The organism is Saccharopolyspora hattusasensis, assembly GCF_050972075.1.
In the GTDB taxonomy this organism is placed as follows: domain Bacteria; phylum Actinomycetota; class Actinomycetes; order Mycobacteriales; family Pseudonocardiaceae; genus Saccharopolyspora; species Saccharopolyspora hattusasensis.
The window spans coordinates 8,093,023-8,150,693 of record NZ_JBPCDC010000001.1; the positions used below are offsets into that span (position 1 = coordinate 8,093,023).

Consider the following 57,671-nt stretch of genomic DNA (forward strand, 5'->3'; position numbering starts at 1 on the left):
CCCGACAAGCCCGACCGCAACGCCGTCGGCAAGTGCATTGACGCCGTGCCGACGAGCGCGATGGCGATCACCCGCTGGCGCGAGCTGGCGCAGAAGCACGCCAGGTCCGGGCGGATGGTTGTGAGGTAGTGCCTAGTAGGTGGCTGGTGTCGAACGGCCTCATTTTCATCGCAAGGCAGGGCTGAGATCGCCATAGACGGCCGGAAAGACGGTCACCGACCGAACCAGCCCACCCTGAGCCTCGAAGTTCGAGGCAGCTGCTTGGCACTTCCCGAAAAACACCAGCCACCTAGCTAGCGCGTTTCGCGGCCGGGTGGTTGGCCGTCCTTGTACTCAGTGGCTACGAGCGCAGGATCGAACCACGGATCGGCCTCTGCGGGTGGTGGCGTCGGAATAGGAGGTGGAGTTGGGGGGCGTCGGGGAGGGCTTGGCTTGGTTATCGCTCATGTCAGGAAGTGTGCACGATGCAGAGAACGGATGACAGTAAGCCCACGGTGAGCAGGCTAGAACTCCACCACCACAGACGCGCCTTGCGGTCGGCCGTCCGCTTGTTGTCTTCGTAGATCTTCCTGCGTAGCCCGATCAGCCGCCGGAGGGCGTCCTCTTCTGCCTGTTCGGCAAGGCAGCGCAGAGCAGACCCCTCCAAATCGACAAACTTCGCCACCCGCAATACCCAGAGGCCAGCGGTGAACGCTGCGGCGTATGCCAGGAAGGCAATGAGCGCGAAGAGGATTGACCAGGGTGAACGAAATGGATCTCTCTCGGCCGATCCTGCGGCACAACCAGGAGTTGCCGGAGCTGCGGATGCTGCTGGAGTACTACGAGGCGCAGCAGCGGCTTTCGTACATGCACCCGGAGCTGATGGACACGCTGGATGAGCGGGTCCGGCCAGGTATGATCAACTGGCCCGCGCCTGGTCGTGGACGCGCTGGACGAGCGGATCGATCTCCAGGGCTTCCGGCTCGGCGGGCAGCCCAAGCTCGACCTCAACCTGGACCACGTGGCGCAGTACAACGACCTCAACGCCGGGTACCAGCAGGCGCACGTCACCGCGATGGTGATGAAGCGGGCCTACGCGATCGTGGGCGCCAACGCGCGCCCGGCCGACACGCAGTACCCGCTGGTCACCATCGAGTCGCCGCTTGAGGTCCATGTGGAGCTGGACCCGGCGACCCGCCGGGTGATCGCGGCGATCAAGCGCTGGCAAGGCGCCCTGCCTGACGGCGAGATCCGGCACTTCATCAAGCTCTACCTGCCGGACTGCACGGTGACCTTCGTCGTCTCCCGCGGGAGCGGCTGCTACATCGAGGTCTCCCGCGACGATCACGGGCTCGGCGAGGTCCTGGTGGTCCCGATCGTGAACCGGCCGCAGCTGTGGGCACCGCTGGGAACATCCGAGTTGGCGGATGTGATCCCGCTGTCCGACGCGGCCTGCAAGATCGCCACGGACATGATGATCTCGGCGGAGTTTCACGCCATGCCCCGGCGCTGGGCGCTCGGGTTCGATGAGGACGACTTCACCGACACCGACGGCAACAAGGTCTCGGTCTGGCAGACCATCGCGGGCAAGATCTGGTCCACCTCCAAGACCAAGAAGCACGACGGCGTGGAGGTCGGCCAGTTCAACGAAGCCGACCTGACCAACTTCCACAACACGCTGCGGGCGCTGGCGGTCCAGGTCTCCACGGTATCCCGGCTGAGCCTGCACAACCTCGGCTACTCCAGTGACAACCCGGCCAGCGCCGGCGGCATCCGCGCGGCCGCCGAGCCCCGGCATGTAAAGCGGGCCCGAGCGGCGGATCAAGGGCTTCGAGAACGCTTGGGAGCGGAGGTTGCTGCGCCGCCGGACGCGGTGTCGCCAGTTTCGCCTGACGTCGGTGTCTGGATGGGTGGAGCGGGAGGGAGCGGGAGGGAGCGGGAGGGAAATGGGAGGGTTGTAGGGGGTTGAACCGCGTTGTACTGCACTGAGCGGAAGTGAGCTGCACCGGTTTGTGCTGCGGTTTCTCAGTTTTCGCAGGTGAGTGTCCTTTTAGGACTTGACTGGGGGTCAAGGGGTCGTGGGTTCGAATCCCGCTATCCCGACGGAGCGAAAAGCCCGTTGATCAGCGCGAAAGCGTAGGTCGGGGGGCTTTTTGTGTTCTATTTCGCGTGGATTGCTGCGGCTTCGATGTCGTCGCGGAGCCGTCGAAGTGCTCCAGGCACCAGGCTGACCTTCCGGACATGGATGAGTGCGTCGAACGCCTGTGTGAAATCGCCGATGTGCACGGGTTGATCGAACCCGAGCATGCTGTCGACCTCGCTGAGCTGATCCGTCGGCAGATGCCGGAGGTCGACGACGTGCAGCGGGGCGTCTACCTCGTCCATCAGTGCGTCGATGGTTGTCCGCGGCGGATTCAACAAGCGAACGGAAACGTCCCAATCGAAAGGGCGGGGGCCCCGTGGCGCAGCATGGAGCGTGTGGCCGGAGCCGTACGTAGTGCCGATTACTACCATGTCGGCACCGATATCGTCGGCCAGCAGGCTCCCCATCGTCGGGATGGCCTCCACAGGCATTTCTGGTGACCCGGTGCTCTTCGACGGAATCCGTTGAACGTGCTTGTTGTGTGCACTGACCACGATGCGGGGTTCGTGGTCGAGCAACCAGCGAACTGTGGACGACATAAATTCGTCTCGAGGGTTTCGCGCGGGGGCGAGGCTGTGGTCGAGTTGGGCGAGCAGATCGCGTAGCGGTGCGACGCAGCGAATGGCTACCTCGTCGCCGTGTGTGGCGACACGGTCGACGAGATCGGCGATTCCTTCATGGAGACGGCCGCGGTCTTGGGCAGGCAGTTGCTCGTACCGGGCCGCCGCTTCAGCATGTTCCCCGAGATTGCTCAATTCGATCAGCTCGTGGTCTCCGCGGTGGCCAGGTATGCGGGCAAGGCATGCCCGTACGGCGGGACCCGGAGAGGTTGACGCCCCAGGAAAGTCCATCCCGCAGAAGCGGACCCGTTGGGATGGGAAAGCGGAATTCCGCTCTCGCATCCACTGAAGCTGGGCATGAATCTCCGCGCACTCGCCGAAGCGATAGGTGATGCCGTGTCTGGCCGTTGTCTCCAGATCGCCTGGCCCGCCCAGTACCCACTCGTCGACCGCCAGTCCCTCGGGGAACCCCGACTCCATGGCGAACACGGTGAAGCCCAGGTTGCTCACCAAGAACCGCATGATTCGATCCTTAAGTCGGTAGAACTCCGAGGTGTAGTGCGCGCTCTCGCCAATGCAGACCACTCGAGCATCGCCGATGATCTCCCGCAGCACATCAAGATCGGACATGTCGACGCACTCCGGATTGCTGGTGGCAAGCGGCTGGCTAAGTTTCTGGAGGGTGGTCATCGGGTACCGACTTCCTGGGCGCTTAGTCGTCCTGAAACTCGCTTGGGGCTCTACACGTTTGTGGGTCTCAACGGCCACGTGCCCCAGTTTCGCTCGGCAGCGGTAGGGTTCGGCCATTCACCATGAGGTAACCCCTGATCGAACCCAGCTGCTCACCCGATCGCAGTAACAGATCAGGCGGTGGTGAAACTTTCTTGGGTTTGCCCCGGTGCGCTAATTAGGGGATCCGATTGGGTACCCCATCTGATCTTCGTCTGCGGGGAGTTTGGGCCTAGCGTCTGCCACGGCGGCGAGGAAGTCAGCCGTGACCAGTGCGCTGGACTACCAAGGATTGGAAGGTCATGACGGGTTCGGGCTCCCTTGCGGGACGCCACATCTTGATAACCGGGGCCGGGAGCGGTATCGGGCAGGCCGCAGCGGTCGAGGCGGTCACTGAGGGAGCCAGGGTCACCCTGGTCGGGCGGCGGCCAGACGCCCTCGCTGAGACCGTTGAGTTGATCGATGCCGATCGACAGGTGGACGCACTGGCCTGTCCCGCCGACATAGCGGATCCCACTGCAGTCGACCGGATCGTGACGACGAGCACCGAGAACTTCGGGCCTGTCGACGGTCTCGTGAACAACGCGGGCATCGCCCGGTTCGAGGCCATCGAGCAGGCCCGGCCGGAGGACCTCGACCTCATGTTCCGGGTCCATGTGTACGGCCCTGCGCGGCTCATCCAGCACTGCCTGCCCAGCCTGCGCGAGCGCCGGGGCAGCATCGTCAACGTCACCTCGGTCGGCGGAGCGCTGGCCACCCCGCGCCGGTCGTTCTACGGAGCAACGAAGGCGGCCATCAACCACCTGACCAGGTCACTGGCCGTGGAACTCGCGCCCGAGGTGAGGGTGAACGCGATCCTGCCCGGGCCGGTTGACACGCCGATCTACGACGACCTCGGGATTTCCGCCGTGGAGACGGCTGAGCTGCGCTCCAGGCTTTCCGAGGCGACGCCGCTGGCACGCTTCGGCAGGTCCGAGGAAGTCGCCCACTGGGTGTGCTTGCTGCTTGGTGATGCGTCGGCGTGGATGACCGGGGTGCTGCTGCCGGTGGACGGCGGGCGGTGTGCTTGATGCGGAGGCGGAACCTGCTGAGACGGATGGCCCAACGATGACCAGGACCTACATCGGCGACTACCCGTCGACGCCCTTCCCCGTAACAGACATTCCAGCCTCGTGCGTGCACGAGGTTTTCCGGAATGTCGAGCAGTGGGAACGAGAAACCGACACCCGAGCTATCCGGCTGCACGTGGGGGAACCCGCCTTCCGGCCGTCATCCGCGGTGGCCGGCGCCGTGGCGGCGGCCGTACGGGACGGCCGGGACAGCTACACCACGGCCGAGGGCGTGCTGGAGCTGCGCGAGGCGGTGGTCGAGAAGCTGACATCGGAGAACGGTCACGATACCGACGTCGAACTGGTGGTCGCCACACCCGGGTCCGCGCAGGGGCTCCTGGCGGTGATGAACGCGCTGCACCGGCCTGGCGCCCACCTGCTGCTTCCTGCAGTGCATTGGCCCGTGCATCTGCAGCAATGCCTGCTTGCCGGATTCGTGCCGCGCTTCTACCCGATGGATGAGCAGATGCGTCCCGACGTGGCCGCGATCGCGGCGATGGATGTGGATTCCTCCGCTGTGCTGCTGGTCAACACGCCGTCGAATCCCGCAGGGGCCCTCTGCGACACCGCGCGCCTGGGCGAACTGGTCGCCCTGGCCCGGGAGCGGAACTGGGCCGTGATCAGCGACGAGGCGTATGAGGACTTCGCGTTCGACGGCGAGCACGTGTCGACCGCAGCCTTGGAGTCGGACGTCCCGCCAAGTGATCGGGTCGTGTTCAGCGCTTTCAGCTTTTCCAAGAGCTACGCCATGACCGGTTACCGACTGGGTTATGTCGTCGCCCCGAACAGCCGCCACGCGCAGACCCTGCGCACGGTGCAGGAGGCGTCCATCGTCTGCCCGGCGCTGCCGGTGCAGATGGCGGGCATAGCAGCGCTGGAGGAACGGGAACAGTCCAGGAGGAACGGCGCCTTCGTGCGCCGGACCCGTGACTCCGCACTGCTGCCGCTTCTGGACGCGGGGCTGCTGGAGCGCTTACCGGGGGGAGGCTGGTACGCACTGCTTGACTGCGGCCGGACCGGTCTCGACGCCACGACGTTCGCGGCGCGGCTGCTGCGCGAGCACGGCGTCGCGTTGGCGCCGGCCAGTGGCTTCGCATTGCGGGTTGCGCCCGACTCCGCCATCGAGCCCGACCCGGGGGCCGAGCACCTGCTGCGGCTCGCGTTCTGCGGGCCTCCCGAACTGGTAGCTGAAGGTGCGCGGCGCACCGCTGCGTTCGCCGGGGCGAGGTGACCGTGAGCATGGGGGATCTCGACTACAACGAATACATCCGGTTGGCTTCGCTGCACGACGCGGTTCGCCCGCTCACACCCGTGGACGATGAGTTCGTCCACGGCGCCGAGCACCTGTTCATCATCACGCATCAGGTGGCCGAGCTGTGGCTCAAACAGGTATTGCTCGACCTTGATCTAGCCGTGCGTGCGCTGACCGACCGCGGTCTCGGCCTAGCCTGCGAGCACCTCGCGCGGGCGGCGCACCTGCTGGACCAGGTGGTCACGACGACGTTCGTGCTCACCCGGTTGCCGCCGGGAGACTTCGCCCGCTTCCGCGGCCTGCTCGGCACCGCCAGCGGCGCTCAGTCACCGCAGTTCCGTGAGCTCGCCGTACGGCTGGGTGTGCGGCAGCCGGACGGCTGCGTGGTCTACGAACTCTTCGAGGCCGTGCTCGAGGAGAACTCGCTGTCGGTGGCGGACCTCTACCGCTGGGGGCCGCCGGCCGGTATCCCCTACCGGCTGGCGGAGGTCCTTTCCGACCTGGCCCAGGCGTTCTACCGGTGGCAGGTCAACCACGTCGAGATTGTTCGGCGGGCGATTGGCAGCGCAAGCGGAACCGGCGGAACAAGTGGTCTGAATCACTTATCGAACCGCATCGAGCTGCCGTTTCCTGCCTTGTGGGCTGCTCGCTCGGCAACGGTCTGGGAGTCCGCTGGTCAGACACTGCCTTGATGCGCCGAGAAGTGTCTATATCGGAATTTGGGATATGGAGAGGTGGTGATGTGATTATGATGGGTGCGCATCGACATGTCACATTAGGGGGAGGGGCTATGTCAGTCGTCGAAGCCCGCGAAGGTGCAGAAGTAGACAATTCAATATCTGCAGTCATCCTGCATCGAAACGAGGTCATAAAGAGGGGGCTCGAGAAGCTGCTGACTGAGAATTCGGGGGTTGTCAGAGTTTGCTCGTACAATAGCTGGTCGAGGGTCCTGTCCCTGCTTGCAACGAGGACCGACGACCATACCGTGCTAGTTGTGCCGCGGTCCCTGGTCGGCGATGGCACGGAGCTGCGCGCCGTGTGCGGCCCCTCGATCAAGGTCCTGCTCCTGCTTGACGGCCCCGAGCCGTACGACAGCGTGCCTGAGACGGACGCCTGGGTGGACGGGTTCCTGGTCGAGAGCACGATCACGGCGCAGTCGCTCGCTGTAGCGCTGAACCACCTCAGACGCGGCCAGATGCCGATGCCGAGCACCATGGCCAGGTCGTTGCTGTCCGAGGTGACCAAGCTCCGCGAACTGTCCGCGGCCCAACGCTTGCGACTCACCCAGCGCGAGGTACAGACGCTGCAACTCATCGCGGACGGCTTGAGCAACAAGCAGATCGCACGCCAGCTCTGCATTGGGGTGAACGGCGTGAAGCGCCTGGTCAGCGATCTGCTCGCGAAGCTGAACTGTCCGAACAGGACCAGAGCGGCGGCCTATGCCGTTCGCATCGGTCTGGTGGGGGATAACCGTATCACCGAGCACGCCGAGGCAATGCGCGGCTGAGGACACCACTGGGGGATTTTGCTGGGGCTTCGACGGCCGAAGCGTTCGATTTTGCGTTTTCGATTCGCTCGGTCCTGATCTCGCGGCGGTTCGTCGACTGAACCTCGCTGCACGTGGCGGCCGTTCCTCAAAAGAGTAGCGATTCACTCAGATGGAGTATCGCAACGGCTTCGCGCCCGTGCCCTCGTGCTCCTGCGAATCTTGCTGACTGTTTGACCCTGCAATAAAAATGCCTGCCCGCGACAACCAGGCCTGCCACAGCCTGGATGAGGCTTGATTGAGGTATGCCCACATGGCGAATTCCGCGTTGACGACCCTCGTGGATCTGCTGCGCTACAACTGCGCTGCCGATTCCGGACGTGCCGTTATCACATTCGTCGGCCCCACGGCGATCGACCGGCACACGATGACCATGAGCGAGTGGGACGTCCGTTCCCGCTCGCTCGCCGCGCATCTGCGCCGGGGAACGCGAGTGTTGGTGGCACTTCCCCCTGGGGTGGACTTCTTCGCAGCGCTCACCGGCACCCTGTACGCGGGGGCGTGCGCCGTCCCGGTCGAACCGCCCGCCGCCGACGTCGCCGCTGTGCACCGCCTCGTCGACGTGGCGCTCGACGCCGAAGCCGATGCGATCCTCACCGACTCGACGACGGCCCGGGCAATCGAGAGGCACTGGCCGGACGGCACGCCGCTGGTCCGCCTTCTCCGCGTTGACGAACTGGTGGACACGCCCCCGTCGGGCGAGCTGCCGGTGATCGATCCGGACGACCTGGCACTGCTGCTGTACACCTCGGGGTCGACGGGTCGACCGAAGGGCGTCGAGGTCCGGCATCGAGCGCTGCTGGCGTGGCTGGACGTCCTGGACACCGAGGTGGGGCTACCCGGCGGGTCATCGGTGGTCACCTGGATCCCGGTGCACCACGTGCTGGGTCTCGTCATGGTCCTCTTCGCGAGCAGGATGTCCGGCGAGGCGGTGCTGCTGGCGCCGGACCACGTCGTCGGTGACCCGGCCGTCTGGTTGCGGGAAGTCAGCCGCGCCCAGGCGCCAGTGTTCAGCGGGGCTCCGCCCTTCGCCTACCAGCACTGCGTCGACACGATTGATCCCGCTGACCGGGCCGAGTTCGACCTGTCGGGCTGGGAAGTCGCCCTCATCGGATCGGAGCGGATCAGTCCCGGGGTGCTGGAGTCGTTCAGCGAGGCATACAGGCCGCACGGCTTCCGCGGGTCGGCGTTCTTCCCCTCTTATGGGACGACCGAAACCATGATGGTGACTGCTCACCGCGGGCCGGCGGAGCCGCTCCTGCTGACTCTGGACGCCGCCGAACTCGAGCGCGGCAAGGTCATCGTGAGCACTAGCGGCCTGGGGAACGGGACGCGGACGACCACGCTGGTCGGCGTCGGTGCCGCCTGCACTGGAATCGACGCCCGCATCGTGCATCCGGATACGCGCACGCCGTGTGCGGCCGGCGACGTCGGTGAGCTCTGGGTAGCGGGTCCCGTTGTCTCGTCCGGTTACTGGCGTCGTTTTGAGGAGTCCGAGCAGACCTTCGGCGGTTACCTCGCAGATGGCACCGGCCCCTACATGCGCACTGGTGATCTCGCCTTCGAGTACGACGGTGAGGTCGTGATCTGCGGCAGGCTCAGCGAGCTGATCATTGTCCGGGGTCGGAACCTCGTCGCGCAGGACATCGAGGCGACCGTGCGTTCCGCCGACCCGCGGCTGACCGACGGACCGGTTGCGGCGTTCCCGGTGGTAGATGAGGACACCGACCAGCTGGTCCTGGTCGCCACGGCGGACCTCGAGGAGGTACCCGACTCAGAGCAGCTGGTCACCGCGATGAGCCGCGCCGTGGTTGCTGAGCACGGCGTCGAACCCGCAGATGTGCTCTTGGTTTCGGAGGGGCGCATTCCGCTGACGTCGACGGGAAAGGTCCGCCGTGCCGCATGCAGGCAGGCGTACCTCGACGGCTTGCTGGAACCGTTCGCCACCTTGGATGCGGTGGCGGGGGGTGCGGGTGGAGAACCGCAGACCGATCAGGAGCGGCAGTTGTGCGAGCTGTTCGCCGAGGTGCTGCGAGTGGACCGGGTCGGCGTTGACGATGACTTCTTCGCCATCGGAGGCCACTCGCTGCTCGCGATGCGCTTGATTGCGCGCATACGGGCCGTATTCGGGGTGGAACTGGGCATCCGGACGTTGTTCGCGGCGTCCACAGTGGCCGAACTGGTCGTGGTGCTAGACCAGGCCCGTCCGGCTCGTCCGGTGTTGATGGCCCGGCCGCGTCCTGATGTGGTGCCGTTGTCGTTCGCCCAGCGGCGCCAGTGGTTCCTGCACCAGCTGGCCGAAGTTCCGTTCATCCATAATAACCCGCTCGCTTTGCGTTTGTCTGGGTGTTTGGATCGGGTGGCTTTGCGGTTGGCGTTGCGGGATGTTGTGTTGCGGCATGAGAGTTTGCGGACTGTGTATCCGCAGGTGGAGGGTGTGCCGAGTCAGTGTGTGCTTGCCGGCGTCGATTTCGATGTTGTGTTGGTTGATTCCGTGGTTGATGCGGTGGGCTTGCCTGGTCGGTTGGCGGAGGCGTGTCGGTATGAGTTTGATTTGTCGGTTGAGATTCCGTTGCGGGCGTGGTTGTTCGAGGTTGGGTCGGATGAGCATGTGTTGTTGATTGTGGTGCATCACATTGCTGCTGATGGTTGGTCGCTTGATCCGTTGGCGCGGGATCTTGGTCGTGCTTATGCGGCGCGGTGTCGGGGTGAGGAGCCGGGTTGGGTGCCGCTTCCGGTGCAGTATGCGGATTACACTTTGTGGCAGAACGAGGTTCTTGGGGAGTTGTCTGATCCGTCCAGTGTGTTCAGTGCTCAGTTGGGTTACTGGGTGGATGCTTTGGCGGGTTTGCCGGATGTGATCGAGTTGCCTGTGGATCGGCGGCGGCCGGCGGTGGCGTCGTATCGCGGTGATCAGGTGGTCGTTCGTGTGGATGCGGGGTTGCATCGGCGGTTGTTGGGTTTGGCTCGTGATTTTGGTGCGAGTCTTTTTATGGTGTTGCAGGCGGGTTTGGCGGCGGTGTTGTCGCGGTTGGGTGCGGGTGCGGACGTTCCGATTGGGTCGCCGATTGCGGGTCGTACTGATCAGGCGTTGGATGATCTGGTCGGGTTCTTTGTCAACACTTTGGTGTTGCGTGTTGATGTGAGTGGTAGTCCTTCTTTTGCGGAGTTGTTGGGTCGGGTTCGGGAGAGGGCTCTTGCGGCGTATGAGAATCAGGATGTTCCTTTTGAGTATTTGGTAGAGGCGTTGAATCCGTCGCGGTCGTTGGCGCATCATCCGTTGTTTCAGGTGATTTTCACGTTGCAGAACGCGCCGACGGCTGATTTCGGTTTTTCGGGTGTGGAGACGGTTTTCGATCCGGTGTCGACGGGGACGGCGAAGTTCGATCTGTGGTTCAACCTGTCGGAGAGTTATGCCGAGAACGGTGCGCCTGCTGGGTTGGGTGGGGTCGTGGAGTTCGCGACTGATCTGTTCGATCCGGAGACGGTCGAGGTCCTTTTCGCGCGTTATATCCGCTTGCTGGAGTCGGTGGTAGCGGACCCGGACCTGCCGGTCAGTCGGGTTGACATACTCGGTGCTGACGAGCGGCGGCAGTTGTTGCCTGATTTCGTGGAGCCGGCTGAATGCCTGGCGACATTGCCTGTGTTGTTTGAGCGGCAGGTTCAGGAGACGCCGAATGCTGTCGCAGTGACCTTCGACGGTTTGCACATCTCGTATGGGGAGTTGAATGCTCGCGCGAATCGGTTGGCGCGGGTGTTGGTCGAGTGGGGTGTGGGGCCTGAGTGTGTGGTGGCGTTGGCGTTGCCTCGTTCGGTGGATTTGGTTGTCGCGGTTTTGGCGGTGTTGAAGGCTGGTGGTGCGTATTTGCCGTTGGATCCGGGTTATCCGGCGGCGCGGATCGCGTTCATGTTGGAGGATGCTGGTCCTGGGTTGGTCGTGACGACGTCGGGTGTTGATGTCGGGGGTTCTGTTCCTCGTTTGGTGTTGGATGATCCCGGCACTGCTGCGTGGGTGGATGCTGCCGATGATGGTGATCTGGGTGTTGCGGTGTTGCCGGAGCATCCGGTTTATGTGGTGTACACATCCGGTTCCACCGGAACTCCCAAGGGCGTTGTTGTTTCGCATCGGAATGTGGTGCGTTTGTTTGATTCGACGCGGGAGTGGTTTGGGTTCGGTGCGGGTGATGTGTGGACGTTGTTCCATTCTTTTGCGTTTGATTTCTCGGTGTGGGAATTGTGGGGGGCGTTGTTGCATGGTGGGCGTTTGGTTGTGGTTCCTTTTGAGGTGAGTCGTTCTCCTGGTCGGTTTTTGGAGTTGTTGGCGGGTGAGGGGGTGACGGTTCTGAATCAAACTCCGTCGGCGTTTTATCAGTTGGCGCAGGCGGAGTTCGAGGATGGTGGCCGTGTCGGGGGTTTGTCGTTGCGGGTTGTGGTTTTCGGTGGTGAGGCGCTGGAGCCGGCGCGTTTGGCGGGGTGGTGTGAGCGTCATCCGGATGGTCCGGTGTTGGTCAATATGTATGGGATTACCGAGACCACGGTTCATGTTACGTATCGTGAATTGGGTGGTGGTGAGGTCGACAGTGCTATTGGTCGGGGTATTCCGGATCTTCGGGTGTATGTGCTTGATGAGGGGTTGCAGCCTGTTCCGGCGGGTGTTGTGGGGGAGATTTATGTCGGTGGTGAGGGTGTTGCGCGTGGATATTTGGGGCGGTTTGGTCTGACTGCGCAGCGGTTCGTCGCTGATCCTTATGGCCCTGCGGGGGCTCGGATGTATCGCACGGGTGATCTGGCTCGTCCGTCGCGGGACGGTGAGCTGGAGTACGTCGGGCGAGCCGACGAACAGGTCAAGGTCCGCGGATTCCGGATCGAACTGGGAGAGATCCAGTCCGTCCTCGCCACCCACCCGGAAGTCGGCCAGGCCGCCGTGATCGTCCGCCAAGACCGAACCGACGACGCACGCCTCACCGCATACATCGTTGCGGCGAATACCGGACCGGTCACTGGTTCTCTGCGCGGTTATGTGCGTGAACGGCTTCCCGAGTACATGGTTCCTTCCGCCATCGTGGAACTCGACGAACTCCCGCTGACGGGCAACGGAAAGCTGGATCGCGCGGCCCTGCCCGTTCCAGAACACCGTTCGGTCGGGGGTGGCCGGAGCCCGCAAAGCCCGCAGGAGCAGGTGTTGGCCGAGCTGTTCGCGGATGTGCTGGGCTTGCCGTCGGTGGGGGCCGAAGAGAATTTCTTCGACCTGGGTGGACATTCGTTGCTGGCGACCCGGTTGAGCGCCAGGGTTCGGGCGGCGTTGGGTGTCGAGTTGGAGTTGCGGACGTTGTTCAACGCTCCGACGGTGGCCGAGCTGGCCGCGGTGCTGGCCGAGGGCGGGGTGGTTCGGCCGACGCTTGCACCCCGGCCACGTCCTGATGTGGTGCCGTTGTCGTTCGCCCAGCGACGGCTGTGGTTCCTGCATCAGTTGGAAGGCCTGTCGGCCACCTACAACATCCCGCTCGGCTTGCGTTTGTCTGGGTGTTTGGATCGGGTGGCTTTGCGGTTGGCGTTGCGGGATGTTGTGTTGCGGCATGAGAGTTTGCGGACTGTGTATCCGCAGGTGGAGGGTGTGCCGAGTCAGTGTGTGCTTGCCGGCGTCGATTTCGATGTTGTGTTGGTTGATTCCGTGGTTGATGCGGTGGGCTTGCCTGGTCGGTTGGCGGAGGCGTGTCGGTATGAGTTTGATTTGTCGGTTGAGATTCCGTTGCGGGCGTGGTTGTTCGAGGTTGGGTCGGATGAGCATGTGTTGTTGATTGTGGTGCATCACATTGCTGCTGATGGTTGGTCGCTTGATCCGTTGGCGCGGGATCTTGGTCGTGCTTATGCGGCGCGGTGTCGGGGTGAGGAGCCGGGTTGGGTGCCGCTTCCGGTGCAGTATGCGGATTACACTTTGTGGCAGAACGAGGTTCTTGGGGAGTTGTCTGATCCGTCCAGTGTGTTCAGTGCTCAGTTGGGTTACTGGGTGGATGCTTTGGCGGGTTTGCCGGATGTGATCGAGTTGCCTGTGGATCGGCGGCGGCCGGCGGTGGCGTCGTATCGCGGTGATCAGGTGGTCGTTCGTGTGGATGCGGGGTTGCATCGGCGGTTGTTGGGTTTGGCTCGTGATTTTGGTGCGAGTCTTTTTATGGTGTTGCAGGCGGGTTTGGCGGCGGTGTTGTCGCGGTTGGGTGCGGGTGCGGACGTTCCGATTGGGTCGCCGATTGCGGGTCGTACTGATCAGGCGTTGGATGATCTGGTCGGGTTCTTTGTCAACACTTTGGTGTTGCGTGTTGATGTGAGTGGTAGTCCTTCTTTTGCGGAGTTGTTGGGTCGGGTTCGGGAGAGGGCTCTTGCGGCGTATGAGAATCAGGATGTTCCTTTTGAGTATTTGGTAGAGGCGTTGAATCCGTCGCGGTCGTTGGCGCATCATCCGTTGTTTCAGGTGATGTTCACGTTGCAGAACGCGCCGACGGCTGATTTCGGTTTTTCGGGTGTGGAGACGGTTTTCGATCCGGTGTCGACGGGGACGGCGAAGTTCGATCTGTGGTTCAACCTGTCGGAGAGTTATGCCGAGAACGGTGCGCCTGCTGGGTTGGGTGGGGTCGTGGAGTTCGCGACTGATCTGTTCGATCCGGAGACGGTCGAGGTCCTTTTCGCGCGGTGGGTTCGTTTGTTGGAGGCTGTTGCTGCGGATCCGGATTTGCCGGTGGGTCGGGTTGACATTCTGACTGCGGATGAGCGTCTTGGTCTTCTCGGTGGTGAGGCCAGGGCGATGTCGTCGGTGCCTGTGACGGCGCGGTTCGAGGGGCAGGTTCGGGAGCGTCCGGATGCGGTCGCTGTGGTGTGTGAGGGCGTGGAGGTGACGTATGGGGAGTTGAATGCTCGTGCGAATCGGTTGGCGCGGGTGTTGGTCGAGTGGGGTGTGGGGCCTGAGTGTGTGGTGGCGTTGGCGTTGCCTCGTTCGGTGGATTTGGTTGTCGCGGTTTTGGCGGTGTTGAAGGCTGGTGGTGCGTATTTGCCGTTGGATCCGGGTTATCCGGCGGCGCGGATCGCGTTCATGTTGGAGGATGCTGGTCCTGGGTTGGTCGTGACGACGTCGGGTGTTGATGTCGGGGGTTCTGTTCCTCGTTTGGTGTTGGATGATCCCGGCACTGCTGCGTGGGTGGATGCTGCCGATGATGGTGATCTGGGTGTTGCGGTGTTGCCGGAGCATCCGGTTTATGTGGTGTACACATCCGGTTCCACCGGAACTCCCAAGGGCGTTGTTGTTTCGCATCGGAATGTGGTGCGTTTGTTTGATTCGACGCGGGAGTGGTTTGGGTTCGGTGCGGGTGATGTGTGGACGTTGTTCCATTCTTTTGCGTTTGATTTCTCGGTGTGGGAATTGTGGGGGGCGTTGTTGCATGGTGGGCGTTTGGTTGTGGTTCCTTTTGAGGTGAGTCGTTCTCCTGGTCGGTTTTTGGAGTTGTTGGCGGGTGAGGGGGTGACGGTTCTGAATCAAACTCCGTCGGCGTTTTATCAGTTGGCGCAGGCGGAGTTCGAGGATGGTGGCCGTGTCGGGGGTTTGTCGTTGCGGGTTGTGGTTTTCGGTGGTGAGGCGCTGGAGCCGGCGCGTTTGGCGGGGTGGTGTGAGCGTCATCCGGATGGTCCGGTGTTGGTCAATATGTATGGGATTACCGAGACCACGGTTCATGTTACGTATCGTGAATTGGGTGGTGGTGAGGTCGACAGTGCTATTGGTCGGGGTATTCCGGATCTTCGGGTGTATGTGCTTGATGAGGGGTTGCAGCCTGTTCCGGCGGGTGTTGTGGGGGAGATTTATGTCGGTGGTGAGGGTGTTGCGCGTGGATATTTGGGGCGGTTTGGTCTGACTGCGCAGCGGTTCGTCGCTGATCCTTATGGCCCTGCGGGGGCTCGGATGTATCGCACGGGTGATCTGGCTCGTCCGTCGCGGGACGGTGAGCTGGAGTACGTCGGGCGAGCCGACGAACAGGTCAAGGTCCGCGGATTCCGGATCGAACTGGGAGAGATCCAGTCCGTCCTCGCCACCCACCCGGAAGTCGGCCAGGCCGCCGTGATCGTCCGCCAAGACCGAACCGACGACGCACGCCTCACCGCATACATCGTCAAGCAGCGGAGCCCCATCTCTGAACGCGACGAACTCGCCGAGTACGACCAGGTCGGCGAGTGGGAGGAAATTTACGACTCGCTGTACGCAGGGGCTGGCCGGGAGCAGTTCGGCCAGGACTTCGCCGGCTGGACAAGCACTTACGACGGCACGCCGATCCCCCTCGAGCACATGCGGGAATGGCGTGACGCCACGGTCGACCGCATTCTCTCACTGCGTCCTCGGCGCGCCCTGGAGATCGGCGTTGGCACCGGTTTGCTTCTGTCCCAGATCGCACCGCACTGCGACAGCTACTGGGCGACGGACCTGTCCAGCGCCGTGATCGACGCCCTGACCGACCAGATCCGGCAGCACCCCGATATCGCCGAGCACATCGTGCTTCGCAACCAGCCTGCGCATGACTTCATCGGTCTGCCCGCCGGGTCGTTCGACACGATCGTGCTGAATTCGATCGTGCAGTACTTCCCGACGACGGAGTATCTCGTCGAGGTTCTCACCGGCCTGACGGGCTTGCTTGCCCCCGGCGGCTCGATGTTCCTTGGTGACATCCGCAACCTGCGGCTCCAGCGCGTCATGGCCACGGCCGTCCAGACCCGTCGAGCCGGTTCGTCGACCGACGAGGCGACGCTGCGCCGCGCGATCGAACAGACCATGATCACGGACAAGGAGTTGCTCATTGATCCGGACTTCTTCGCCGGACTACCCGAACTCCTGCCGGATATCGCGGGCGTGGACATCCAGATCAAGAGGGGTACGCACCACAACGAGCTCACCCGATACCGGTACGACGTCGTGGTTCGCAAGGCCCCGGCGACCGTCTTGGAGCTCGACCACGCCGACGTGCTCGACTGGACTCGGCACACCGGCGGCCTCGCCGAGCTCGGTGTGCAGCTTGACGAGCGGCGCCCCGCCCAGCTGCGTGTCACGGGCGTCGGCAACCACCGAATCGCCGAGGACCTCGCGCTTGCCGGCGCGGTCGGCGAGGACACGATCGACCCGGAGGAGTTCTTCGAACTCGGTCGCCAACACGGCTACTGGGTGGGCGCTACGTGGTCGGCATCTGCGGCGGAGGCTCTCGACTTCCTCTTCGTGGACGGCGTGATCACAGCTCCGTCGGGCACCTACTCCGCCTCGGCCAGGCCCCGGCCGCTGGCGGAGCTCACGAACAATCCGACTGCGACCCGCGATCGCGGCGAACTCGTCAAGGTCCTGCGCGACTACCTGCGCGATCGACTTCCCGAGTACATGGTGCCTTCCGCGATCGTGGAACTCGACGAGCTCCCGCTGACGGGAAATGGAAAGCTCGATCGCGCCGCCTTGCCTGCCCCGGGGATGGGTCCGGTCGTGATCAGCCGAAGCCCGCAAGGTCCGCAGGAACAGGTGCTTGCGGAACTGTTCGCGCAGGTGCTGAACCTGCCGCAGGTGGGTGTGGATGACAACTTCTTCGACCTCGGCGGGCATTCACTGTTGGCGACCCGGTTGATCGCCAGGATCCGCGCGGCGCTGGGCGTCGAGCTGGAGCTGCGGTCATTGTTCGACTCTCCAACGGTGGCCGGGCTTGCCGCAGTGCTGGCCGACGGGGGAGTGGCCCGTTCGGCGCTCGAACCCCGACCGCGGCCCGACGAGGTGCCGTTGTCCTTCGCCCAGCAGCGGTTGTGGTTCCTGCACCAGTTGGAAGGTCTGTCGGCCACGTACAACATTCCGCTCGGCTTGGGCCTGAACGGGAAGCTCGACCGCGAGGCGTTGCAGGCAGCGCTGCAGGATGTCGTTGCCCGCCACGAGAGTTTGCGCACGGTCTTCTCCGAAGTGGACGGTGTGGCCAGCCAGCGCGTGCTCTACGACGTCGATGTCGAATTGGTCGAGGCAGTGGTCGCTGAGGCAGAACTGCCCGCGCGGTTGGGTGCTGCGTGCCGGTATGAGTTCGACCTGTCCGCTGAGATCCCCTTCCGGGCATGGGTGTTCGAGGTCGCACCGGACGAGCAGGTGCTGTTGATCGTGGTTCACCACATCGCCGCGGACGGCTGGTCCCTGAGCCCTCTCGCGAAGGACCTGGCGTTCGCCTACACTGCGCGGCTTCGAGGGGAACAGCCGGACTGGACGCCGCTCCAGGTGCAGTACGCCGACTACACCCTCTGGCAGCGCGAACTCCTCGGAGACCGGTCGAACTCGGGCGACTTGCTCCACAAGCAGATGTCCTACTGGTCCCGCACCCTGGCTGGGCTGCCGGAACAGCTGCGGCTGCCCGTTGACCGGCCGCGGCCGGCAGCCGCCAGCTACCTCGGTGATCAGGTGGACTTGCGGCTCGACGCCGAGCTGCACGAGAAGCTACTCGGGCTTGCCCGCGACGCCGGTGCGAGCCTGTTCATGGTCCTGCAGGCAGGCCTGGCTTCCCTGCTGTCCCAGCTCGGTGCGGGCAACGACATTCCCATCGGTTCTCCCATCGCGGGCCGCACCGACCAGGCATTGGACGACCTGATCGGCTTCTTCGTCAACAACCTGGTGCTGCGCACCGACGTTTCCGGCAACCCGACGTTCGCCGAGCTGCTCGCCCGGGTGCGGGAGACGGTGCTCAACGCTTACGCCAACCAGGACGTGCCCTTCGAGCACATCGTGGAGGTTCTCGAGCCAACTCGGTCGCTGGCCTACCACCCGCTGTTCCAGGTGATGCTGGCCCTGCAGAACACGCCAGCGACTGATCTGAAGCTTCCTGGGCTGAACGTCGAGCCGGTCCCCACCCCGAGCAGCGCCGCGAAGTTCGACCTCACCGTCATCCTCGTCGAGCGGCACGGTCCCAGTGGCGAGCCGGAAGGGCTCGAGGGCTACGTGGAGTTCGCGACTGATCTGTTCGATCCGGAGACGGTCGAGGTCCTTTTCGCGCGGTGGGTTCGTTTGTTGGAGGCTGTTGCTGCGGATCCGGATTTGCCGGTGGGTCGGGTTGACATTCTGACTGCGGATGAGCGTCTTGGTCTTCTCGGTGGTGAGGCCAGGGCGATGTCGTCGGTGCCTGTGACGGCGCGGTTCGAGGGGCAGGTTCGGGAGCGTCCGGATGCGGTCGCTGTGGTGTGTGAGGGCGTGGAGGTGACGTATGGGGAGTTGAATGCTCGTGCGAATCGGTTGGCGCGGGTGTTGGTCGAGTGGGGTGTGGGGCCTGAGTGTGTGGTGGCGTTGGCGTTGCCTCGTTCGGTGGATTTGGTTGTCGCGGTTTTGGCGGTGTTGAAGGCTGGTGGTGCGTATTTGCCGTTGGATCCGGGTTATCCGGCGGCGCGGATCGCGTTCATGTTGGAGGATGCTGGTCCTGGGTTGGTCGTGACGACGTCGGGTGTTGATGTCGGGGGTTCTGTTCCTCGTTTGGTGTTGGATGATCCCGGCACTGCTGCGTGGGTGGATGCTGCCGATGATGGTGATCTGGGTGTTGCGGTGTTGCCGGAGCATCCGGTTTATGTGGTGTACACATCCGGTTCCACCGGAACTCCCAAGGGCGTCGTGATCACCGGGGCGGCTCTCAGCAGCTTCGTGTCAGCGATGCGTGAGCACGTTTCACTCGGTCCAGGCGACCGGCTGCCCGCGGTGACCACGATCGCGTTCGACATGGCCGTCCCAGAGCTGTACCTGGCCGTCCTCAGCGGCGCCACCATGGTGATGGTGCCGAGGAAGACGGTCACGGACACACCTGCATTGGCCCGGCTGGTGGTCGAGGCCGGGATCACGCACCTGCAGGCCACACCGTCGCTGTGGCGGGCGTTGATCACGACCGCTTCGGAGAGCTTGCGCGGACTGCACATGCTGGTTGGCGGTGAGCCATTGCCGGCCGACCTGGCCGGCAGGATGCGATCCCTGGGCGCGGAGGTCACCAACTTCTACGGGCCGACCGAGACGACCGTGTGGTCAACGGCGGGAATCCTGGACGGCGATTCCCACCCGACACCTCCAATCGGCCGGCCCATCGCGAACGCTCGCGTCTACGTACTCGGTCCCGGACTCGAACCTGTTCCCGTGGGTGTCGCAGGGGAGCTTTACATCGGCGGGGACGCGCTGGCGCGCGGCTACCTGTCCAGGCCTGTGCAGACCGCCGAGCGCTTCGTTGCAGACCCGCACGGTCCGGCGGGCGTCCGCATGTACCGCACCGGAGACCTGGTGCGGTGGTCGCGGGATGGCAGCCTGGAGTTCATCGGCCGAGCGGACAACCAGGTGAAGGTCCGCGGATTCCGGATTGAGCTGGGCGAGGTCGAGACCGCACTCACGGCGCACCCGGCTGTGGCTCAGGCGGTCGTAGATGCGCGCGAGGTTCAACCGGGTGACACGAGGCTGGTCGGTTACGTCGTGCCAGCTGCAGGTGCGGATCTGGTGCCGGACGAGGTGCTGAACCACGTGCGCGGTCACCTGCCGGAGTACATGATCCCCTCGGCGCTGGTGGTGTTGGAGCGGTTCCCGCTGACCCCGAACGGAAAGCTGGACCGGTCACGCCTGCCCGTACCCGACTACGGGGCCGGGCGGGGCAGGCTGCCGCGCACTCCGGATGAGGAAGCGCTGTGCCGGTTGTTCGCCGAGGTGCTGGGCCTGGAAACGGTCTCGGTCGACGACGGCTTCTTCGAGTTGGGCGGGCATTCCCTGCTGGCGACGCGACTGGTGAGCCGCGTGCGCGTGGTGCTCGGGCGGGAACTGTCCATCCGGGCGCTGTTCGAGACGCCGACCGTGGCCGGTGTCGCGCGTCGTCTTGGCCACGGTGTCGAGGAACGACCCAAGCTGACCCGACGCAGGCGCGCGCCAGAGGACATGGCCTGACGACGCCGATCAGAGAGAGGTGACAACGGTGATTCCGCTGTCCTTTGCACAACAGCGCCTATGGTTCCTGCACCGGATGGAGGGCAGGTCGGCGACCTACAACGTCCCGTACGCACTCCGGCTGAACGGCAAGCTCGACGTGGCGGCACTGCGACGGGCGCTCGACGACGTTCTCGCCCGGCACGAGTCGCTGCGCACCCGCATCGCCGGTGACCAGGACGAACCCCGTCAACTGATAGTCGAGAACAAGCAGGTTCCCTGGCAGCACAGGAAGGTTGAGGCCGAACGGCTGGTGGACGAGCTGCGCGAGGCAGCCGGACAACCGTTTGACCTCGCTCGTGAAATCCCCATCCGCGCCTGGCTTTTTCAGACGGACGCGGAGGAGTACGTCCTATTGCTGTTGCTGCACCACATCGCCGTGGATGGCTGGTCCTTGGGCTTGTTGGCACGGGATATGGGACAGGCGTATGCGGCGCGGTGCGTGGGTGTCGCGCCGGCTTGGGCACCGTTGCCGGTGCAGTATGCGGACTACACGCTTTGGCAGCGCGAGTTGCTCGGTGAAGGTGACGACGGGTCAAGTGTGCTCGCACGGCAGCGTGAGTACTGGTTGCGGCAGTTGGCCGGTTTGCCGGACGCGATCGATCTGCCCGCGGACCGGCGGCGGCCGCCGGTCCAAAGCCACCGTGGTGACTACTTAGACGTCGACCGGGGCCGCCAAGTTCGACCTGAGCGTCAGTCTCTGGGAGGAACCGGACGGCCTGCACGGTTTCGTCGAGTATGCGACCGACCTGTTCGACGCCGGGACCGTCGGGACGTTCGTTGAGCGGTGGATGCGCCTGCTGGAGGCGGTGGTCGCCGATCCCGGAGCACCGATCGGCCACGCCAACCTGCTCGGAGATGACGAGCGTCGTCGGTTGTTGGCCGACGATACCGACGCCCCCGTTGCTCCGAGCACGCTTCCCGCACTGCTGCATGTCCAGCGGGACGCCACGCCGCACGAGGTCGCTGTCGTGCACGGCGACTCCAGCGTGACGTACTGCGAGCTGCATGCCCAAGCCGACCGGCTCGCGCACATGCTGATCAACCGGGGCATCGGTCCCGAGGACATCGTGGCTCTGGCGCTGCCGAGGTCCCTCGACCTGGTGGTCGCGATCCTCGCAGTGGTAAAGGCGGGGGCGGCCTACATGCCGGTGGACCTCGAATACCCACGGGCGCGGATCGAGTTCATGCTCGCCGATGCCCGGCCCGCGCTGCTGCTCACCACCGCTGAGGCTGGTGCGGGTCTGCCAACAGGGATCCCTGGAATGGTGCTCGACGATCCGGACACGGTCGTCGTTCTGGCAGGGTTCCCGAGCACCGAACCGACTGATGCGGACCGCGTCGCTCCGCTCCTCCCGCAGCACCCCGCCTACGTGATCCACACTTCCGGTTCCACTGGTCGGCCCAAGGCCGTCGTCACGCCGCACGCAGGGCTCGCCAGCCTGGTGGTGTCCCAGCTGGACCGGCTGGGAGTGGACGGGAACAGCCAGGTGCTCCAGTTCGCCTCGCCCAGCTTCGACGGCTCGCTCTGGGAGGTCTGCATGGCGCTGCTGTCCGGGGGAACGCTGGTGGTCGCATCGGCGGAGGAGCTGCTACCGGGCAAGCGGCTCGCTTCGGTCATCAGGGACCGGCGAGTGACCCACGTGACGTTGGCGCCGCTGGTCCTGGATTCGATGTCCGATGAGGACGATTTGCCGCCTGACCTGACGGCGATCGTCGTGGGCGAGTCTCCATCGGCGGAGTTAGTCGACCGCTGGTCGGATGGTCGACGGCTCATCAACGTGTACGGGCCGACCGAGGCAACCATCTGCGCGACGATCAGTTTGCCCTTGGCCCCGGGGACCGATGCCCTGCCGCCGATCGGTGGCCCGGTCGTCGGCACCCGGCTGCACGTGCTGGACGCCCAGCTGCAGCTGGTGCCGGTGGGTGTGGTGGGTCAGCTGTACATCGCGGGTGCGGGAGTCGGTCGCGGGTACCTGAACCAGCCTGCTCTGTCTGCGGAGCGCTACGTCGCCTGCCCGTTCGGTCCGCCGGGTGCCCGGATGTACCGGACGGGAGACCTGGTCCGCCGTCGGCCGGATGGCGATCTCGAGTTCGTCAGCCGTGTCGATCACCAGCTCAGCGTGCGCGGTCTGCGCGTCGAGCCGGGAGAGATCGAGAACGTGCTGACGGAGTTCCCGGCGGTGGCGCAGGCCGCCGTGGTCCAGCGAGAGGACGGGCCCGGGGACGCCCGGCTGGTCGCCTACGTAGTCGCGAACGCCGACTGCGAGGCCAGCGAACTGCGGACCTTCGCGCGGTCGAGGTTGCCCCGGCACATGGTGCCGGCCGCTTTCGTGGTGCTCGAGGAATTCCCGTTGAGCCCCAACGGGAAGCTCGACCGGGCTGCGTTGCCGGCGCTGGACCTTGACTCCGCGGCGAGTGGCCTCGCTCCCAAGACTCCGCGGGAGCAGGTGCTCACCGAGCTTTTCGCCGAGGTCCTCGATCTGGAGCGGGTAGGGGCTGACAGCGACTTCTTCGACCTCGGTGGGCACTCGATGTCGGCGATGAGGCTCATCGACAGGATCCGCAGTGCGCTCGGGGTCGACGTGGGGTTGCAGACGTTGTTCCAGGCGTCGAGCCCTTCCGGGCTGGCGGCCGCGGTGGACGCCGACCGCCTCGGCAGCGAGTTCGACGTGATCTTGCCGCTGCGGCCTGCCGGGCGTGGAATGCCGCTGTTCTGCGTCCACCCGGGTGGTGGGATCAGCTGGTCCTTCGCCGGGCTCCTGCGTCACCTCGACCCGGAGTGCCCGGTCTACGGCGTGCAGGCGCGCGGGCTGTCCGGCCCCGAACCATTACCGGGGTCGGTCGAGGAGATGGCGGCCGACTATGTGGCGCAGATCCGCCGCGTGCAGCCCGCTGGCCCGTACCACATGCTCGGCTGGTCGTTCGGTGGACTGGTCGCGCACGCCATGGCCGTGGAACTCCGGCGGCTCGGGGAGCAGGTGGCGGTTCTCGCGATAATGGACGCCTACCCGCACTGGCCCAAGACCTCGGACCTCCCCGCGGATCAGGACCAGGACATGCTCCTCGGCCTGCTCGACCTGCTCGGCTGCGATGTGGAGTCGCTCCGCGGCGGACCGGTCACCATCGCTCGTGCCAAGGGGGCTCTCGCCGCGACCGGCGATGCGTTCGCCAACCTCGAGGAACACCACATCCAAGCCATCATCGACGTCCTCGCCAACAACACCAGACTCGCGGTCGACTTCACGCCGTCGGTGTTCGACGGGGACTTGCTTCTGTTTCCGGCGACGGTGGACCGGCCAGCGGGAATGCCCGATTCCGACGCGTGGTCCCACCACGTCGCCGGGTCGGTCGAAACGAATCCGGTCGACTGCACCCACGGCCGGATGACCCAGCCAGCTCCGCTGGCGCTTATCGGTTCGGCGCTGGCTACGAAGCTCAAGGAAGCCGAGAAGAAAGGGAGTTGATCGTTCATGAATCCTTTCGACGACCCGGACGGCAGGTACGTCGTCCTCCTCAACAGCGAGAACCAGTACTCCCTGTGGCCGGTCTTCGTGCCCGTTCCGGACGGGTGGCGGATCGCGCGCACGGAGGGAAGCCGGCAGGCGTGCCTGGACTACATCGAGGAGAACTGGACGGACATGCGTCCACAGACCCTCGTGGACGCGGACCGGGTTTCGTCCGCTTAGCACTCGATGCCCGGACTGCAGGTGAGAAGTTCAGGAAACAGGAAGGAAAGCATGTCCGCCTTAACGGTGAACGGTTCGCAACTTACCCTCGATGATCTGCACGACGTGGCCGTCGGTCGGAGGGCGGTTGCCGTCGACGGCGACCGCCTCGAGCACGTGCGGGCCACTCACGAGCGAGTGCAGCAGTGGGGACTTGAAGGACACCCGATCTACGGTGTCAACACGGGCTTCGGGGAACTCGCCCATGTCGTGGTGCCACCGGAGAAGAAGACGGACCTGCAGGTGTACCTGCTGCGCAACCACGCATCGGGCGCCGGTGAGCGGCTGGACGACGCGTCGACGCGAGCGGTGCTGCTCGCACGGGTGAACTGCCTGGTCCGAGGCTACTCGGGTGCAAGCGTGGATGCGGTGCGGCTGCTCGTGGAGTTCCTCAACCGCGACATCCTCCCGGTGATTCCGCAGCAAGGCTCGCTTGGTGCGAGCGGGGATATCTCGCCCTTGTGCCACATGGCCCTGTCGCTGATCGGCGAGGGGAGAGTGGTCCACAAGGGAGCCGAGCGGGACACCGCAAGCGTGCTCGCGGAGGAGGGGCTCACCCCGCTCACGCTGGGGTTCAAGGAAGGCCTCTCCCTCATCAACGGTACGTCGGCATCCGCGGGTACCGCGGCGCTGGCTCTCTACCGGGCCGAGAAGCTGCTCCAGCAGGCCGTGTTCCTGTCCTCGGTGTTCGTCCAGTGCTTGCGGGGCAGCAGCCGCGCGTTCGACCGGCGCGGGCACGAGCTGAAGGGGCATCCCGGGCAGATCGCGGTCGCAGAGGCCCTTGCCGGACTGATCGATGGCAGTGGTCTCACCCGCGAGCACGTGGACCTGATGCAGGACATCACAGAGCGTTCCGCGGGCATGTCGGCAGTGCAGGACGTCGGCGTCTACATCCAGTCCGCATACTCGTTGCGCTGCATCCCGCAGATCCTCGGGCCGGTGCTGGACACGTTTGCGTTCTGCAGGAGTGTCGTCGAGCAGGAGCTGAACTCCAGCAACGACAACCCGCTGATCTTCGACAACGTCGAGGAGACCTTCCACGGCGGCAACTTCCACGGGCAGTACCTCGCAATGGCCAGTGACTACCTCGGCATCGCGCTTGGCGAGATCGGCGTGCTGGCGGAACGACAGATCAACCGGCTCGTCGACCCGCACCTCAACGGCGACCTGCCCGACTTTCTCGCCTGGAACGACAGCGGTCTGTCCTCCGGGCTGAGCGGCACCCAGTACCTGGCGACGAGCATCGCGTCGGAGAATCTGGACCTGGTCGCGCCCGCGTCGGTCAAGTCGCTCGCGTCGAACGCGGGTAACCAGGACGTCGTCAGCATGAGCCTGAACTCCAGCCGCAAGGCGTTGCGACTGGTGGACAACGTCGCCAGCATTCTTGCGGTGTTCGGTGCCTGCCTGTACCAGGCGGGCAGCTGTGTCGGCGTGGAGCGGCTCAGCGAGGCGGGCCGGAAGTGGCATCAGCTCCTGGGCAAGGCGGTTGCTGTCTACGATGACGAGTTCCTCGTCCAGCGCATGATCGATGCCGTGCGGACTTTCGCTGCGGGTAACGAAGGCGTGGAGTTCTTCGACCAGGAGGTCGGCTTCGGCAAGTGACCGATCCGCCCATCGCCGTCCAGCCGGCGGCGGTGGGCGGATTCTCCTTGCTGGGACGGGTGAAGAGTGCGAGCACGGCATGGCGATCCGAAACTCAAGATCGTGCGATACGGTGGGCACACTACACCAACATCACTATCCTCAACCTAAACACATATTAGCACACACGGAGAATCATGTCCAGTGCTGGCAATCGGGAAGAACTGGAAGCGGAGCGTCGCCACATCGCGTTCCTGTACTCGACCCTGGATGCGGAGCGGGGCGAGGCCGAGCGGTGCCTCCTGAGCGGGACCGCGGCGGGCGATGGGCTCTGGGAACGCGATATCGCGGCGGCGACCTGGTCGCGGCGCGTGTCCCAGTTGCGGGAGGCCGAACGGGGTTTGTGCTTCGGTCGGATGGATCGCGTCGATGGAACGCGCTGCTACATCGGGCGAATCGGGCTGTTCGCCGATGAGGAGAGCGAGCCGCTGTTGACCGACTGGCGGGCCCCGGCGGCGCGTCCGTTCTACTGCGCGACTGCTGCCGCGCCGGACGGGGTGGCGCGAAGGCGGCACTTCCGAACCCAGGGCCGGGAACTGGTCGGTTTCCACGACGACGTCCTCACCGGTGAAGCTGTGCCGGACGCCGACAGTGCTTTGATGGCTGCCCTTCAGGCGCCTCGTGACGGTTCGATGCACGACATCGTGTCCACCATTCAGGCCGAGCAGGACGAGGTCATCCGGCTGGAGCACGCGGGCATCCTGGTCATCGAGGGCGGCCCGGGCACCGGTAAGACGGTGGTCGCGCTGCATCGGGTGGCGTACCTGCTCTACCAGCACCGGGAACGGCTGTCCCGGCGCGGTGTGCTGGTGATCGGGCCGAATGCGGGGTTCCTGAACTACATCGGCTCCGTATTGCCCTCGCTGGGGGAGACCGATGTCGTGTTCTGCACGCCGGGCGAGCTGTATCCGGGTGTTGTGGCCACTGCCGAGGACGGTCCGGAGCAGGCGCGGATCAAGGGTGATCTGTCCATCGTGGACGCTCTGCGTCGTGCGGTGGCCGATCGGCAGGAGCTGCCCGATGAGCCGTTCGAGATCGCGCTCAACGACGTAACCCTGGAGGTCGACGCCGTGCTCGCCGGCACGGCCCGGGAGCGGGCCCGGGCTGCGGGAATCACCCACAACCCGGCGCGGCGGTTGTTCCGCAAGCACCTTGGCGCGCTGTTGGTGGACCAGGCAGTGGCCCGGATCGGCGAGGGTTGGCTGGAGCCGGGTGATTCGAGCGATCTCAGCGCCGACATCGCCGAGGACGTGCGGGCCGAACTGCGGGAGCACCCGGACTTCCACCGCGCCGTCGAGCGGTTGTGGCCGGTGCTGACCCCGCAGCGGCTGCTCGCCGACCTGCTCACCTCGACCGATCGGCTGCGTGCTGCCGCGGGTGGGACGGAAGACCTGGCCGTGCTGCACCGGCGGGACGGTCGCGCTTGGACCGTATCGGATGCGCCGCTGCTGGACGAGGCCGCCGAACTCCTCGGCGAGGACACCGTCGAGGAGCAGCGCCGCGCCCGAGAACAGGCTCGGGCGGACCGCGAATACGCCGCGGGTGTCCTGGAGATCCTCGATTCCCACGATCCCGACGACGACGAGTCGGTGCGCGTCGCCGACGTCATCAACGCATCGGACCTGGCCGAGCGCCAGGACGAGCGCGACCACCGGACGCTGGCAGAGAAGGCAGGGGCGGACCGGACCTGGACCTACGGCCACTTCGTCGTCGATGAGGCCCAGGAACTGTCCCCGATGTGCTGGCGGGTGCTGATGCGCCGCTGTCCCAGCCGTTCTGCGACGCTCGTCGGTGACCTGGCGCAGCGCAGTTCCGCGGGCGCGGGCCGGGACTGGGCGTCGTCGCTGGCGCCGTATGCGGGGGACCGGTGGCTCTACCGGCGCCTGTCGGTCAACTACCGCACACCCGCCGAGATCATGGATGTGGCGACTCTGGTGCTGCGGGATACGTACCCGGATCTGACGCCCTCCACCTCGGCCCGGCACGGGGACAAGCCCTGGTACCAGACGGTGGCATCCGACGCCATCGCCGATGCAGTGCGCGAAGCCGTTGCCTTGGAAGCCGAATCCGGACGCTCGATCGCTGTCATCGCGACGGCGGACGTGCTGGCCACGCTGACCCTGCCCGACACGATCAGCGGACTGACTCCGAGGCAGGCCAAAGGACTTGAATTCGACGTCGTCGTCGTGGTCGACCCCGGACGGATCCTCGTGGGCGAGCACGGCCCGGCGGACCTCTACGTCGCGCTCACCCGATCCACCCAGCGGCTCGGCTTGGTGTGCGACACCGACCTTCCGGCCATCCTGCGCGGCGCCGAGGAACTGTGGGACGACACCGCCGCGCCCGGGCGACCACCTGCGCGCTCCGCGCACTAGGGCCAGGACTCGCCACACCGGAAATCGAGAAACCGCACTCTTCCAGAGAAGGAGGAACACATGGCAGCATCTGCTGCGTCCCGCCGCTGGCTCGGACTCATCGCGCTCTGTCTGGGCGTTGCCCTGATCGTGGTCGATACCACGATCGTCAACGTCATCGTCCCGCCCCTGATCTCCGACCTGAAGATCGACTCCGTCCAAGTGCAATGGGTGCAGGAGTCCTACCCCATCGTGCTAGCAGCCTTGCTGCTGCTGACCGGGCGCCTCGCCGACCTCTACGGCGCACGCGCGGTGTTCTTGACCGGAACGGCGGCGTTCACCGCGACGAGTGTGCTGGCGGCGCTCGCGCCGGCTGGCGGGATTCTCATACTGGCGCGCATCCTTCAGGGAGCCGCGGCGGCGATGATGCTGCCGACCTCGTTGGCGCTGGTCAACACCACGTTCACCGGCGCTGACCGAGGCCGGGCGTTCGCAGTGTGGGGATCGACGATCGGTGTCGCAGCTGCGGTTGGCCCGCTGCTCGGCGGCGCGCTCGCCGAGTTCTCGTGGCGGTGGGCGTTCGCCATCAACATCGTGATCGGCTTCCTCATCATCGTCGGGGTACGAGCCTTCCTCTCGTCGTCGCCCAGGTCGGCTGGGCGCGTGGACTTCACCGATGCTGCGTTGTCGGTCCTCGGGTTCGGCCTGCTCGCCTTCGCGCTGATCGAAGGGCGCAACTACGGCTGGATCACGGTCGAGGAACCGTTGAACATCCTCGGCATCCAGTGGTCTGGCGGACCGTCGCCGGTGCTGGTCGCTTTGGTAGTCGCGGCTGTCGCCCTCGCGACGTTCGTGCGCAGGCAGAGCGCACTCATCCGCCGCGGCGACGAACCGTTGATGGACGTGCGGCTGTTCTCGATCAACTCGTTCCGCAACGGGATCATCACCGTCCTGATCATCGGACTCGGTGAGTTCGGGATCGTCGCGGTGCTGCCGCTGTGGATGCAGTTCGCGCTCGGCTACAGCCCGCTCCAGGCGGGCCTCGCGCTTGTCCCGCTTGCCGCAGGCACCTTCGTCGCCAGCGTGGTCAGCCTGGGAATCGCGGCCAAGGTCCTCCCGCTGCGCCTGGTCCGCACCGGGTTGGTGCTGGAGATCGCGGGTCTGGTTGGTCTCGGCTTCGTGGCTGCACCGGACACGTCGTGGTGGTCGATCTCGGTGGCACTGTTCGTGTTCGGCGTCGGCACCGGGTTCGCCACCGCCCAGATCGCGAACGTCATTCTCGCCGAGGTGCCCGCACCCAGCGCCGGGCGCGGCGCCGCGATCAACGGCACGGCCGGCCAGGTCGGTTCGGCCCTTGGCATCGCCGTTCTGACGACCGCCTTCTTCAGCGCTCTCGGCTTCGCGATGCACCACCGCTTGGACGCCATCGGTGTCCAAGGCGAGACGGCCGACCGGGTCACCGACACCGTGACCTCCAGTGCGGGATCGGCGATCGCGTCGCTGAACGCAGACCCGGCAACTGCGGCACTTGCCCACACCGCTCGTGCCGCGATGGCCGACAGCGTCAGCGTAGTCGGCTACCTGGCCGCCGGGCTCCTGGTCATCGGACTCATCGCAACGGCCTTGATCTCAAGTGGACAGCCCGAACACGTTCCCGAGCCGGTCGCCGGAGAAGAGAGACAGTCTGGTCGAAACTGACAGACGATGTTGGTGCGGTCGGCTCCACCCGCACCACTCGCATCGACCGCGGAATCTGAGGTAGCGGTAGGTCGGGCCACGTTCCTGGGCACTTCCTCGACGTGGCGCTGGACCGCCAGACGCCGACGCGACTGGCGGTCCAGCTGGGGCTCTCGTCGGACCGGCGGCTCGAGCGGTTACTGCTCTGCGGGCAACCTGATTGCAGCGGATGGGCCAACGATGCGGCGATGGCGCGCGGGCTGATTTGCTGGCATTGCGTGGTGTCCAGGCTTTGTGCTGGTTGATGGCGCGTTCGCCCGCCGACTCGCCGGGTTCCCGATGAACGCGGGTTCAACGTCTTTTCTGGCTCTGTGCTTCTGTGAATCGCTTGCAGCTAATTCCGAGAAGAGGGTTTCGCAATGAGCGATGTTGTGCTCGACCGAGAGTTCTCGCCCAGTCTGCTTGCGCCCGGTTTCGAGGACGTCCTCAGCGCATACGCCGAGCGCAGCGCCAGAGCCCGCTCCGCGTGCCCGGCGTTCAGGACGCTGGCCTACGGCAAGCATCCCGACGAGGTGCTGGACCACTTTCCGCTGCAGGAACCCGATGCGCCGTTGCACGTCTTTATCCACGGTGGTCACTGGCAAGAGCTAAGCAAGGACGAATCATCCTTCGCCGCGCTCGACTTTCTCGCTCGTGGCAACGGCTTCGTCGCGCTGAACTACGGGCTCGCCCCGCGACGTTCCTTGGAGGAGCTTGTCAGCTCGGCGCACCGCGCTCTGTGCTGGATCCGCGACAACGCCGGCGCTCTGGGGACCCGACCGGATGCTGTGCATGCCAGCGGGAGTTCCGCCGGAGCGCACCTGCTCGCGATGGCATGCTGCCTGGACGAGCAGTCGCCGGGGGATCGTCCACCGCTCGCATCGGCATGCCTGATCAGCGGTACCTACGACCTCGATCCCCTCCGGAAGAGCTACGTCAACAACGTTCTCGGCCTCGACGAACAGCGGGCCCGAGCCCTCAGTCCGCTGCACGAGTTGCCCTGCCGGGCCCGTCGCCTGGTGGTAGTACGCGCCGAGCACGAGACTGATGAGTACGTGCGCCAGCACAAGGTCTTCTGCGCCGCTGCACGAAAGATGGGCCACCAGGTGGAGAGTGTCGTGGTGGCCGGTACGAATCACTTCGACGTCGTGTTCGGCTTGGGGGACCCGACCAGCCCGCTGGGCGCGGCCGTGCTCGCCGACGTGGGGTCGCGCTGAACCGGTCGGAATGGCCGCCTAGAGCTACGCGGGTTCGTAGGTCAAACAGTCGACACTGTTTTCTTGGACGCCCACACTGATTCCGGGCGCTTGGCATTCGAGGTCGACGTTGTGCCGGCAGTCGGACCTCTTGCAGGCTCCGACGTGGCCGACAGCCTCGGGATCGCCGCCGCGGGCCGCGATGGTGGTAAAGGTGTCGCACTGCGCGTGGGCCGGATCCCCGACGGTGATCGCGAGTGCGTGGCATGTCTCCTCTCGGTTGTAAGCGCAGTTCGTAGCCGTGCACTTGTTCACAACTGGCATTTCCATGGTGTCCGCCTCCGTTTCGGGAGCTCTCAGGCCCTACCTTCCCGTTGAGCCCGTGTCTCCTCCACGCGAAACCCACATGGGTCGCCTGATGGTGTAGGCATTCCTTGCCCGTGTGGATCGCGACTGGGCGGGGTATTGGTGGCGAAGCGAAACCCGGGGATGCCCGCATAATGGCCGGACCTGCCGGTACAAGGTGTGGCTGACGGCGCCCTCACCAAGGCCGAGTGACGGCCACCGAAGAATCCGACGTACAGCCAGTTGGCCGGCACCAGCCCCACGGTCACTCACCGTCACACTCGCGGCCAGATGGCTCCCCACTGACTGGCCGCGAGCGGGGGATCAGAACTGGCCACCGACAGGCGGGGCAGTGAATTGGTCTTCGGAACGCTCACGGACACCAGCGCAACGCGTGAGTCGTTCAGCGCTCTGGGCGGTGCCGGTGCCCAGCGCGCACTACCGTATGGAAGAAGTCCTCTTGTTCGGAAGGCTGGGCGGATGAAGGTCATCTCCTGGAACGTCAATTCCGTGCCTACTCGCCTGCCCCGGATAGTGGCTCTGCTCGCGCGGCACAGCCCTGACCTGCTGTGTCTGCAGGAACTCAAGGTCGGTAGAGAGGCATTCCCTACCGACGAGCTGGCTGCTTGTGGCTATTGGCCGGCCGTGCACGCCCAGCGGGCGCGCAACGGGGTCGCGCTGCTGGCCCGTCAGCCCCTGACCGAAGTGACGTGTGGCTTTACCGGCGATCCCGTCCCCGAGCAGGCACGAACTGTGTCGGCCATGGCTGACGGGCTGCGCGTGGTCACCGCGTACGTGGTCAATGGCCAAGCTGTTGGCACCGGTGAGTACGCGCTGAAGCTGCGGTGGCTGGAAGCATTCTCGGCCTGGCTGCGGGCTGCTCATCGGCCGAGTGACGCGTTGCTGGTGGTGGGCGACTTCAACGTTGCCCCCGAGGACCGCGACGTTCACGACCCGGAGAGCTGGCGTGGCCGCAACTCGTGCAGCGAACCTGAGCGCCGCCAGATCCGAAGTCTGCTCGACTGGGGCATGGTCGACTTGGCCCGGCTGCATTACCCCCGGGCCCGGGCCCTTCACGTACTGGGACTACCGGCAAGGCGCCTTCCACCGCGGCTGGGGGCTGCGCATCGACCTCGCCCTGGCCACCTCGCCCGTAGCCACGCGATGCCTCGCGGTCGACGTCGACCGCGACGAACGGAAACCCACCTCTGGTGAAGGCAAACCCAGCGACCACGCGCCACTCGTTGTGACGCTTTCACAAAACGGATTGCCTGGGTGAGCAGATGTCGCCTGTGACATGAACGCCGCATCACAGTCACGGCAGTAGCCCTACGCACTCGATGGAGGGTCCGTTGTGGGAAGTTGCACGGTCTCAGCGCCCGTCTAATGCTAGACGGGACATGCTCGGCAAGTCCGGAACAGGAGCAGCGCCACGATCAGCATCCGCCCAGCGCCAGTCCCCACAGAGCCCTCGATCACCAGGAGGTCCGCGAAGGGCTCGCATCTGCTGACGTGGATGCGCACCACGGATCCCAAGCAGATTGGCATGCTCTACATCGTCACCGCGTTCGCGTTCTTCATCGCGGGTGGAGCGATGGCGCTGCTGATCCGGGGTGAGTTGGCCTCGCCGGGGCTGCAGTTCTTGTCCCAGGAGCAGTACAACCAGCTGTTCACGATGCACGGCACGATCATGCTGTCGCTGTTCGCGACGCCGATCGTGTTCGGCTTCGCCAACGTCGTCCTGCCGCTGCAGATCGGGGCACCGGACGTGGCGTTCCCCCGGCTCAATGCCTTCTCGTACTGGTTGTTCCTGTTCGGCGGACTGGTGGTAAGCGGTGGCTTGCTGATGCCCGGTGGCGCTGCGGACTTCGGCTGGACTGCGTATCCACCCCTGTCGCGGTCGATCTACAGCCCAGGTCCCGGAGGCGACCTGTGGGTCGCGGGCCTGATCGTGTCCGGTCTGGGCACTATCCTGGGCGCGGTCAACATGATCACCACGCTGGTGTGCCTGCGCTGCCCCGGCATGACGATGTGGCGGATGCCGATCTTCTGCTGGAACATCTTCGCCACCAGCATCCTGGTGCTGATGGCGTTCCCGATCCTGACCGCGGCGCTGTTCGGGCTGCTGGCCGACCGCCACCTCGGCGCCCACGTCTTCGACCCGGCGACCGGCGGCGCGATCCTCTACCAGCACTTGTTCTGGTTCTTCGGGCATCCCGAGGTCTACATCGTGGCGCTGCCGTTCTTCGGGATCGTCACCGAGATCTTCCCGGTGTTCAGCCGCAAGCCGCTGTTCGGCTACACCGGCCTGGTGATGGCGACGCTGCTGATCATGGTCCTATCGGCGGTGGTGTGGGCGCACCACATGTTCGCCACCGGCGCGGTGCTGCTGCCGTTCTTCTCGTTCGCGACGTTCCTGATCGCGGTGCCCACCGGGATCAAGTTCTTCAACTGGATCGGCACCATGTGGCGAGGGCAATTGACCTTCGAGTCGCCGATGCTGTTCTCGGTCGGATTCCTGGTGACGTTCCTGCTCGGCGGGTTGACCGGCGTCTTGCTGGCGGCGCCACCGCTGGATTGGCACATCACCGACACCTACTTCGTGGTGGCGCACTTCCACTACGTGCTGTTCGGCACGATCGTGTTCGCGGTGTTCGCCGGGGTCTACTACCTAGCTAAGTGGTCGAGTTCAGAATTCCTTCGGGGGTTGACTTCAGGTCCGGTGTTGTGTGTGTCGCCCGGTCAGATGTCGGGTGCGGAGAGGTGGAGCTGGCAGGCGCAGTCGAGGGCGTTTTCGGGGGTGCCGGCGATGCCGCACTGATCGTCCTCGCGCTCATCGTGCTCCTGGTCCTCGTGATCGCGGTGAAGACCGTGCTGGTGGTGCCGCAGGCGACGGCTTCGGTGATCGAGCGGCTCGGCCGGTTCCGCAACGTGGCCGAGCCGGGCCTGACCTTCCTGGTTCCGTTCCTGGACCGGGTGCGCGCCCGCGTCGACCTGCGCGAGCAGGTGGTCTCGTTCCCGCCGCAGCCGGTAATCACCCAGGACAACCTGACGGTGTCCATCGACACCGTGGTGTACTTCCAGGTCACCGATTCGCGCTCGGCGGTGTACGAGATCTCCAACTACATCACCGGCGTCGAACAGCTGACCACCACCACACTGCGCAACGTCGTCGGCGGCATGAGCCTGGAAGAAACCCTGACCTCCCGCGACGCCATCAACACCCAGCTGCGCGGCGTGCTGGACCAGGAGACGGGACGCTGGGGCATCCGGGTCGCCCGGGTGGAGCTCAAGGCCATCGACCCACCCCCGTCCATCCAGGACTCGATGGAGAAGCAGATGCGCGCCGACCGGGAGAAGCGCGCGATGATCCTCAACGCCGAAGGCACCCGGGAATCGTCGATCAAGACCGCCGAAGGCCAAAAGCAAGCCGCGATCCTAGCTGCGGAAGGCCAGAAGCAGGCGGCCATCCTGAGCGCGGAGGCCGACCGGCAGTCCAGCATCCTGCGAGCGCAGGGCGAGCGGGCCAGCCGCTACCTGCAGGCGCAGGGCCAAGCAAAGGCTGTCGAGAAGGTTTTCGCTGTCAGCTGCCACGAACTAGGGCTCTGTCGCAATTTGCGTGATCAACTTTTTGGTGGCCGGATCTTGGGGATCATGTCGTGAGCAGGATGCGCTTGCGTAGTAGGTCCAGTTTGGCCCGCCCGAAGGACTGCCTTTTCAGGTATTTCGCCCTGTTCACGGCCCCTTCCGTTGGGCCGTTGCTCCAGGTGAGGGTGAGCCCGGCGGTGACCGCGGCCAGATCTTGGCGGAGGCCGTTGACGAACGAGCGTAGAGCGGGCAGGTTGTCAGTGCGGACGCGGTCCATCCAGTCGGGCAGCAGATCGCCGCGCAGGTCGCGGATCATGCTGGCGAACGCGCCGACGTGGCGGCGGGTGGCCTCCAACTCGGGGCAGCGGGCCAGGACGGCCTTGAGTCGTTGCCCGTCGTCGTCCGGGAGGTTGTCGGGGTCGCGCATGATCCAGCCGACGACCTCCCGGATCTTCGGCGGCCTCGGCGCAGACTCGGGGGCTTTGCCGGTGGAGCGGAAGGGACGCAGGTAGCGATAGACGGTCTGAGCGCTGCCACCGTAGCCCTGCTCGCGGATCTCGCGGACCAACTGGGAGACGTTGGCGCAGCCGTCGTTAAACCGCTGGTGCAGGTAGGGCTTGTATTCGTCCAATAAGGATGAACGGGAGGCGGTCTTGGAGACGAGTTCTTCGACGCTGCCGGCCTGGAAGTATCGGCGCGCGGTCTTGCGGTCGAGGTCGAGCTCGCGTGCCACCGCACGGATGCCCTTGCCCTGGGCACGTAAGGATTGCACGGCTGCGTACCGCTGGCGGGTCCGCGCCGCCAGGCCGGATTCGGTGGCCTCGCCAGAGACGGCTGGCTCTGCGACCGGTGTTGGGCTCGGCGACACCTCGGCCGCGCCGTCGGCAACGGTGTCGCCTTCGCCGCGTACATCGTCGACGGCGGGCTCGGTTAGGCAGCCGCGGTGCCCGAGCACGGTCTTCTCCACTGCCTCGCCCAGGTTCTTCCACAGATGCCACCGGTCCGCGCATTGCACCGCCTGAGGCGCACCGCGGGAAGCGCCCTCGGCATAGGCTCCGGACCTATCGCGTGTAATCACCTGGACCTCGGGATGCTTCTTGAGCCACTCGGCGAGGGTGTCGGCCTCCCGACCCTCCAGCACATCGTTCTCTCGGGTTCTTCAGTCTGTGGTGTGACGTTGCGTTGATCGCCCGCGTGGCGCGTCCTGCGACGGTTCTCTCGGGGTGTAGCTCTGTGGCTCCTTGTTGCCGATCAAGAACGAGCAGGGGTAGCCAGTGCGTGTGTTTCCAGTGCAGATGCCCTCGGGTGGCCGGTATTGGACGGTGCTTGACGAGGAGTTGGAGGTGATGCCAGTCGCCGACCGGTTCCTGCGGGAGTTGCGGTTTGGCCGGGATCGGGCCGAGTCCACGACGAAGGCGTACGCGGGTGGCGTGGCGTTGTTCGCCCGTTGGTGCGCAAAGACTGGCCGGGACTGGCGGACGGCCGCGGCCGATATGGGCCTGTTCATGACGTGGCTGAAGTACACCCCGGCCGGCGATGACCGAGTCGTGCTGGGCCCTGGCGCCATGCCAGCGCGCAGCGAGGGGCGGATCAACCGGGTGCTGGTGGCCGTACGGGGCTTCTTGTCGTTCGCGGTGGCCAACAAGGAGGTTCCGCAGTGCGTCCTCGGGCAGATCTACGAGCTGGCTGACGCCCGTGATCTGCCTCTGGAGGCGCAGGGCGAGGACGGCGGGCTGTCCCACCGGTTGCGTGCCCGGCACCGGCTGAGCGAACCGGACACCGCGGTGGACCGTGCCAGCGACGAGGAGATCGTCGCCTTGCTCTTGGCGTGCCGATCGGCTCGCGACCGGCTGATCGTGCTGTTGCTGGCCCGCGTCGGGCTGCGTCGCAGCGAAGTGGCAGGCCTGCGTCGCAGCGACCTGCATCTGTTGCCGGACAACCGATCCGTGGGGTGCGAGGTCCGGGGAGCGCATCTGCATGTGGTCCGCCGGGACAACATCAACGGGGCGTGGGCGAAGTCGCGGCGCACTCATTCGGCGCCGGCGGACTTCCTAGTCGTGCGCGCCATCGACCAGTACGTCGCCGAGCGGGAGCAGTGCCCGGCGGCAGCTGACAGCGACTTCCTGCTCGTCAACCTCTTCCGGGAGCCGCTGGGTGGCCCGGTCCCACCGGACGCGATCAACGAGCTGTTCGGGGCCCTGAGCGTGCGCGCTGAGCTGGCCAGGGCGGTCTCGCCGCATATGTGCCGGCACGCGTTCGGCAGCAATCTCGCCGACTCCGGCGCCGCGCTCGATGAGATTCAAAACCTGATGCGGCATGCCAGCCCCTCATCCTCGCAGCCATATCTGCACCCGGATCCCTCCCGCCTGCGGGCCGCCGTTGACCGGGTGCCCACGCCCCGCGCGCTGGTCGAGGGGATCTCCCGGTGACAGCGGCGGCGGCTGCGCTGGAGGCCAAGGGCGACGAGGAGATCACCGCGGGTCTGTGGGAGGCGATCGAGCCGGAATTCGTGACGTTGCTGGGCTGGGATCCCGCGGTGAGGATCCTGTCCTTTCCGCAGGAGCATCCCCTGCTGGGGTGGAAGGAGTGCCTGGTCGAGGGCTGCGAGAAGATCGGCAGGTCGTCCAAGCACCTGTGCGCTGCCTGCCACAACCGCTGGCAGGCAGCCGAAGAGACGCCGTGGGAGGAGTTCCTCGTCACCGCGAGACGGCACTGGCGCTCGATAGGCGCGGGCCGCTGCTCCGTTCCCTCATGTCCACGTCCGTGGAAGAGCGCGCGGCTCCTACTTTGCGGCACCCACTACGCCCAACACGGCTCTCTGCGACTGCCGCTGGCCGAGTTCCTGGCGCACCCCGACGTGGTGGCCCTGCCCGCCTACGGCCAGTGCCTGGTGGAGGCCTGCACCCGTGATCGCGGCGGCGCGGCCCCCTACTGTTCTGCCCACAAGTATCGGTGGAAAGTGGCGCAACAGCGAGGGAACGCGCCGGAGGAAGGCCACTGGCGGCGGACGACGTCCGCCGTCGCGGAGAACAACACGGTGAGCCTTCGCGGGCTGCCGCCGCGCGTTGTCGCCGAGGTGATCCATGGGCTGCAGGAACGCACCAAGCAGGGCATCAAGAACAACCTCACGCGGCTGCGGCCGCTATGCGACCTGGCCCGTTCGCAGCAGGTGGCGTCGCTGGGCGACCTCGATCCCGAAGCTATGCCGAACAGCCATCGCGGGCTTCACAAAAGCATCGTCCACCATGCTGTTCGGCGAAGGCTCACCCCAGAATCCGAACGCCACAAGGACGTCTGGGAGCTGTCCGTGTTCGGGATGCGCGGAACGCTGCGGTTCACAGAGATCAGCCAGCCCTGGCTGCGGGAGGCCACCAAGAAATGGGCGTTCGACGATCTCCCACGACACCGGGGCACCTCGATCAGAGGGATCCTGCAGTCCCGGATCAACTCGATAGCGCAGCTATCCACGAGCCTGCGGCTGCAGCGCGAGGATCACGGCAGCCTGCCCGCGCTCCTGCTCCGCGCCGACATCACCGCCTTCTGCAACCGGCTCGCCTACCTCACGCAGCAGGGCACGATCAGCGCCTACCGCAGGATCGTGTTCTGCCGCGACGTCCGGCTCCTGCTGTCTCGGATGCGGGCGATGGGGCTGACCCGGCAAGGCGAGCCCATGTCCGGGATGCCCGACGAATTCACCCTGGGCCCAGACGACATCCCAGACGAGCCCGAGGACGCCGAAGCCGGCAGAGACCTCCCGCCCGAGGTCATGCGGCACCTCTGCGCCCACCTCCAACTCCTGGAAGACACCAGCTGCACAGAGATCCGCGTCGCCGTCGAATTGCTGATCGACACCGGGCGCCGGCCGGATGAGATCTGCCAACTCGCCCTCGACTGCCTGGAACGCGACGCCGACGGCAAGCCCATGCTCGTCTACGACAACATCAAAACCCACCGGCATGGTCGCCGGCTTCCGATCCCCGAGGCGACCGCCGCGGCGATCGCCGCGCAACAGCAGTGTGTCCGGCTGCGGTTCCCCGCCGAGCCCACCGACCTCCTCAAGCTCCTGCCCGCCCCAGCCCGGAACCCACACGGGCGGCGCTCGATCACCGATAACGGTGTCACCAGCCGACACCGGAAGTGGGTCGACGCGCTACCCGACATCCTGGTCCCGATAGCTGTCACGGTCGATAGCAGAACGACGACGAAGATGCTGCCATTCGACAAGAGAAGGATCTTCCCCTATGCCTTCCGGCATACCTACGCGCAACGGCACGCCGACGCCGGGGTTCCGGTCGACGTCCTGCGCGAGTTGATGGATCATCGTCAAATCCTGACGGCGCAACGGTATTACCGGGTCGGGGAAGAGCGTCGCCGGGAGGCGGTGGAGCGCGTCACCACGATGCAGTTCGACCGGCATGGCAATCGTGTTTGGCGGCAGGCCAAGGCCATGCTGGACTCCGAGCACGCCCGCCGCGCGGTCGGCGAGGTCGCCGTCCCTTATGGAGGATGCTCCGAGCCCAGCAACGTCGCCGCGGGCGGCCACGACTGCCCCGTCAGATTCCGCTGCATCGGGTGCGGCCACTTCTCCAGCGACGTGTCATTCCTGCCGGATCTGCAGGCATATCACGATGACCTGCTGCGCAACCGCGAACGGCTGCTCGCCGCACTCGACGCCGACGACTGGGCCAAATCCGAGGCCATGCCCTCCGACGAGGAGATCACCCGGATCCGGCGCCTGATCAACCGCATGAACGCCGACCTCGCCGACCTCAGCGACGAGGAACGCTCCCAGATCGAGGACGCCATCGCCCTCGTCCGCCGCACCCGCAGCCGGGTCGTCGGTTTGGGCATGCCCCGCGTCCGCCAACCCCTTCCCGACATCCGACCGGACCGGAGCGCATGAGCACCAGCAACCAGATGATCGAGGGCCGGCGAGCGGACTCGGCCCGCCGCCGCCAACGGGTAATCAAGGCCCTCAACGAGGCCACCGCCCATGATGGGGAGATCAGCGTGTCGGCCATCGCCCGCGCCGCGAGCGTTGACCGCACGTTCCTCTACCGTCACCACGACCTACTGGCCCAGATCCACACCGCCCAAGCCAACCCACCAGCCGCCGAGGGCCACGGCCCCCTGGTCAGCCGGGCCTCACTCCAAGCCGACCTCGCCAACGCCCAAGGCCGCCTGACCCGGCAGGCCTCCCACATCCGGCAACTGGAGAAGAGACTCACCGCGGTCCTCGGCGAGCAAGCCTGGCACGAGTCCGGACTCGGCGCACCCGCCGACATCGACCAACTCCAGCACCGCGTCACCACCCTCGAGCAGCAAGTCGTCGACCTCACCGATCAACTCGAGCGCCGCGACGATGAACTCGCCGCAGCCCGCGCGGCCAACCGGGAACTCATCGCCAACCTGAACCGACGAGCCTGACCCATCCACACGGTTGTGGGCATGAAGACCACGGTCCTCATGCCCACAACCGTTTTCATGCTCAGCGCCGAGCCTGCTCACGTCGTCTCACGCTTGATCCTCACCCAGTCGACTGACGATCAGGCTGCCCGCTTGCACGACACCTGTTGCGATCACTACTCTTCCCAGACATAGCCGCTGAGCTGCTGAGACTCCGTCGCGGAGCCTCGCCTCAGACTCTGAACCCCCGGAGAAACATCGACGGGTCGATGGGTGGCCATGTCCAGCAAGATAGTGGCGTAGTTCTGCCCACGTCTGATCGCGAAGTCATCCACCCCGAGCACGGTTACCGCTTCCACCGGCGGGTCGGGCACGGCTCGCACCAGCCGCAACAGCGTGTCCCGTCCCGCCCGCAGCCCCAGACGATTGGCCAGTCGGGCTCCCGCACGGCCGGCCAGCGCCAGCCCGATCGACTCCAGCATCCCGCGCAGCGGCAGGCTCCGCCGGGCATGGCGCATGGTCAGGCCCTCTACCTGCTCGGCGAACGTCCGCACCGAACAGTCCTGGTGAGTGCAGAAAAACCGCCGCACCCGCAGCCACAACACCACCGGCCGACCTGCCACCGCCACGTCCGCCACTGTGCGGTCGTACCGACTATGCACCCGCGCCGAACAGTTGCCGCAGGCCGGGCACGCCGCCGAGGAGGCCCTGGCCGATGCCCAGATCCGCACCCCCGCGTCTTCCTGCTCCACCCGCTCAACCACCACCCCGGCCAGATGCGGAAGCAGCACGCCAACACCGTGATCATCACACACGAACCATGATCGCAAAACCAGGCCAGCGCCGATCACCCAGGCAATAGTTGATCACGCAAATTGCGACAGAGCCCTTCCTCGTGGCAAATGACAACGTGGTCGGTGCGCTTCTGGAAGCTCACTCGGGCAAGGCCAGGCGATAGTCGTAGGAATCGCCCTTGCCGCGGTGTGCGAGCAGGCCGCGGTCGAGCAGCAGGGTCTTGAGCCCGTCCTGCAGAGCCATCGCCGTGAACCGGTCATAGGTCAACGCCGGCGGTTCGTCCTCGGGGTCGTCGTCGACGGCGAGCGCGTATTGGACATGTGTGGCGTAAAAGTGGCGGACATCGAAGTCGGTAAGGACGCCGTGTTCATCCGCAGCCGCCACCAACGCATCCGTGAGCACCCATTCCACGAGTCCCCCTGTGGGGAGGTACTCGTCTTTGTGCTGGCGGCATTCGTCCGGAGTCGCAAAACGCGCTCCGGGCCTTGCGTGGACGGTGATGTCCCAGTCCGCCACGGACATTCCTACCTCCGGCGCCGCCGTGTTCAACCACAGGATCGCTACTCAGTATGCCCAGCCGATCACTCGGCGTTGCAATGGGGTTCAATGTCGCCTACGAGCGGCACATGAACTCCGGGAGGCTAGATGAGCGACGGTCCTTTCACCCCTGATCAGCGCGATACCCTCGATCACCTCGTCGACGGAACGCCGCTCCGGCGGCCGGATGTGAGCGACGCGGCGCGGATCATCGGTTATGCGCAGGAAATGCTGGCCGAGTCCCTGGACCACCCCTATACCCTGCGCACCGCGACCAACGGGCAAGACACGCTGCACGGGCTGCACACCACGCTCACCGCCACCCACGATGCGTTGGAACAGCTGGTCGCGTGGTACCAGCACGCGACGGAACGCGGCGACCTCAACGGCGATACCGCTTCGGTGATCACGAACTTGCATGCGGCCATGAGAGCTCTGGGGAACATCGCCGAACCGTTGCAAGGCGCCGCCGCCGAGGCCCGGCAGATTTCCGACAACGGCACCACGGTCGGCAGCTATGAGGAGCAGGTCCAGGGTGTCATGGCCGAACTGCAACATCGGGGGGCGACGATCCTGCGCGACCCCCTCGCCGAAGACCTGCCCGATCTGGGAGTGGGCTTCAGTCTGCCCGAGGACCCCGAGACCTACCTCGTGCTCTTCGGCCCGGAGTTCGGCGATCTCCCGGTGCCGTTGATGAACGAAAACGTCCACCCCGTTGTGCTCGTCGACTACATCGTCGGCTCGCTCGCTACCTACACCGGACGTGCCCTGCACTAACCCGCGTCACTCACTTGATCACATGGCCGACGCAAGCAATCTTCCCTGACCGATTCGAGAGGGCATCCATGGCCGATACCCCCTACGCCACGCCGTTCCCCGTGCATCCCAAGCCTGGCTACCTGCCACAGGCCGTGCAGTGGACCGGCGCCAACGATGATCAAGTCGCGACCCTCGCACCCGTGGTGGGCTACGACGGCGACACGCTGATCGTGCAAGGCTACGAAGGGAAATGCGGTCTCCAACAGGGCTACTGGGTGGTTTCCATTCCCTACGACAACAGCACCGGCTGCGCCGTGCTAGTCCTGTCCGACGACGAATTCCGGAAACGCTGGAATACAACCGATCCCGAGCGCACAGCGCAGTGACCTACGCCTTGGCGGTGTCCGGGGGCCGTGTAAGCACACATCCGGACTCGGTGCGCCATGACGATTGCCCTGGCGAGTACATGACGAGCCGTATTGCCAACGGCTGGCGCAGGGCCACGACAGGTTAAATCCTACGGTCCCACCACGGCCTTTTCGGCCGTCGCTGCGCCACGCTGACGCAGCGCTGCCGATTCACTCCGGCGAGTGTGTTGCGGTGTGGCACACTCGTTCCCGCTGTGCGTCGAGAATACGGAGGGGAGCTGCTTTGAGCGTCATCATCGGTGACCCAGAGCATCTGGTGGCCCCTGTGGAGTGGCGGCAGTTCCGTCATCCGGCGGTGACCAGTCCGTTGCATCTGGCGGTACTCGTGCGACTCGGGCTGTATACCGAGGAAAGTCAGACACGAGACGAGATCAGCGAGGAGTTCGTTGCCCGCGGCTGGTGCACGCATTCGGAGTTCGAGTCAGTGATGGCCGATCTTTGTGATGGCGGGCTGGTGAGAACCACTGAACTCGTGTCCAATCCCGCACGGCATACCGGTGACGATTGTCCTTGGTGCGCCCAGCATGCGCAGGAATTCGTCGAAGCGTGGCCCCGTTACGAGCGAGCCCGTGCCCGGTGGGATGCCGGCCTACGGGCCTATCCGTTCGCCCCCGCTGCCCGGAAACTTCACCGTGCCAGTTGCCGACACGGGTTTCATTCTGACGGGCCGCTGCCACCGGCAACATCCCTTCGCGCGTTCGCTCATCCTCAGGCTTTCCTCGCGAACCGGCGTTTCGTTCCGCCGGGATGGACAGACGACCCCAGTACGCATACCTACGACCCAGGGCAGCAACTGTCGGTGCGGGAGGCCCGCGCATGGATCCTGGCGCGTACCGGCCCGCAAGGCGGCCGACGCTGGCAACCGTGCAAGATATGCCGACCTGTTGATCCGTTCTTGGTCGACCTACCGGACGAAGACGTGATGTACGCGGTGCCGACCGCACCCGGGCTCACCATCCCGGTGAGAGCCAACGGTGCTCTCGTACGTCAGCTGATGCCCGCGCTCGGTGGCTCTCAGTGGTTCGGCCGCTCCGGCGACCCCGGACTCGAAAGCGCTCACGCACTCCTTCTTGATGCCCTCGGCGGTGCCCAGGCCCTGAAATGCCAGGAGTGCCTTCCCGAAGGCCGAAACGAATGCGGCTGCAGGAACGGCACGGTCTGGCTGCCTCTCGAGGATTGCCACACCGAGATCATCGACGTTCTTGGCCCCGAAGACTCGGTCAGCCGCGCTGAACTGCGTCTGTGGCTCGATCAGTGGTATCGGCAGCACCCAGACCGGCAAGCACCAACGGTCTTGGCCCAAGTACTGGATCGGGATCTCCTCGTCCGCACTGACCTCGCTGAGGATCTTCTCCTGGTTTGACGCACAAGGGGTTCGGCATTTCAGACCAACGCCTCGTTAGCTGGCCACGGGCCGCAGCCCACCTCCATCAGCCATCGCTCCCGTCACGTGGTGCAAGGGCGGGATATTCTCGGGAAAGGTGTGCGGGTACTCGGGATTGCGACGACCGGGCCGAAAGGCTCTGGTGCTCAAGGACTTCGCTCGCTCCTGCCCCGCGTCGTCGCCGCACGACCACGACACGCTCGTCGAAGACCGCCTGATCGAGTAGTGCGATCACGTCCCGGGCCGTCAGGGCATCACGCTACGATCACATCCCAAGGCGGGGGTGCTGGTGATCGGCGTTGACCGGCGAGATCCGGACCGTGATGTCGCCGCTGCGGTGAACGTGGAGGCTGTCCGGGCGGCGCCGAACTTTGTGTTCGTCCCGGCTGACCTGGCCCATTGCGCGGTGGAATCGCTGGTGTTGGACGCCGACGTGGTGTTTCACTTGGCCGGTGTGCCTGGGGTTCGGCCTTCGTGGGGGCCGGGGTTCGTGGAGTACGCCGAAAGCAACATTGTGGCGACCCAGCGTCTGATGGAAGCGGCCGTGCGGTTGAAGGTCCCGCGAGTGGTGCTGGCGTCCTCATCGAGCGTATACGGCCGGACCGGTGGTGCCGCGTCACCGGAGACCGCTGCGGCGGCCCCGTTGTCGCCGTACGGGGTGAGCAAGCTGGCCGCTGAAACGCTGTGCCTGGCGTACGCGCGGCGAAGCGACTCGGCGACAAGAGTGTCGGCGCTGCGCTACTTCACCGTGTACGGGCCGCGTCAGCGTCCGGACATGCTGATCGGCCGGGTGCTCTCGGCGGCGCTGGGGAGCCCGCCCGTGCGGTTGTTCGGGGCGGGCGATCAGCGACGCGACTTCACCTTCGTCGACGATGCGGTGGCGGCCACGCTCACGGCCGCCACCGCCCCAGTAGCGGGCGTGTTCAACATCGGCGGGGGCCGGGCGGCCAGCGTCGCCGATGTTGTGCGCATCGCCGAAGACATCACCGGCACCCGCATCCCCACCCGCCCCGTCGCCGCCCGGGACGGTGATGTGCCCGCCACCTTGGCCGACCCGACCCGCGCTCGTGACGAGCTGGGGTGGCAACCGCGCGTGAATCTGGTCGAGGGCATGACCCGGCACTGGCAGTGGCTCAACTCCGAAGCCGGTCACGCCGAAGCCGCTTCCTGACGAAAGGACCTGATCAGTGCACACATTGTCAGCAGGCTCGGCCACCGAACTGTTCACCGCGGCCTGCCGCTGCCTTCGTACGCGCGGTTCGGCGGTGGCGCCCCGTGGATTGGCCACCACTGAACTCCTCGGCACGCACCTGCATTTGACGCGGCCGCGGTACCGGTTCGTTGACGCAGAACCGGCACGGGTGATCAATGCCGCGTTCGCGGCGGCCGAGGCGGTCTGGATCCTGTCCGGATCCGATGAGCCGTGGATCTTCGACTTCAACAAGCGGCTGCGCCGTTTCACCGACCACGGCCGCCTGCAGGGCGCCTACGGGCCACGGTTGCGGAACTGGCAAGGCCGGGATCAACTGGACGCGGTTCGGCGGCTGTTGGAAGACGACGACCAGTCGCGGCAGGCGGTGATCCAGCTGTTCAACCCCGCTCGTGATTTCTCCGGCAACCGCGATGTGCCGTGCACCTTAAGCTATCGCTTCTACATCCGGTCCGGGCGGCTGGTCATGTTCACACCACGATGCGCGGCCAGGACACGTGGCTGGGCTTTCCCTACGACATCTTCACCACGACCTCGATGCGCGGACAGTGACCTGCCCTGGCGCACACCGCACCTATCCGCGCCCGCGAGCGTCACGCCGGAGCGGCCAACTTCGGCGCCGCCTGCGCCGCCTGCCCGCTGGCCGCGCAGTGCACCACCGCGAAGACCGGACGCACGATCACCGTCAGTGCCCACGAGGCCGCGCTGCAAGCCGGGCGGGCGCGTCAAACCGACCCCGCCTGGCGCGCCGACTACCGCGCCACCCGCCCCAAAGTCGAACGCAAAATCGCTCATCTCATGCGTCACCGCCACGGCGGGCGCCGGGCCCGCGTCCGAGGACTGCTGAAAACAGCTGCCGACTTTTCACTGCTGGCCGCCGCGGTCAACCTCGCACGCCTCGGCATGCTCGGGATCGCCCGCACGGCAACCGGATGGACCACGACCACCGCCTGACCCGGCCCCGGCGGGCCCGCCAGACACGCACGAGCCCCCGTTGTCAGGGCATACCGGCAACGATCACGCCCGAGTCCCGCCACACCACCAAGCCCGATCGATGAGAACCCGCGACCACACCGACCCGCTCAACAAACACAGAACAGCCCCCACAAACCCCCGTTCGACACCAGCCTCCTAGGCGTCTTTTGTGGATAGGCGACTGGCGGAATCACCCCTCGTTACGGCGTCCTCCGGTTCACGCCGGGTGAGCACCAAGGGGGCGTCCTCGGTGATGGCGACCGTGTGCTCGGAGTGGGCCGTGCGTGAGCCGTCGGCCGACCGGATGGTCCAGCCGTCGGCGTCATAGACGATCTGGTCGGTTGTGCGGGCGAACCAGGGTTCGAGCGCGAGGGTCAGGCCCGGCCGGAGCGTGAGGCCGCGCCCTGCCTGGCCCTTGTTCGAAACGTGGGGTCCCTCGTGCATGGTGCGGCCGAGGCCGTGGCCGCCGAACTCGGTGTTGACCGGGTAACCGTAGTCGTGGGCTACCGCCGAAATGTCGCCCAGGCGGTTGCCCGGACGCGCCATCTCGATCGCCGCCTCCAACGCTTCCTCGGTGGCGCGGATGATCCGCAAGTCCTCCTCGGCGGCGGTCCCGACGACGACCGTGCGCGCCGAATCGGCCACCCAGCCGTCGACGCTGACCGCGAGGTCCGCGCTGAGTACGTCGCCGTCACGCAGCGTGTAGTCGTGGGGCAGGCCGTGCAGGACGGCGTCGTTGACCGACAGGCAGATGACGTTGCGGAACGGGCCGCGTCCGAAGGACGGCGCGTAATCCCAGTAGCACGACTCCGCCCCGCGCCGTTTGATCATGCCGCGCACGTGGTGCTCCAGGTCCAGGAGATTGATGCCCACGTCAGCGAGCTGGCCGACCTCGGAGAGTATTTCGGCGACGAAACGCCCGGCCACCTGCATGCGTCGGATCTCCGCAGGCGTCTTCAGTTCAATCACGGATACCTCGCGTCACAGGGTGTTGGTATTACTATACCGGCACCCTAACACTTGCCGGTATAGTAATACCAGTCATATCCTGGGCGCATGGTCCGCCAACCGCTAACACCTGATCAGATCGAAGCAGGCAGGCGTCTCGGCGCCCTGCTGCGCCACGCGCGAGCGGGACGCGACCTAGCGGAAGTCGCGCACGCGGCTGGCATCTCGCCGGAAACCCTGCGCAAGATCGAGACCGGACGACTACCTTCTCCCGGATTCGGCACGATCATCTGCCTCGGTGAGGCGCTCAACCTGCCGGTGCAGGAGTTGGCAGCCACCTGGCGCGGCAGCGACCTACCGCTGGAAGCCGTCTTGTAGCCGCTGCTCCACCCGTCCACGGAGCATCACCCGTGAGCGTTTTTGGGTGCCATAGCACCCAAAAACACTCACGGGTGTTCTTCGATGGGTTCTAGAACTCATCCGGCGAGGTGTGCTAGAACATAGCAATGAGTTCTAGAACAGTTGGAGAGGCGGGGCACCCGGATGGGGGCGCGCTGGATGCGCGGCCGCCGAGCGGGCTTGGCCGGTTCGGCGAGTACGGGGGTCGGTTCGTGCCGGAGTCGTTGGTGCCGGCCTGCGACGAGGTCGAGCGCGAGTTTCGCGCGGCATGGGGGGATTCGTCGTTTCGGAGCCGGCTCGAGCGCGTTTTGTCGGTTTATGCGGGGCGGCCGACCCCGGTGACGCCGGCCTGGCGACTGTCGGCCGAGCTAGGGATCACATTGCTGCTCAAGCGGGAAGATCTCCTGCACACCGGCTCGCACAAGATCAATAGCGTGCTTGGTCAGGCGTTGCTCGCACAGCGGATGGGGAAACGTCGGCTGATCGCCGAGACCGGGGCGGGACAGCACGGGGTGGCCACTGCGACCGCGGCCGCGTGGCTGGGCTTTGCGGCCACGGTGTTCATGGGGGAACGGGACATCGAGCGTCAGGAACTCAACGTTTTCCGCATGCGCATGCTCGGCGCCGAAGTGGTGCCGGTTAGCACGGGCAGCCGGACATTGAAGGACGCGACCAGCGAGGCCCTGCGGCATTGGGTTTCTTCGGTGGATGACAGTTACTACTGCATCGGCTCGGTGATGGGGCCACATCCGTATCCCTGGATGGTTCGGGAGTTCCAGCGGGTGATCGGCGACGAGGCGCGGACGCAGTGCGCGGCTGAGCTGCGTACGGGCACGCCGGACTTCGTCGTCGCATGTATCGGCGGCGGCTCGAACGCGGCCGGCACGTTCGCCGGTTTCCTTGACACCCCCGCCCAGTTGGTCGGGGTCGAGGCGGCAGGTGGTGCCGCGGTCAACGCCGGTACCACCGGGGTGCTGCACGGCTTCAGGACGAAGGTGCTGCAGGATTCGCACGGGCAGATCAGCGAGGCGCATTCGATCGCGGCGGGGCTGGACTATCCGGGCATCGGTCCCGAGCACGCGTACCTCGCCGATCTCGGCCGCGCCCGCTATGTGACGGTGGACGATCACGAGGTCGTCAAGGCTCTGCGCAAGCTCGGGGGATCCGAGGGGATTCTCTGCGCGCTCGAGTCCGCGCACGCCGTCGCCTGGGTGCTCCGCGCGGTCGAGCAAGGTGAGATTCCCCCAGGCGCGACCGTGCTGCTGACCCTGTCGGGCCGCGGTGACAAGGACATGCCAACCCTCATGGAGTCGACCCGATGAAGTCCTTGCGCCACGAGGTCAAGGCTCTCGAAGCCCAGACCCGACAGGTCCGCGACGCCGGGGGCAAGATCCTCGCCCCGTACATCACGGGAGGTATCACCGAAAACTGGACCGACTACCTCCATGCGAGCGAGCAAGCTGGTGCCGATCTCATCGAGATCGGGCTGCCCTTCTCCGATCCGACCCTTGACGGGCCCACCGTGCAACGCGCGTCTGAGAAAGCGCTGCGGCGGGGGGCAACCGTCGAGCGGATCCTCCGCGACGTCGCCGGCCTTGGCCTATCCGTGCCGCTGGTCGTGATGACATACGCGAATCTCGTGTTCCGCAACGGTGCGGAGGAGTTCTGCCGGGCACTGTGCGAGTCCGGGATTGGCGGGCTCATCGTCCCGGACCTGCCGGTCGACGAGGCCGGATCGCTGTCCGAGGTGGCCGGCAGACACGGTATCGACCTGGTCCTGCTGGCCTCGCCGGTCACCCCTCCGCAACGGCAGCAGGTGATCGTCGAGCGCAGCCGGGGGTTCGTCTACGCCGTGAGCCTGATGGGCACCACCGGCGAGCGACTGGAACTGGCGGGTTCCGGACGGGAGCTCGCCACGTCCCTTCGACGCCGCACCGACCTGCCCGTGCTTGCCGGTTTCGGGGTGTCGTCCCCGCACCATGCCGCCAAGGCAGCGCGGTATGCGGACGGCGTCGTCGTCGGCTCGGCGCTGATGCTTAAAGTTCTCGACGGTGCCGGTCCTGAACAGCTCGGCGCCAGTGTTGCGTCGCTGCGGGCGGCGCTGGACACGGCCGACGGGTGAGCTGAGGAGCGGACGGGGTGTTGGGCAGTGATCGCGGGCCACGCACGCCGAAGTACGCGATGATCGCCGCGGACCTCGAGGCCAAGATCAAGGCAGGGATGTATGAGTCCGGCCAGGCACTGCCAGCGCAGCGTGAGCTCAGCACCGCATACGGCGTCACTTTGATGACCTTGCGGCAGGCGCTGCAGGTGCTCGCCGAACGCGGGCTGGTGACCCAGGAGGCCGGTCGGGGCACCTTCGTGACGGCGTCGAAAGCCGTCTACAACATCGGATCGCTGCAAAGCTTGTCCGACGAGCTCCGCGCGCAAGGGCACCCGATCGACACCGTCTTGCTGAGCCGGACCAGGCGCCAGCTACCCGGATGGGTGGCGGTCCGGCTTGGCCGGGAAGCCGGTGCACCGGCGGTGCGGCTCGAACGGCTGCGTCGAGTCGGTGGTGTACCCGCGATCCACCAGGTGTCCTGGCTTCCGGAAGCCGTCGCCGGACCGCTGGCGCACGTCGATTTCACCAGCACCTCGCTCTACGGCGCCTTGGCCGAAACCGGCGCCGTGGTGGAACGGGCTACCGAACGCCTCAACCCCGGCGTGCTCTCGGCTCGTCTGGGCAAGATCCTGGAAAAGCCGACCGGCGTTCCGGTGTTCCTCAGCGACCGGGTGACCTATTCCGCAGGCGACGAGCCGGTGCTCTTCGACCGCGCGACGATCCTGGGCGAGTTCATTGAGGTCCGGACCGATCGTGCCGCGTCCGCGGTATCCGTTCGGTGGACCCGTGCCGGGCAGGAAACGTCGGCGTAGGCCCGCGCCTGGCTCCGATCGAACTGCAGATCGGGCCCGGTGGCGACGCAACTCCGCCACCAGTTCGGTGTTCGCTGTCTGTTCGGCTGCCGGGTCGTCGCGGACTCCGCCGATGGAAATGTCGTGCCCGGAAATGTACGACTCTTCATCGCCTCGCCATGGTTGTCCCGCGGCGCCGGGCTGAAGCATCGGTCAGCGCGGACGACTGGTATCCGGGATCCTTTGTGGACAGTGTGGTGCTGGGTGGGACGATCTCGTCGATCCGGTCCAGCACGTCAGAGGACAGGCGGATCTCGTCCGCGCTGAGCTGGCTTTCCAAGTGCTCCAACGTGCGTGGGCCGATGATCGCTGAGGTCACTGCGGGGTGTTCCAGCACGAAAGCCAGTGCGAGGTGGATCAGGGAGATTCCTGCCTCGGCGGCCAGCGCCGCGAGCGCGTCGGCCGCGACCAGTTTGGCCGCGTTGTCCGGGTTCGTGATGTCGAACCGTGCCGACTGGAGGCCGGACCGGCTCGATGCCGGCTGCGGGCCACCCTTGCGGTACGCACCGGAAAGCCATCCGCCGGCCAGCGGACCCCACGAGATCACCGCCAGTCCGTAGCGTTGCGCGACCGGAAGCACCTCGCGTTCGGCTACTCGCCCAAGGATCGAGTAAGGCGGTTGCTCGCACACCACGCGCTCTCGGCCACGCCTCTCGGCGATCCACTGGCCCTCGACGATCGCCGACGGTTCGAACGTGGAGGTGCCGATGTAGCGGATCTTGCCCTGGTGCATCAGATCGGACAGCGCGCCCAGGGTCTCGTCGAAGTCCGTGCCCGGGTCCGGGCGGTGCACTTGGTACAGGTCGATCCAGTCGGTTCGCAGCCGCCGGAGGCTGTTCTCCACCTCCTGGAAGATCCACCGCCGCGAGTTGCCGCATTGGTTGACCTCCTCGCCGATCTGGAGGTGGAACTTGGTAGCCAGCACCACGTTGTCCCGCCGCCCCGCCAGCGCCTTGCCGACGATCTCCTCCGACTCGCCCTACGAGTACGCATCCGCGGTGTCGATCAGGTTGGTGCCGGCGTCGAGCGCCCGGTGGATGATCCGGACGCTGTCGTCGTGGTCAGGATTGCCCCGGCCACCAAAATTCATCGCGCCCAACGCCAGCGGGCTCACCCTGATCCCGGTGCGGCCAAAGGGTCGATAGCTCATCGTGCCACCTCCAAGGAATTCGCGGAACGGAACGCACACCCGCGGCGCCGTACGAGGCCCGAACGCGGCTCGGCTCATCTCGATCTCGAACCGGGGGAGCCTGCACCTCACGATGTGGGCGCTTTGTTGTGGCGCCCTGCTCCGGCTTCGAGATTGCGGCGGATTCGGTCCCGCGCGACGGCGTCACCGGTGTCGAGATCGGCGTTGCGCACGCGAACCTCGTGCGGGCGGCCGGAGGCCATGACGAAGCGGGGATTCTCCAGGGCGGCGATGTTCTGCGTGGGGTCACCGTCGACGGCGATCAAGTCGGCGCTCAGGCCCGGGCGCAGACGCCCGGTGACATCCTCCAGTCGGCAGACGCGGGCGGCGACTTCGGTAGCGCTGGCGATCGCCTGCCGTGGCGACATGCCGGCGTCGATGAAGGTGTCCAGGCAGTCCACGTAGCGTTCAAAGTGGACCATCGGGATCCCGGCGTCCGTGCCGGCCGCGATGATCGCACCGAGGGCGATGAGTCTGCGCAGGTTGCCGACGACCGCATCTCGTTCGTCCCATGGGCACATGTAGTGTTCGGTGGTGCAGGCAGTGTTCATCGCGGGACTGACGGCGACGCCCCGTTCAATGATCATCGCGGCGATACTGGGGTCGTACTGGGTGCCGGTCCGCGTGACCCAGCCGCAGTGCTCGAGGCAGTCGACACCGGCAAGAACGGCCCGTTCGATGCCCTCGGTGCCTAGCACGTGGCTGGTCACCGGAAGGTCGCTGGCGTGCGCCTCGGCGACTAGGGCGCTGAGTTCCTCGACGGTGTAGCGGGCTTCGGACGGATGGCTGCCGGGTGTCATGAACCCGCCTGTGGCCATCACCTTGATCAGGTCCACCCCTTGGTCGGCGTGCCGGCGCACCTGTGCCCGGACCTCGTCGACGCCATCGGCGATGCCGCCCATAGACCAGCAGTGGCCACGGGTGACGGTGATCGGTGCGTTCGCCACCAGCATCCGGGGGGTGGCGTGCGGCAGGGTGACCAGCAGGTCCCGCACCTCGGTGCCCAGGGTGCCGGGTGAGCCGAGGTCGCGGGCGGTGGTGACGCCCGCGTCGAGCAGCCGCCCGGCATTGGCCACCATCAGTCGCCGCAGCGCCTCATGGTCGGACGACATCTCGTTGAGATCAGCGTCGGACGCCGGATCCAGGCAGAGGTGCACATGGCAGTCGATCAATCCCGGCATCAGGGTGGTGTCGCCGAGGTCGGTGACCGCCTCGGCGGTGCTCGCCCAGCTCGGCGCGGAGCTGCGTGGTCCGGCATAGGTGATCGTGTCGCCCTCGGCGCACACGACCGCATCGTTGATCAGCGGTGCGGTCGCGTCGGTCAGGAGCCGCGCGGCCACGAGGATGCTGCGGGGGGTCATGCTTGCCTCCGGCACTCGGCGATCGCGTTGCATACGAGATCGATGTCTTCAGTGGTGTTGTAGTAGTGGAACGCGATGCGCAAGATCGACCCGCGTGGCGAGGTGACGATCCTGCGGGCGGCCAGGAACGCTGCCAGCGCCTCGGGGTCGGGGTCGACCACCGCGACCTGTGGTCCGGGCTTGGCATCCGGTGCCGGCCCGCTCAGCGTCTCGCCTGTTTCGGCCAGCCGGGCACTGGTCTCTGCGACCAGGTTCTCGACATGGGTCCACCGGGCGATCGGGTCGACCTGGTTGAGGACCTCGATTCCGGCCCGCACCGCGTACACCGTGGGGATGGCCGGGGTACCGGACTCGAACCGGCGTGCCTCCTTGGGGACGTCGAGGCTCGTCGGATCGAAATCGAACGGGTCGACGCGACCGAACCAGCCGGTCATCCGCGGCGGGTGCTGGTCCGCGACGCCGGACCGGGCGAACAGCACCGCGATCCCGGCGAGACCGAGCAGATATTTCAGCGTTCCGGTGATGAGGTAGTCGCAGTCGATCCCGGCCACGTCGATGGGGACCACTCCGGCTGCCTGGTAGGCGTCGACCAGCACGCGCGCCCCGACCTCGCGCGCGTGTTTGGCGATCTCGTTGACCGGCTGGAGGGATCCGTTGGCGTAGAGGGCCAGCGGGATCGACACCAGCCGGGTCGCGTCATCGATCTGGGCGCGGTACGCCTCGACCACGCCGAGCGTGCGCATCGCGTCGTGACTGACCCAACGGGTCTCGCCGTCGCCCCGGCGCTGCGCGTGCAGCACCTGTCCGACGCTGGGGAACTCGGCCGCCATCGACACGATCACGCCACGGTCTGCGAAGTCCACCGCGTTGGCGACCTGGAACGCGCCATGAGATGCGGAGGGCACCAGCGCGATTTCGCTCGCCGACGCATTGAGGAAGCCCGCTGCGGTAGCGCGCAACCGTTCCACCTCGGTCATCCACGCACCCCACGGGGCACCCTGGTCGCGCACCAGGTACGCCATCTCGGCCAGTGCCGCGGTGACGCTGGTGGCGATCGCGCCTTGACTGCACGAGGCCAGGTGCGTGGTGTCGGCCAAGCTGGGGAACTGGGCCCGGAACCGGTGAGGATCCATGTGTCACCTCCGTGTGAACAACGCGTAGCTGTGATTAGCCACAGTGAACAGGTGGCAGCGTCACTGCGCAAGACCCTCCAGGCGGAAAGTCCGAACTGGAGATTGACGCCATGACTTGAGTCACTCACACTGATGCGAATTCATCAGAGATGAACACAGAGTTGTGTGTCCTGACAGGAGTGACCATGTCCCGACCGTCCATCCCAGCTGCCGGGCGCACGTCCCGGCGACGCTGGCACTGGCTGTTGTTGGCGGTGCCACCCGTGTGGTGTATCGCTGCTGTTCCGCTAGTCAACCAGGTTGGCTACGTGTTCGGTTCGATTCCGTTCCTGCTGGTGTGGATGACGCTCGGCGTGGTGGTCGGGTCGGCCGCGATCGGTGTCATCTACGTCGTCGATCGCCGCAACGGCGAACTGAACCGGTTCTAGGAGCGCGAGATGGCGTTGATCCTTGCTTTAGTGATCGCGGTCGGCTCGATCGTGTGGGGTTCGGTGGCTGCCGCTCGTGGCCGGACGATGAATATGCAGGAATGGTCGGTGGGCGGGCGGCGGTTCGGGACCTGGCTGTTCTGGTTCCTGCTCGTCGGTGAAACGTTCACCACATCCGCGCTGCTGGGCGCTTCCCAGGGAGTGTTCAGCAATGGCGCGCCCGGATTCTATGTCCTCGGCACGGTCGTGCTGGCCGCGACGGTGGGCTACTGGGTGGTCCCGAAGATCTGGCGTGCGGGTAAACGCCATGGGCTGGTCACGATGGGGGATTTCTTCACCAACCGCTTCGAGGCGCCGTGGTTCGGCGGCCTGATAGCCGTGTTCGGCATCATCGCGTTGCTGCTCTACACCCAGCTGCAACTGACCGGCCTGAGCCTCATCTTGGCCAGCCTCTTCGGCACTACTGTGCCCTCGCTGGCCTACGTCGTGGCCGGTGGTGTCCTCGTCGCCTTGTTCGTCCTGGTCGGGGGTATGCGCAGCGCCGCCTTCACCGCGATCGTCAAAGACATCCTGCTGATCGTGGTCCTGCTCGTGATCACGGTGGGCGCGGCGAACGCGGCCGGTGTCCATGGTCCACTGGGCATCTTCGATGCGATGAAACAGGCGCACCCCAACAGCGCGACCCTTCCCGGCATCCAGGGTGGGACCGCGACGAACACCTGGTGGTGGATAAGCTTTCTGCTGGTCACCCCGCTGGGGCAATTCGCCCTGCCCCATATGTTCCAGGTGTCCTACAGCGCCAAGGACACGGCGACGATCCGCCGCAACCAGGTGATCCAACCCCTGTACTCGCTGTTCTACGTCCTGATTTGCATCATCGCGTTTGCCGCCGTGCTCGCCCTGCCGACGCTCACCGACAAACAAGCCAACCAATCGCTGCTCATCTTCGTGCGCGAGAAGTACCCGGACTGGGTCATCGGCATCCTCGGCGGCGCGGGCATCCTCGTCGCGCTCGTGCCCACCGCGGTCCTCATCCTCACCGCCAGCAGCCTGCTCACCCGCAACGTGATCGGCGCCGCGTCGAAACGGTGGGCCTCCTCGCTCACCCTGACCCGAATCGGCGCCCTCGTGTTCACCGCACTGGCAGTGCTCCTGGTCGCCAGCAGCAACGCGAAACTACTGACCATCATGACCAACATGTACAGCGCAGTCGGCCAACTCGCCCCCGCCCTGTTCCTTTCCATGTTGTGGCGAAGGGTCACCGCGGCAGGCCTGGCCGCTGGGGCCATCTGCGGCGGGCTGATCGTCGGCGTGCCCGCGCTTGGATCGATAGTTCTGGACGCCGTGCCTGCCGGCATGGTTGTCGGCCTGCCCGCGCTTGTGGTCAACCTCGTCGTCGCAGTGGCGGTCAGCCTGGTCACCCGGCCACCCTCGGACGACGCAATCGACATCGGAACCGGGAAAGGTTTGCCCGCTGCGCCGGAAGAGGCCATCGGGGCCGGCATCACCCGATGACCAGCGACGACACCGTTCGCCCCTGGTCACCCGGCACGCAGCCCGGTGACCAGGGTCGAAGGCCTGTCGGATGATAATGGTTCGGTGACCGTGACACGGATCCGTGAATACCGAAACCTCCGGGGGCTGACCGTCCGTCAGCTGGCTGATCAGGCTGGCGTGTCCACCGGCCTGATCAGCCAGGTTGAACGTGGCGTCACCGATCCCAGCCTCGAAACCATGCGACGCATCGCCGAGGTTCTCGACGTCCCGCTGTTCAGCCTGTTCCAGGACGGCGACGACCAGACCGTCGCGGTCATCCGCCGCGACGACCGATACCGGATCTCTTCACCACATCACGCCATCACCTACACTCGAGCCTCCCCAGGCGGCGCCAAACTCGAAGTTCTCGAAGGCTCGCTCGAACCCGGCGCCGTCTCCTCCGAGGAACTCCGCTCGCACCCCTCCGAGGAGTGCGTGGTGGTCCTCGTCGGCCGGCTCACCGTCCAGATCGGCGAGCAAACCCACGTACTCAAGACCGGCGACAGCTGCCACTTCGACTCGAACATCCCGCACCGCTTCCGCAACGACGGCAGAAACACCGTGCGATTCATGATCAGCGTGACGCCACCAAGCTACTGATCTTGGCTACGGGGTTAACGGACACGTGCGGGGCCACCTTCTCACGTGTGCGGGTCCCGGTAAATGATCAAGATCCGATGCCCTGTCCCGTTGGCCTTACTGCTTAGCCTTGCTGTTTTTCGGTGATCCAGGCCGCGATCTGGGCGCGGGAAGTGAAGGCGAGCTTGGTGAGGATGTGGTCGATATGGGCTTCTGCGGTGCGCTGGGCGATCATCAGTGTTGCCGCGATGTCCTTGTTCGACATGCCCTTGGCGACGAGGGCGGCCACCTCACGCTCGCGTCGGGTCAGCTGCGGCAGCTCTGGCGCGACGCTGGCAGCGGCGGGCTGCGCCGCTGGGCGATCGCTCAGCGCGTAGGTTAGGGCCTCATCGTCGGTCAGGCGCTGCCCCTGCTCGAAGGCGGCGCCGAACCGACGTTGCCCGAGGGCTTCCCGGGTCTGACTCCTTGCATGATTACTCGCGTCACGCGCGGTCTGCCAGGTGCCCAGCCACTGGCCGATCTGTCCCCACCTCGTGTCGCCCATGCCGAAGAGCACGGCTGCCCGCTGGGCGTCATCCTTGGCCGCGGCCACCCAGCCCAACAATTCGAAACACCAGGCAATGCCAACTCGATCGCCGAGGGCGATCTTCAGCCGAAGGGCTTCCCGAACGTTTATGTCTGCCTGCCGAAGATCGTGCTGGAGCCATCGGGCGGAGGCGAGATTCCACAGCCCCCAGGCGCGCGCCCATTGCTCGCCCTGGGCAATACAAAGGTCGATGCCTTCCTGGCA

General features: G+C 65.7%; 39 protein-coding genes and 4 pseudogenes (1 of these 43 running past the window's edge). 32 read left to right on the forward strand and 11 right to left on the reverse strand.

The genetic code is table 11. The features are described from left to right. Positions 1-448: 448 nt before the first annotated feature. Positions 449-664, reverse strand: a complete 216-nt coding sequence (locus tag ACRXBZ_RS38310) for a hypothetical protein (RefSeq protein WP_433883251.1) — start codon at positions 662-664, stop codon at positions 449-451. A 255-nt stretch (positions 665-919) separates the two neighbouring features. Between ACRXBZ_RS38310 and ACRXBZ_RS38315 the strand changes: the two genes are divergently transcribed. Next, positions 920-1,948 carry a phage portal protein gene (locus tag ACRXBZ_RS38315; RefSeq protein ID WP_433883252.1) on the forward strand — a complete coding sequence of 343 codons (1,029 nt, stop codon included), beginning with the start codon at positions 920-922 and terminating at the stop codon, positions 1,946-1,948. 191 nt (positions 1,949-2,139) lie between these two features. Here ACRXBZ_RS38315 and ACRXBZ_RS38320 read toward each other — a convergent pair whose 3' ends face one another. Beyond that, positions 2,140-3,372 (reverse strand): erythromycin esterase family protein, encoded by a 1,233-nt coding sequence (locus ACRXBZ_RS38320; RefSeq protein WP_433883253.1) that lies wholly within the window; start codon positions 3,370-3,372, stop codon positions 2,140-2,142. A 341-nt stretch (positions 3,373-3,713) separates the two neighbouring features. On the opposite strand from ACRXBZ_RS38320, the gene ACRXBZ_RS38325 reads away from it, so the two are divergent. The 12 genes from ACRXBZ_RS38325 (at position 3,714) to ACRXBZ_RS38380 (ending at position 30,947) form a co-directional block, all read left to right on the forward strand. Further along, on the forward strand, positions 3,714-4,481 hold the full coding sequence (locus ACRXBZ_RS38325; protein WP_433883254.1) for an SDR family NAD(P)-dependent oxidoreductase: 768 nt from the start codon (positions 3,714-3,716) through the stop codon (positions 4,479-4,481). 37 nt (positions 4,482-4,518) lie between these two features. Beyond that, positions 4,519-5,751 (forward strand): pyridoxal phosphate-dependent aminotransferase, encoded by a 1,233-nt coding sequence (locus tag ACRXBZ_RS38330; RefSeq protein WP_433883255.1) that lies wholly within the window; start codon positions 4,519-4,521, stop codon positions 5,749-5,751. Positions 5,752-5,759: 8 nt separating this feature from the next. Then, entirely contained in the window at positions 5,760-6,464 is a 705-nt protein-coding gene (locus ACRXBZ_RS38335; RefSeq protein WP_433884099.1) for a tryptophan 2,3-dioxygenase family protein, read from the forward strand. 98 nt (positions 6,465-6,562) lie between these two features. Beyond that, complete coding sequence (locus tag ACRXBZ_RS38340; RefSeq protein WP_433883256.1) at positions 6,563-7,279, forward strand: response regulator transcription factor; 717 nt, start codon at positions 6,563-6,565, stop codon at positions 7,277-7,279. Positions 7,280-7,571: 292 nt separating this feature from the next. After that, entirely contained in the window at positions 7,572-20,252 is a 12,681-nt protein-coding gene (locus tag ACRXBZ_RS38345) for an amino acid adenylation domain-containing protein (protein WP_433883257.1), read from the forward strand. A 28-nt stretch (positions 20,253-20,280) separates the two neighbouring features. Further along, positions 20,281-21,075, forward strand: coding sequence for a condensation domain-containing protein (locus tag ACRXBZ_RS38350; protein WP_433883258.1), 795 nt, complete (start codon positions 20,281-20,283; stop codon positions 21,073-21,075). Beyond that, the gene (locus ACRXBZ_RS38355) at positions 21,011-23,758 is read left to right on the forward strand and encodes an amino acid adenylation domain-containing protein (protein WP_433884100.1); all 2,748 of its coding nucleotides are present in this window, start codon (positions 21,011-21,013) and stop codon (positions 23,756-23,758) included. Before ACRXBZ_RS38350 ends, ACRXBZ_RS38355 begins: the two co-directional genes overlap by 65 nt. Before the next feature lie 6 nt (positions 23,759-23,764). Further along, on the forward strand, positions 23,765-23,980 hold the full coding sequence (locus ACRXBZ_RS38360) for an MbtH family protein (protein WP_433883259.1): 216 nt from the start codon (positions 23,765-23,767) through the stop codon (positions 23,978-23,980). Between the two features lie 51 nt (positions 23,981-24,031). Next, complete coding sequence (locus ACRXBZ_RS38365) at positions 24,032-25,621, forward strand: HAL/PAL/TAL family ammonia-lyase (protein ID WP_433883260.1); 1,590 nt, start codon at positions 24,032-24,034, stop codon at positions 25,619-25,621. A gap of 176 nt (positions 25,622-25,797) precedes the next feature. Next, complete coding sequence (locus ACRXBZ_RS38370) at positions 25,798-28,035, forward strand: UvrD-helicase domain-containing protein (protein WP_433883261.1); 2,238 nt, start codon at positions 25,798-25,800, stop codon at positions 28,033-28,035. A 60-nt stretch (positions 28,036-28,095) separates the two neighbouring features. Beyond that, the gene (locus ACRXBZ_RS38375) at positions 28,096-29,712 is read left to right on the forward strand and encodes a DHA2 family efflux MFS transporter permease subunit (RefSeq protein ID WP_433883262.1); all 1,617 of its coding nucleotides are present in this window, start codon (positions 28,096-28,098) and stop codon (positions 29,710-29,712) included. A 398-nt stretch (positions 29,713-30,110) separates the two neighbouring features. Then, positions 30,111-30,947: an alpha/beta hydrolase gene (locus ACRXBZ_RS38380; RefSeq protein WP_433883263.1), complete on the forward strand. Its 837-nt coding sequence runs from the start codon at positions 30,111-30,113 to the stop codon at positions 30,945-30,947. A gap of 24 nt (positions 30,948-30,971) precedes the next feature. On the opposite strand, the gene ACRXBZ_RS38385 is transcribed toward ACRXBZ_RS38380, so the two are convergent. Continuing rightward, complete coding sequence (locus ACRXBZ_RS38385) at positions 30,972-31,256, reverse strand: DUF1540 domain-containing protein (RefSeq protein WP_433883264.1); 285 nt, start codon at positions 31,254-31,256, stop codon at positions 30,972-30,974. 495 nt (positions 31,257-31,751) lie between these two features. Here ACRXBZ_RS38385 and ACRXBZ_RS38390 point away from each other — a divergent pair, with 495 nt between their 5' ends. The 3 genes and pseudogenes from ACRXBZ_RS38390 to ACRXBZ_RS38400 form a co-directional block, all read left to right on the forward strand. Then, positions 31,752-32,486, forward strand: a complete 735-nt coding sequence (locus ACRXBZ_RS38390; protein ID WP_433883265.1) for an exodeoxyribonuclease III — start codon at positions 31,752-31,754, stop codon at positions 32,484-32,486. Positions 32,487-32,706: 220 nt separating this feature from the next. Continuing rightward, positions 32,707-33,942, forward strand: a pseudogene (locus ACRXBZ_RS38395) (cbb3-type cytochrome c oxidase subunit I); the annotation flags it as partial. A 146-nt stretch (positions 33,943-34,088) separates the two neighbouring features. After that, positions 34,089-34,853 (forward strand): annotated as a pseudogene (locus tag ACRXBZ_RS38400) (SPFH domain-containing protein); the annotation flags it as partial. Between the two features lie 70 nt (positions 34,854-34,923). Here ACRXBZ_RS38400 and ACRXBZ_RS38405 read toward each other — a convergent pair. Then, positions 34,924-36,000 carry an ISL3 family transposase gene (locus ACRXBZ_RS38405; protein ID WP_433883266.1) on the reverse strand — a complete coding sequence of 359 codons (1,077 nt, stop codon included), beginning with the start codon at positions 35,998-36,000 and terminating at the stop codon, positions 34,924-34,926. A 133-nt stretch (positions 36,001-36,133) separates the two neighbouring features. Between ACRXBZ_RS38405 and ACRXBZ_RS38410 the strand changes: the two genes are divergently transcribed. From ACRXBZ_RS38410 to ACRXBZ_RS38420, 3 genes are read left to right on the forward strand one after another with little or no spacing between them, the layout of a single operon-like run. After that, positions 36,134-37,288, forward strand: coding sequence for a tyrosine-type recombinase/integrase (locus ACRXBZ_RS38410; protein WP_433883267.1), 1,155 nt, complete (start codon positions 36,134-36,136; stop codon positions 37,286-37,288). Beyond that, positions 37,285-39,762 (forward strand): site-specific integrase, encoded by a 2,478-nt coding sequence (locus tag ACRXBZ_RS38415; protein WP_433879187.1) that lies wholly within the window; start codon positions 37,285-37,287, stop codon positions 39,760-39,762. The genes ACRXBZ_RS38410 and ACRXBZ_RS38415 overlap by 4 nt, the downstream gene beginning before the upstream one ends. Then, complete coding sequence (locus tag ACRXBZ_RS38420) at positions 39,759-40,286, forward strand: DUF6262 family protein (protein WP_433879186.1); 528 nt, start codon at positions 39,759-39,761, stop codon at positions 40,284-40,286. Before ACRXBZ_RS38415 ends, ACRXBZ_RS38420 begins: the two co-directional genes overlap by 4 nt. Before the next feature lie 155 nt (positions 40,287-40,441). Here ACRXBZ_RS38420 and ACRXBZ_RS38425 read toward each other — a convergent pair whose 3' ends face one another. Together ACRXBZ_RS38425 and ACRXBZ_RS38430 are read right to left on the reverse strand one after the other, a co-directional pair. Further along, a complete protein-coding gene (locus ACRXBZ_RS38425; RefSeq protein ID WP_433879185.1) occupies positions 40,442-41,056 on the reverse strand; it encodes a transposase family protein in 615 nt (204 codons plus the stop codon). Between the two features lie 142 nt (positions 41,057-41,198). Further along, positions 41,199-41,582 carry a hypothetical protein gene (locus ACRXBZ_RS38430; RefSeq protein WP_433883268.1) on the reverse strand — a complete coding sequence of 128 codons (384 nt, stop codon included), beginning with the start codon at positions 41,580-41,582 and terminating at the stop codon, positions 41,199-41,201. Positions 41,583-41,705: 123 nt separating this feature from the next. On the opposite strand from ACRXBZ_RS38430, the gene ACRXBZ_RS38435 reads away from it, so the two are divergent. The 6 genes and pseudogenes from ACRXBZ_RS38435 (at position 41,706) to ACRXBZ_RS38460 (ending at position 46,332) form a co-directional block, all read left to right on the forward strand. Continuing rightward, the gene (locus ACRXBZ_RS38435) at positions 41,706-42,374 is read left to right on the forward strand and encodes a hypothetical protein (RefSeq protein ID WP_433883269.1); all 669 of its coding nucleotides are present in this window, start codon (positions 41,706-41,708) and stop codon (positions 42,372-42,374) included. Positions 42,375-42,442: 68 nt separating this feature from the next. Continuing rightward, positions 42,443-42,742, forward strand: a complete 300-nt coding sequence (locus ACRXBZ_RS38440) for a hypothetical protein (protein ID WP_433883270.1) — start codon at positions 42,443-42,445, stop codon at positions 42,740-42,742. Between the two features lie 265 nt (positions 42,743-43,007). After that, positions 43,008-44,147: a hypothetical protein gene (locus ACRXBZ_RS38445; RefSeq protein ID WP_433883271.1), complete on the forward strand. Its 1,140-nt coding sequence runs from the start codon at positions 43,008-43,010 to the stop codon at positions 44,145-44,147. A gap of 304 nt (positions 44,148-44,451) precedes the next feature. After that, entirely contained in the window at positions 44,452-45,339 is an 888-nt protein-coding gene (locus tag ACRXBZ_RS38450) for an NAD-dependent epimerase/dehydratase family protein (RefSeq protein ID WP_433883272.1), read from the forward strand. Positions 45,340-45,529: 190 nt separating this feature from the next. After that, positions 45,530-45,832, forward strand: a pseudogene (locus tag ACRXBZ_RS38455) (thymidylate synthase); the annotation flags it as partial. A gap of 185 nt (positions 45,833-46,017) precedes the next feature. Further along, positions 46,018-46,332, forward strand: coding sequence for a transposase (locus ACRXBZ_RS38460; RefSeq protein WP_433884101.1), 315 nt, complete (start codon positions 46,018-46,020; stop codon positions 46,330-46,332). Between the two features lie 177 nt (positions 46,333-46,509). Here the strand turns inward: ACRXBZ_RS38460 and map are convergent, their stop codons facing one another. Beyond that, the gene (gene map / locus ACRXBZ_RS38465; protein ID WP_433883273.1) at positions 46,510-47,322 is read right to left on the reverse strand and encodes a type I methionyl aminopeptidase; all 813 of its coding nucleotides are present in this window, start codon (positions 47,320-47,322) and stop codon (positions 46,510-46,512) included. 87 nt (positions 47,323-47,409) lie between these two features. On the opposite strand from map, the gene ACRXBZ_RS38470 reads away from it, so the two are divergent. From ACRXBZ_RS38470 to ACRXBZ_RS38485, 4 genes are all read left to right on the forward strand, one after another. Beyond that, positions 47,410-47,679, forward strand: a complete 270-nt coding sequence (locus ACRXBZ_RS38470) for a helix-turn-helix domain-containing protein (RefSeq protein WP_433877665.1) — start codon at positions 47,410-47,412, stop codon at positions 47,677-47,679. Between the two features lie 128 nt (positions 47,680-47,807). Next, positions 47,808-49,022, forward strand: a complete 1,215-nt coding sequence (gene trpB, locus ACRXBZ_RS38475) for a tryptophan synthase subunit beta (protein ID WP_433883274.1) — start codon at positions 47,808-47,810, stop codon at positions 49,020-49,022. Then, positions 49,019-49,822, forward strand: coding sequence for a tryptophan synthase subunit alpha (gene trpA / locus ACRXBZ_RS38480; RefSeq protein WP_433883275.1), 804 nt, complete (start codon positions 49,019-49,021; stop codon positions 49,820-49,822). The genes trpB and trpA overlap by 4 nt, the downstream gene beginning before the upstream one ends. Positions 49,823-49,839: 17 nt before the next feature. Then, a complete protein-coding gene (locus tag ACRXBZ_RS38485; RefSeq protein ID WP_433883276.1) occupies positions 49,840-50,616 on the forward strand; it encodes a GntR family transcriptional regulator in 777 nt (258 codons plus the stop codon). Between the two features lie 145 nt (positions 50,617-50,761). Here the strand turns inward: ACRXBZ_RS38485 and ACRXBZ_RS38490 are convergent. From ACRXBZ_RS38490 to ACRXBZ_RS38500, 3 genes and pseudogenes are all read right to left on the reverse strand, one after another. Beyond that, positions 50,762-51,805 (reverse strand): annotated as a pseudogene (locus ACRXBZ_RS38490) (aldo/keto reductase). A gap of 107 nt (positions 51,806-51,912) precedes the next feature. After that, positions 51,913-53,205 carry a metal-dependent hydrolase family protein gene (locus ACRXBZ_RS38495; RefSeq protein ID WP_433883277.1) on the reverse strand — a complete coding sequence of 431 codons (1,293 nt, stop codon included), beginning with the start codon at positions 53,203-53,205 and terminating at the stop codon, positions 51,913-51,915. Continuing rightward, a complete protein-coding gene (locus tag ACRXBZ_RS38500; protein ID WP_433883278.1) occupies positions 53,202-54,338 on the reverse strand; it encodes an aminotransferase class V-fold PLP-dependent enzyme in 1,137 nt (378 codons plus the stop codon). The genes ACRXBZ_RS38495 and ACRXBZ_RS38500 overlap by 4 nt, the downstream gene beginning before the upstream one ends. A 185-nt stretch (positions 54,339-54,523) precedes the next feature. Between ACRXBZ_RS38500 and ACRXBZ_RS38505 the strand changes: the two genes are divergently transcribed. From ACRXBZ_RS38505 to ACRXBZ_RS38515, 3 genes are all read left to right on the forward strand, one after another. Continuing rightward, on the forward strand, positions 54,524-54,766 hold the full coding sequence (locus ACRXBZ_RS38505; protein WP_433883279.1) for a DUF3311 domain-containing protein: 243 nt from the start codon (positions 54,524-54,526) through the stop codon (positions 54,764-54,766). A 9-nt stretch (positions 54,767-54,775) separates the two neighbouring features. Then, positions 54,776-56,281, forward strand: coding sequence for a sodium:solute symporter family protein (locus ACRXBZ_RS38510; RefSeq protein WP_433883280.1), 1,506 nt, complete (start codon positions 54,776-54,778; stop codon positions 56,279-56,281). Positions 56,282-56,371: 90 nt separating this feature from the next. Further along, a complete protein-coding gene (locus ACRXBZ_RS38515) occupies positions 56,372-56,902 on the forward strand; it encodes a helix-turn-helix domain-containing protein (protein WP_223838896.1) in 531 nt (176 codons plus the stop codon). A gap of 103 nt (positions 56,903-57,005) precedes the next feature. Here ACRXBZ_RS38515 and ACRXBZ_RS38520 read toward each other — a convergent pair whose 3' ends face one another. Continuing rightward, a protein-coding gene (locus ACRXBZ_RS38520) for an ATP-binding protein (RefSeq protein WP_433883281.1) crosses the window boundary here: on the reverse strand, positions 57,006-57,671 show its end. 1,647 nt of this gene lie beyond the right edge of the window; the window shows 666 of its 2,313 coding nt (coding positions 1,648-2,313); the start codon falls outside the window, past its right edge; the stop codon is at positions 57,006-57,008.

Excerpts from the sequence above, each read along its gene's own strand:
- ACRXBZ_RS38340 (WP_433883256.1), top strand. The coding sequence starts at position 6,563 with ATGTCAGTCGTCGAAGCCCGCGAAGGTGCAGAAGTAGACAATTCAATA.
- ACRXBZ_RS38390 (WP_433883265.1), top strand. The coding sequence starts at position 31,752 with ATGAAGGTCATCTCCTGGAACGTCAATTCCGTGCCTACTCGCCTGCCC.
- ACRXBZ_RS38495 (WP_433883277.1), bottom strand. The coding sequence starts at position 53,205 with ATGACCCCCCGCAGCATCCTCGTGGCCGCGCGGCTCCTGACCGACGCG.
- ACRXBZ_RS38335 (WP_433884099.1), top strand. The coding sequence starts at position 5,760 with ATGGGGGATCTCGACTACAACGAATACATCCGGTTGGCTTCGCTGCAC.
- ACRXBZ_RS38435 (WP_433883269.1), top strand. The coding sequence starts at position 41,706 with ATGAGCGACGGTCCTTTCACCCCTGATCAGCGCGATACCCTCGATCAC.
- ACRXBZ_RS38440 (WP_433883270.1), top strand. The coding sequence starts at position 42,443 with ATGGCCGATACCCCCTACGCCACGCCGTTCCCCGTGCATCCCAAGCCT.
- ACRXBZ_RS38345 (WP_433883257.1), top strand. The coding sequence starts at position 7,572 with ATGGCGAATTCCGCGTTGACGACCCTCGTGGATCTGCTGCGCTACAAC.
- ACRXBZ_RS38325 (WP_433883254.1), top strand. The coding sequence starts at position 3,714 with ATGACGGGTTCGGGCTCCCTTGCGGGACGCCACATCTTGATAACCGGG.
- ACRXBZ_RS38420 (WP_433879186.1), top strand. The coding sequence starts at position 39,759 with ATGAGCACCAGCAACCAGATGATCGAGGGCCGGCGAGCGGACTCGGCC.
- ACRXBZ_RS38430 (WP_433883268.1), bottom strand. The coding sequence starts at position 41,582 with ATGTCCGTGGCGGACTGGGACATCACCGTCCACGCAAGGCCCGGAGCG.
- ACRXBZ_RS38505 (WP_433883279.1), top strand. The coding sequence starts at position 54,524 with ATGTCCCGACCGTCCATCCCAGCTGCCGGGCGCACGTCCCGGCGACGC.
- ACRXBZ_RS38320 (WP_433883253.1), bottom strand. The coding sequence starts at position 3,372 with ATGACCACCCTCCAGAAACTTAGCCAGCCGCTTGCCACCAGCAATCCG.
- ACRXBZ_RS38365 (WP_433883260.1), top strand. The coding sequence starts at position 24,032 with ATGTCCGCCTTAACGGTGAACGGTTCGCAACTTACCCTCGATGATCTG.
- ACRXBZ_RS38360 (WP_433883259.1), top strand. The coding sequence starts at position 23,765 with ATGAATCCTTTCGACGACCCGGACGGCAGGTACGTCGTCCTCCTCAAC.
- ACRXBZ_RS38385 (WP_433883264.1), bottom strand. The coding sequence starts at position 31,256 with ATGGAAATGCCAGTTGTGAACAAGTGCACGGCTACGAACTGCGCTTAC.
- ACRXBZ_RS38375 (WP_433883262.1), top strand. The coding sequence starts at position 28,096 with ATGGCAGCATCTGCTGCGTCCCGCCGCTGGCTCGGACTCATCGCGCTC.
- ACRXBZ_RS38500 (WP_433883278.1), bottom strand. The coding sequence starts at position 54,338 with ATGGATCCTCACCGGTTCCGGGCCCAGTTCCCCAGCTTGGCCGACACC.
- trpA (WP_433883275.1), top strand. The coding sequence starts at position 49,019 with ATGAAGTCCTTGCGCCACGAGGTCAAGGCTCTCGAAGCCCAGACCCGA.
- ACRXBZ_RS38370 (WP_433883261.1), top strand. The coding sequence starts at position 25,798 with ATGTCCAGTGCTGGCAATCGGGAAGAACTGGAAGCGGAGCGTCGCCAC.
- ACRXBZ_RS38380 (WP_433883263.1), top strand. The coding sequence starts at position 30,111 with ATGAGCGATGTTGTGCTCGACCGAGAGTTCTCGCCCAGTCTGCTTGCG.
- trpB (WP_433883274.1), top strand. The coding sequence starts at position 47,808 with ATGAGTTCTAGAACAGTTGGAGAGGCGGGGCACCCGGATGGGGGCGCG.
- ACRXBZ_RS38510 (WP_433883280.1), top strand. The coding sequence starts at position 54,776 with ATGGCGTTGATCCTTGCTTTAGTGATCGCGGTCGGCTCGATCGTGTGG.
- ACRXBZ_RS38330 (WP_433883255.1), top strand. The coding sequence starts at position 4,519 with ATGACCAGGACCTACATCGGCGACTACCCGTCGACGCCCTTCCCCGTA.
- ACRXBZ_RS38470 (WP_433877665.1), top strand. The coding sequence starts at position 47,410 with ATGGTCCGCCAACCGCTAACACCTGATCAGATCGAAGCAGGCAGGCGT.